Genomic DNA, 57,671 nt, shown 5'->3' with positions numbered 1-57,671 from the left:
TTCTGAATCAGACGTGGATATTGCTGTTCTGCTAAATGGAAATCTGAATGAAAGTACAGAAGACAGGTTGGCGGATCTGGTTGTGGATTTAAACTTAAAATATGATAAGACATTTTCTGTATTGATATTAATATGAGATTTTTAAAAATGGGAAAAGATTTACGGCACAGTATTGAAATGAGAAAAGTTATGGATTCTAAGTAAAGGAAGTGATTTTGATATCAATAAAATTAATAAAAGGAAGTTACGAATACAAAGGACAGATTATTGACATGCTCAAGGAGTGGAAAAAATATAATGATACTTATGATGTGAACCGTTCACCAGAAGTTATTTTCAAAAACGATTATGATGACTTTGATTACTATCTGGATAATTTGGAAGCAAAGGAACCAAAAGACGGACTGGTTCCTCATTCCACATTCTTTTGTTTGGATGAGAGGCGAAATATCATTGTAGGTGCAGTAAATATCAGGCATTATTTAAATGAACATTTGCTATTACATGGAGGGCATATTGGTGACGGAATCAGACCATCTGAAAGAAGAAAAGGATATGCTGTACAAATGATTGGGCTTGCCTTAGAGGAATGTAAAAAAATGGGAATCAAAAAAGTTTTAATGGTATGCGATAAAGATAATATTGGTTCTGCGAAATCCATCATAAAAAACGGCGGAATATTAGAAAATGAACAAATAGAAAACGGTAAGACAGAGCAAAGATACTGGATTGATTTAGAGTAATCGGATAAATATGAAAGTCAAGGGGAAAAACCTCGCAGCTGTTAAGAAATATGATGAGAGGAATTTTGGCGGCAATACATATGAATATGCGATGATGTTGTGCCTGGATGCGGTAGTGAAGATGTGATAGAAAAAACAGGCAGATGATTTAAAGAGAAGACGAAGGAGAGAATTTTTATGGGATTTCTTAAGAAACATTTTTCAATGTACAGCCATTTGCCAAAAGAAATCTATGTGCTGGCTTTTGGCAAAGTCATGACAAGTATGGGGGCGTTAATATGGCCCATGCTTACCTTGATCATGAGTGAAAAGCTGGGGTTGAACGGACAGACCATCGGCCTGTATATGATGATATTTTCTTTGTTTATGGGACCGTTTTATTTACTGGGAGGTAAGCTGGCTGACAAATATAATAAAAAGCATATCATCGTTACCTTCGACTTGATCGGAAACAGCCTGTATTTTGTCTGCGCTGCATTGCCAATGTCCATGACGACACTGTATTTACTGGCGATTGCTTCTTTATTTCAGGCAATGGAGCAGCCGGCTTACGATGCTCTGATCGCGGATCTGACAACCTACAGGGATCGGGAACGAGCATATTCGCTGAATTATCTTTCCATGAATTTAGGCCTGGTTTTGGCGCCCACCATTGGAGGCATTTTATTTAATCATTATCTCAGCCTTTCTTTTTTTATTAACGGCGTGGCAGATATCACCAGTACGCTTCTTCTGCTGATTTTTATTAAAAATATAAGAACTGCTGACCGGGATAACAGAACAGTGAACGAATATGAAAAAGGAGAAACAGGATCAATATTCAAGGTTTTTTCGCAACGAAAATTATTTTTTGTGCTGTTTGTCATTCACGGTATAGCTGCGCTGATTTATAATCAGTTCAGTTTTTTGATGCCCTTACATATGGAGGAAGCCTTTCAGGGATCAGGAGCTTTTAAATTTGGAGTTTTAACAAGTATTAATGCAGTTGTTGTGGTAATAGGTACGCCAATATTAACCCAAAAGCTTTCCGGATTTATGGATATCAGGATTATGTATTTGGGGCAGCTGCTGGAGTCATTAGGACTTGCATTTTTTATTTTTGTAAATCATCATTTTGTGATTGCGGTTGCAGGGATTATTATATTTACAATAGGTGAAATATTGGGTTCCATTTCAAAAACGCCTTATCTTACAAAAAGAATACCGGAAACACATCGTGGAAGAGTATTAAGTATTACGACCAGCTGCGCCGGATTAATTGGAGTATTAAGTAACTACATAATAGGAACACTTATCGACTATTATACATTCAGTACTGTATGGATAATTATAGCGGTGATCGGTTTATTTGTGATGATTCTGTATAGTATTTATTTAAGGCTGGATAAAAAGGCTTATTCCGGCCTTTATACAAAATAAAAGTGTTACTTGTTCAGAGGCATTATTCTACCTGATACGGAGAAGCGTTTCTGTAGTAAAAAAAACAGACGTGTGGTATGATAAGGAAGAATATAAGGCGATAAAGTATATTTGCTGCACAGATACAGGTCTGGTTTGTTATAGAGGAGTGTAGGAGTGAAAAGAAATGTGAAAGTGGTATCCGGATTGAATGGAAAGAAGATTGTACAGATGCAGGATATTCTTTTTGCAGGAAAAAAATCCATCAACTGGAATGAGGTAAAAGTTTACCTTGAATCTTATGTAGGCAATTTTTACGAAGTTATGGATACAAAAGATATCGTATACATTGGGAAAGATTTTCCAGATGAATATACGGGGTCAAAATATACTTATATGCTAAAAGGGGCAAATGCAAAAGTAAAGGCCAATGCAGTACAGGGAATTCCAGAATTGCTAGAAATTGCCTCAGGAAAACATTATCGAGAAAATACAGGAGAGAAACATCTGAGAGATGCAGCAAATGGATGGTATCGATATGATTCGTACTTTGCATTGCCAGTTTATGATGCAGAGGGAGAAGTGGAACGGTATAATGTGTTTCATGCATCTATGCTGATACGGCATGCAAATGACCGAAAAATGTATTTATATGATATTCTGGACATAAAAAAAGAAACGAGCAACCCTTTCAAATCACAAGATTTTACTTGGTAAAAACCCATTTCTTATTTTCAGTATAGGGTAAGCCCAGGGGATTGTCAAGGAGAAAATGATGTTTTATCCCTGACAATCTGAAAGGAAATTTGTCTCGTGTTGTGGACAATAACAATATATGAAGCCGGACAGGTTTTCCTCTCCGGTTTTTACAGGGGTTAAACTGATGAAATATGGAATTATAGGAACGGCAGGTCATGTGGATCACGGAAAAACCTGCCTGATCCGGGCATTGACGGGTATTGATACAGACCGTCTGAAGGAAGAAAAAAAACGGGGCATTACCATTGAGCTTGGTTTTGCCTGGATGGATTTCCCAAAAGGGGAGCGGGTAGGGATCGTGGATGTGCCCGGCCATGAAAAATTTGTAAAAAATATGCTGGCAGGTGTGGCTGGAATGGATATGGTCATGCTTGTGGTTGCAGCGGATGAGGGAATTATGCCTCAGACAGTGGAGCATCTGGACATTTTGTCCATTCTGGGGGTACGCTGCGGAGTGATTGTGATCACAAAAACAGACGCGGCAGATCCGGAGCTTACAGAGCTGGTGGAGGAGGACGTCAGGGAACTGGTTAAGGGAACGTTCCTGGAGGATGCGCCCGTAGTTCCGGTTTCTGTATACAGGAATCAGGGAATCGACAGGCTTCGGGATACGCTGTATCAGTTATACAGAGATCTTCCGGGGCATAAGGAAACCCGGGCCTTCCGCCTGCCTGTTGACCGCGTATTTACATTGAAAGGCTTTGGAACTGTAGTAACAGGAACGCTTTTTGGCGGAAGGATCAAAAAGGAGCAGGAAGCGTATCTTTATCCGGAAAATACTTCTGTAAAAATCCGCAGCATTCAGGTGCATGAGACAAATGTGGAGGAGGCACATGCTGGGCAGAGGGTGGCTCTGAATCTTCCTGACAGGAAAAAACAGGAGATCCGAAGAGGCGATGTGGTTGCCCTTAAAAACAGTATGTATCCTACCATGATGGCAGATGTGTCTCTGACTGTGCTGCGTCACACACAGCGCAGCGTAAAGAACGGAAGCCGGGTGCATGTGTATCATGGTACAAGGGAGCTTCTGGGAAAGGTGATCCTGCTTGACAGAGATGAGCTGAAAGCAGGGGAGACCTGTTATGCTCAGCTCAGGCTGGAAGAGGAAACGGTTCTGGAAAAAGGAGAGCGGTTTGTGATCCGGTTTTATTCCCCGGCAGAAACCATTGGAGGCGGAACGGTTCTGGATATCTGCCCCAGAAAGCATAAAAGAAATGACCAAAAGGCGCTGGAGGCCTGCCGGATCAAGGAAAGCGGAACCAGGGAGGAAATGCTTGAACTTTCAGCCTGGGAGCACTGGGGAAGCTTTTTTACTTTGGAGGAGCTGGCAGGACGAAGCGCTCTTGATAAATCCGGGCTGAAACATACAGCGGAGAAGCTGGCGGAGCGAAAAATTCTGGTGCGTCTTAATGAAAATCTGTACATTCACAGGCAGGAAATGGATTTTTACCGGAAAAGGGCAGAGGCAGTTCTGGATGAATTTCATAAAGCCAATCCTTTAAAGGAAGGCATGGGAATTGAAGAACTGCGAAGCAGGATGAAGCTTGCAGACGGGAAGCTTGCAGACGATATTCTTGCCGTTTTAAAGACCGAAAAAGTAATCAAGGAAGAGCACGGACTGATCAGTAAAAAGCGTTTTCGGGTAGTTCTGAAGGAGGATGAGGACGCTATGGTAAAAGAAATCCTTAACCATTATCTGGATGAGGGCTTTGCGCCTCTTGCTACCGAGCTTTATCTGAAGGAACACCGGAATCAGAAGAAGTTTCCGGCTGTGTTTACGTCCCTTCTGAACAAAAAAGCGCTGATCCGGCTGGATGTTCAATACTGTGTTCACCGTGATTACTATGAGAAGGCAAAAACAGCTTTCCGGGAAATGGCAGAGAAGAAGCCGGAAGTTGCTCTTGGAGAATACCGGGATTATCTGGGCTGTTCCCGGAAGGTGGCGGTAGCCCTTTTGGAGCATTTTGATAAAAACGGTTTTACAAGAAAAACAGAGGGCGGAAGGGTTCTGAAAGCCTCTGGAAAATAAAGGTTATGGGAAATGAAGAAGGCTTTAAAGGAAAAGATGACAGGAAATTATGTAATGGAGGTGAGTGATATGGCAGACACAGAAATTCGTTTGACGCAGATGTCAACTACCTCCGGCTGAGCGGCGAAAAAAGGTCCGAAGACCCTTGCCCAAGTTTTGGGTAAGCTGCCAAAATTTAATGATCCCATGCTTTTAGTGGGAACAGAAACCGCGGATGATGCCGCAGTTTATCAGATCAGTGAGGAACTGGCAATGATCCAGACCGTTGATTTTTTTACCCCGGTGGTAGACGATCCCTATCTGTTTGGGCAGATCGCAGCAGCAAATGCTTTAAGCGACGTATACGCCATGGGCGGAGAACCTAAGGTGGCGCTGAATCTGGCGGCCTTTCCGGACTGTCTGGATATTGAGATACTGGGAAAAATCCTTCAGGGCGGCGCGGATAAGGTAATGGAAGCAGGAGCTGTGCTTGCAGGAGGTCATACCATTTCCGACAATGAACCAAAGTACGGGCTTTGCGTCAGCGGTTTTGTTGATCCGAAAGCCATGTGGAAAAATTATGGAGCGCAGCCGGGAGATGTGCTGATCCTTACCAAGCCTCTGGGTACCGGAATTATTTCCACTGCCATTAAGGGAGAGCTTGCCTCAGAGGAAGAGATAAGCTCTGCAGTAAAAACAATGACTGCCTTAAATAAATATGCCAGGGATATTGCGGTGGGATTTGAAATCCACAGCTGTACAGATATCACCGGCTTCGGGCTGGCAGGCCACGCTATGGAAATGGCAAAGGGCAGTGAAATGACGCTGGTTCTCCATACAGAGAAGCTTCCGGTTTTGCCCGGAGTAAAGGAATATGCCCGGATGGGACTGATTCCTGCGGGAGCATACAGAAACCGGGAATATCTGGAAGAGGATGTTTTCAGTGAAATTGCAGGAACCTGGCAGGAAGATCTTGTGTATGATCCCCAGACGTCAGGAGGGCTTCTTCTTGCAGTAAAAAAAGAAGATGCCGCTGAGCTTCTGGAACGTCTGGCTGATCTTGGTTCTCCGGGCACAGCCGTGGGAGAAGTAACCGGAAAACAGGAAAAATATCTGATATTAAAATAAGCGGACAGTATATGAATAAAAATGAGATTTTAAGACAGCTTCCGAAGATGGATCGGATCCTTCAGGAGCCGGAGGCGGAAGAGCTGTGCAGACTATATGGAAAAAACAGGATCCTTGGTATACTCCGGCAAGAGCTGGACAGTCTGAGAAAGGAGCTTCTGGAAGGGAAAGCAACAGAAGCTGCTGTTGAAAATGCTCAGCCAACAGAGCTTTTTATTTCCCGGCTGCTCCAACAGGCTAGGGAGAGGACAAAGGCGCTGGAAGAACCCTCTTATAGACGGGTTTTTAACGCAACAGGAATTCTTCTTCATACGAATCTTGGACGGGCGCCTCTTGGAAAACGTCAGATGGAGGCCGCCTTTCAGTCCATGTGCGGATTTTCTAATCTGGAATACAGGCTTTCGGAAGGAAAAAGAGGAAAGCGGCAGGCTCACTATGCAGATATGATCTGCCAGATCACCGGTGCGGAGGCTGCGGTGGCAGTGAACAATAACGCAGCGGCAGTGACTTTAATTCTTGCGACTATGGCGCACAAAAAAGAAGTGATTGTTTCCAGAGGAGAGCTGATTGAGATCGGAGGACATTTCCGTATCCCGGAGGTTATGGAGCAGAGCGGCGCCTTCCTTCGGGAAACCGGCTGCACAAACCGGACCAGGATTTCAGATTATGAACAGGCTGTAACAGAAGAAACTGCGGCATTTCTGAAGGTCCATACAAGCAATTATAAAATTGTGGGATTTACGGAGGAAACCTCTGTGGAGGAGCTTTCTGCTCTGGGAAAAAAACACGGGATTCCTGTGATCGTTGATCTGGGAAGCGGGGTTCTGGTTGATCTGGAAAAATACGGGCTTGCCCATGAGCCTACAGTAGGCGAAATCCTCCGAAAAGGAGCGGATGTGGTCTGCTTTTCCGGGGATAAGCTTCTGGGCGGCCCTCAGGCCGGGATTATTGTGGGAAAAAAGGAATACATACAAAAAATGGAGCAGCATCCTCTGATGCGGGCGCTGCGCCTTGACAAATGCACAACTGCGGTTCTGGAAGCTACTTTCCGGGAGTATTTTTGTGAGAAACAGGCATGGGAGAACATTCCGGTTCTTAAAATGATTGCAAGAACCAAAGATGAGCTTCTTGCCCAGGCAGAAGAAATTTCCTGGGAACTGAATTCCTGCTCCTGTTCCGGAAAAATTGCAGTAACAGAGAGCAGCGCTGTGATTGGTGGAGGCTCTCTTCCGGGAGAAACAATGCCGGATTATGCAGTGGAAATTTTTCCGGAAAAAGAAACTGCACAGCAGCTGGCAGACCGTCTTCGTCTGCTTCCTGTTCCGATTGTTTCTCATATAAAAAACGACAGGGTTTTGCTGGAAATGCGGACGATTTCAGAGGAAGAGAAACGGGAATTTACAGCAGAACTGAAAGAAGTGCTTGATGAAAAATAAATTTTTTTTGCAGAAGCTGACGGATGAGCTTTTAAGGAGAAAAAAACGGCTGTGGAAATTAATTCCGCAGCCTCATTATATTCTGGCGGATGCCTGTGAGAATCGAACTCACCCAGGGCGCTCTTAACGTCCAGCACAGGTTTTGAAGACCAGGGGGCACACCAGTTACCCAACGACACCCAAAAATCTTTTTTATTATAGCAGTGTGAGAGATATTTTTCAAGACATTACGGCTTACTTTGTTTACAGCAGACTGGTTAAAATGCCTTCCAGATCATCTTCGGTGATGGCCTTCTGTCCTGTATGTCTCGGGATAGCCGCCTGTGAACAGTAAAATCCAAAGTGCGCAGGAAAGCATTTTTGATGAGGGTGATTTGCCTTGCATATCTCAGTATAATAGGATATATAAATGCTAAAACAACTTGTGGGACAGTGATCTGTGGATGATAACTTCATAATTAAGGACTTCGGGAGAGAAAAGCTTATGAAAAAAACATTGATAAATATAAAAAAAATAAAAAACAGACAGGAAATTTTCTGTGAAGATACGGTAGCGCTGGAAACGGAATACAGCCTTTTTGTAAACGGTCAGAAGCTGGTCAGATTAAGCTGTACGCCGGAAGATCTTAAGGAACTGGCCCTGGGGCGGCTGTATACAGAAGGTCTGGTAAGAAATATCAGGCAGATCAGAAGCATTCAGATTCAGGAAGAAGAACGGACAATTTATGTTGAGATTTCTGAAAACGAGAAGCAGAGGACAGAGAAAGAATCGGGGAAGAATACAAAAAATGAAGTGGAGAGTTCTATAGAATCCAGGGAAAAAGAGCCGGGTAAAACAGAGCCGATACAGTATCGAAATGCAGAAACTACGATGCCGGAGAGGAAACAACGGTCAGAGGGGAATAGAATTGTCGGTTTTTCTGAGATCTTCTCCGCGGCAGAGGTTTTTTTCTCTCAGCCGGGAGAACTGTTCCGGGAAACCGGCTGCGCTCATTCCTGTGCGTTCTGGAAAGAAAGGGAGATAGTCTGCAGCTTTGAGGACATTGGCCGTCATAATGCTCTTGACAAGGTGGCGGGAAAGCTTCTGATTCAGGAAATCGATCCCGGAGACGGTGTGATTTTTACAAGCGGAAGAATATCTGCAGACTATCTCAAAAAAATCATCCAGATGGGAGTTGCAACTGTAGTTTCCCGGGCTGCTGTCACAGAGGCGGCAGTTCTTCTGGCAGAAAAGTATGGGATTCTGTTACTGGGATTTGTAAGGAACTACACCGGAAATCTTTATGCAGGGCAGTTATAACCTCTTTTATTTCCAGATCACATTGGCCTCTTTTCTGGGGGCTGTCCGTTCATAGGAAACATTGGGATAGCCAAGGAGCATACAGGCTTTGATAGTTTTTCCTTTTATGCCAAGCCAGTCCTTAAGCTTTTCGTTTGCATTGGTAATGCGGGCAAGATAGCCGTTATACAGTGTGCCAAGCCCCAGAGCTACAGCCATAAGCTCCATATTCTGGGCGGCAAGTCCGGCGTCAAGGGGCCAGTCGGAGGTAATGTACGCCACTACAGGAGCATTGCGGAACAGATAATCGTCTTTGCAGTTGGCTTTTCTGCGCTGATTGAAAGAAAGATAGGGAAGCATATCTGCTGAGGCGTTATCGCTGTGGGAGGCGGCGTAGTCGTCGATAAAATCCCAGACCTGCTGTTTGAGCGCAGCAAGTTCTTTTTGTACAAAAATAAAATGACAGTCCTGGTTGTTTTTGGCAGTGGCAGTGTAGCGGCCTGCCTGAAGGACTTTCTGAAGTGTCTCCTTTTCTACGGGAAGGGGCTTATAATCCCGGATGCTTCTGCGGAATTTGATGGTGCGCAGCAGGGTGTCCGGTTCCAGAGAGAAAGAATTTTCATTATATATTTCCACATCATTCATATCGTAGCCGGGAATTGAAATCGCTTCTTTGGGGCAGAGGGCAGCACAGTGACCGCAGTTCATGCAGTCGCCAGATGCCGAGGCCTTGTGGTCAGTGATGGAAATGCAGAAAACAGGGCAGTCCTTAACGCATTTTCCGCATCCGATGCATAGTTCTTTGTTGATCTGGATCATGGTATCCTCCTTGTTCTGATGAGATTTGTTGAAATGGCTATAAGTGTTGCATTGTAAATTTATATCCGTATTATACGCTGTCTGGATAATGGATTCAACAGGATTGTAGCAGGCGTGAACAGCAGATAACCGGAAAGGGGGGCTGGCGGGGTGTACGGTAAAACACTCAGAAAGCTGTTTTTTGGGGGGCGCAGGGCAGATGAAGGGAATCATACACAAACAGGCTCAGCAAATTATGTTGAGAGAACCACAAAATAATGATATAATATGAACACTTAATGAATCCAAGCCGAAGGCGCAGGATGAATTTAGTGAGAATTTATACCTGGACACTTAGCGAGGACAAGCAAAGCGCAGGCAGAGGTTAGTGACCATGGTATTACCGAAACACTTAATGAATCCAAGCCGAAGGCTTCAATTCATAGGCGCAGGCGGGGGGCCTGGCTTATGTAAAAGCAGGAAAGGACAAGGGTGGCAAAAGATGAACTATGAAGATGTACAAAAGGTATCAAACGCGGCAGCGGCAAAATCACAGCTTGTAAACACCGGCTTCGGCAAATATTTTACAAGAGCTGTGATGGCAGGATTTTTTATTGTTCTTGCCATGATTTTTTCAAATGTAGTGGGCAATGTATTTTCCGGGGCAGAGCTTCCTGCCTGGGGCAAATTTTTCAGTGCGGTGGTGTTTTCCATTGCAGTTCTTCTGATTTCTATGGTAGGCGGCGAGCTGTTTACCGGAAACAATTTTGTTATGGCTTTCGGCGCCATTGACAAAAAAGTAACCTGGAAAGAAACCGGTAAGGTATGGCTGGTAAGCTATATCGGCAATTTTGTGGGCTGTCTGATCCTGACTCTGATCTTTGTATGGGCAGGCGCAGCAGGAACCAAAGATTATTTTGCCGGCTTTATCAACAATAAACTTTCAATTCCGCTGGGAGAAATGTTCTTCCGGGCTGTTCTCTGTAACTTCTTCGTATGTCTTGGCGTTCTTTGCGGCATCAAGCTGAAAAGTGAGGCGGCAAAAATCCTGATGATCATCATGTGTATTTCAGGATTTGTGATCAGTGGATTTGAACACAGCATTGCGAATATGAGTACTTTTGTGGCTGCATATTGTCTGGTTCCGGGACTTTCCGTAACCGCCATGCTGAAAAGTATGCTGGTAGTCACAGTTGGAAATATGGTAGGCGGCGCGGTTCTTCTTGCCTGGCCGCTGAGAAAGATGAGTGCAGATCAATAATGGGAAAAGCTTTATACATAGCAGAAAAGCCAAGCGTGGCGCAGGAGTTTGCAAAAGCTCTTAAAATCAACGGACAAAGAAGGGACGGCTATCTGGAATCAGAGGATTCTGTAGTGACCTGGTGCGTAGGGCATCTGGTCACTATGAGCTACCCGGAAAAATATGATATCAAGTACAAAAGGTGGAGTCTCGATACCCTGCCTTTTTTACCGCGCGATTTTAAATATGAAATCATTCCGGCAGTGCAGAAACAGTTTAATATTGTCAGGGGCCTTCTGAACCGCCCGGATGTGGATACTATTTATGTGTGCACAGACTCCGGGCGCGAGGGTGAGTATATCTATCGTCTTGTGGCTCAGATGGCGGGGGTCCATGATAAGACTCAGAAGCGTGTGTGGATCGATTCTCAGACAGAAGAAGAGATTTTAAGAGGAATCCGGGAGGCAAAGGATATCTCAGAGTATGATAATCTTTCTGCATCTGCTTATCTCCGGGCAAAGGAGGACTACCTTATGGGAATTAATTTTTCCCGTGTTCTGACCCTGAGATATGGAAACAGTGTGTCCAACTATCTGAAAACAAAATATCAGGCTATTTCCGTGGGTCGTGTAATGACCTGTGTTCTTGGAATGGTTGTACGAAGAGAGCGGGAAATCCGTTCCTTTGTAAAAACACCGTTTTACCGGGTTCTTGGCAGTATTTCCCTTGAGGGCGAAAACTTTGACGGCGAGTGGCGGGCTGTGGAGGGCAGCAGGTATTTTCGGTCTCCGTATCTTTATAAGGAAAACGGTTTTAAAGAAAAACAGTACGCAGAGAAGCTGATCGGAGAACTCAGTCAGAATTCTCCGCTTGTCTGTCAGGTAGAAAAAATCGAGAGGAAAAAAGAGAACAAGAATCCGCCGCTTCTTTTTAACCTGGCGGAGCTTCAGAACGTCTGCTCCAGGCTTTTTAAGATCAGTCCGGATGAAACCCTGAGGATCGTTCAGGAGCTTTATGAGAAAAAGCTGGTGACCTATCCCAGAACAGATGCCCGGGTGCTTTCCACTGCGGTTGCAAAAGAAATTTACAAAAACATTTCCGGCCTTCGCAGATATCCTCAGATCGACGGGGCGGCAGATGAGGTTCTGGAAATGGGAACCTACAAAAATATTGCAAAAACAAGATATGTCAATGACAAGCAGATTACAGATCATTATGCCATTATTCCCACAGGTCAGGGACTGAGTGCATTGAATGGGATTTCCCTGACGGCTCAGAGGGTGTATGAGACGATTGTGCGGCGGTTTTTATGCATTTTTTATCCTCCTGCAGTTTATCAGAAGGTAAATCTGGTAACGGTTATGGAAAAAGAACACTTTTTTTCCTCGTTCCGTGTCCTTCAGAGCGAGGGATATCTGAAGATCGCAGCCAATTCCTTTGCGGCAAAAAAAGCCTCGGAAAAGTCCCAGGATTCCGAGGAAGAGGAAAACACATCCTGCAACGAGGTACTTCTGGCAGCATTGCAGAAGCTGAAAAAGAATGATATACTTTCCGTAGATTCTCTGAGCATCAAGGAAGGAGAAACCTCTCCGCCCAAGCGCTACAATTCCGGTTCTATGATTCTTGCCATGGAAAATGCCGGTCAGCTGATCGAGGATGAAGAACTGAGAGCACAGATCCGGGGAAGCGGGATCGGAACCAGCGCCACCAGAGCGGAAATCCTGAAAAAACTGTTTTCTATTAAATATCTTTCCCTGAATAAAAAGACCCAGGTGATCACGCCTACACTTCTGGGAGAAATGATCTTCGATGTGGTGAACTGTTCCATACGGCAGCTTCTGAATCCTGAGCTTACAGCAAGCTGGGAAAAGGGGCTTACCTATGTGGCAGAGGGAAGCATTACCCCTCAGGAGTATATGGATAAGCTGGAGCATTTTGTGCGGGTACGGACTGTTCAGGTGGAACAGAGCAATTACCAGTATGCGCTGAGGCAGTTTTTTGATGCGGCGGCAGAGAATTATAAAAAGAAGCCTTCAGCTTCGAAACGAGGAGGAAAAGAATTATGATGAAAGATTTTACCATTGAGAAGCTTCTTGATCTGAAGGAAACAATGGCTGCAGAGCTTTTTGAGGGAAAAACGTATCCCTGGGAAGTACTTCCTGAGATTAAAGATTTTATCCTGAAGCTTGGCAAAACACTGGATCCGGATGAGTACGAGTACCGGGAGGGCGATATCTGGATTGCAAAATCTGCAAAGATCGCTCCTACTGCCTGCATTAACGGGCCTGCGATCATCGGTAAGGATACAGAGGTTCGTCACTGCGCGTTTATCCGGGGAAATGCCATTGTAGGAGAGGACTGCGTGGTAGGAAACTCTACAGAGCTTAAAAATGTGGTCCTTTTTAACTGCGTGCAGGTTCCTCATTATAATTATGCGGGAGATGCAGTTCTTGGATACAAATCCCATATGGGAGCAGGTTCTATCTGTTCCAATGTAAAATCCGACAAACAGCTGGTTGTTGTAAAGGATGGAGAGGAAAAAATCGAGACCGGATTAAAAAAATTCGGCGCCATGCTGGGAGATCATGTGGAGGTAGGCTGCGGATCTGTCCTGAATCCGGGAACTGTGATCGGCAGAAACAGTAATATTTATCCTCTTTCTCCGGTAAGAGGGTGTGTGCCTGCAGACAGTATTTATAAAAGCAGGACGGAAATTGTCAGTAAAAATTAAGGGAATATAGGAAATACAGAGAATAAAGCTGCGGTGATATACTTTGACCTGTAAAACATTATGTGAAAGGGGACAGAGTTATGAAAAAAGCAGCTTTATTTTTTTTGTTAGCAGTAATGTCAGGAAGTGTTCTTACAGGATGCGGTTCAGGTTCAGAAACAGTGGAAAAAACAGAAGTTACGGCAACGCCGAACCCCACAAAAGCTCCCCAAAAATCAGGAACTTCTGAGAAAACACCGGCAAATGAAAACAAATCACAGGGAACTTCCGGAGAAAAAGATAATTCTTCAGCAGGCAGCTCTGGTACTTCGGAAAACACACAGGAAGATACTTCCAGGACAATTGAAGAAAAAGTAGAGAGCGGAGAAATCACCCAGGGATGGAATTCAATTGTTCTTTATGATATTGACCTGAATGGAATTCAGGTAAAAAGAGCTGATGACGGAATCTGGTATGATGAAAACGGAGTTTCTTATGGGGATCTGGATAATGCAGATGAATCCCAGCCTATTGTCAACGAAAACGGAGAGATCTGGTACTGGAACGGAGATCTTGCAGAACAGGCAGCAGAAGAAAATTCCGATAACTCTTCAGAAGATTCTTCCGGTACAGAAGATATCAGTGATCCCTTTGATCTGTACAGCTGGGATGCGGGAACCGGTCAGTATATCCCGTTCCAACAGGCAGAGACGGATGCCTCTCCTGTCGGAAGAGGAAACGGCTGGTACTATTATGATGAAGAAAGCAGCGAGTTTCTTCCCTGGTAGGTTTTTGCATCAAAACAGGAGCCTGCGCAGGATCACAAGAACCGTAATGTGCAGCGGATAAAATACATAAAAGAAATATTTGGAAAGCTTTCCGCGGATAAAGCCTCTTTGTCCGTTATACATATTAATGGGCAGAAAGGCAAAGCAGGCTTTCCATTCATATGCAAGCCAACAGCTCCCTATGATCGCCTGGGGAGCTTTGTCATCTCTTAAAAGGTACATGATCAGAAGAAAGATAAAGCCCCTCCATCCATAATCTGCCTGAAGGAAAAAGGAAACGGCCAGAAGCCCGCTCAGGGTCAGGAATAGCCTGGTGCGGTTTTCCCGGAAATGTTCCAGTGCGCAGAAGGCAAGATAGCCCAGAAATAAAGTAAAAAATACATTTTGTTTTTTATAATGCCAGGTATCTGCAAACATGTAATTCCACGGAAGCTCAGAGATCAGGGCAAAGAGAAGCAGATTTCTGCCGTAATTTTTTCTGTTTCGGGTATGGGAAAAGCCTTCCAGCAGAAGAAAACAGAAAATAGGAAATGCAATCCGTCCGATATCCCGGCAGATACGGTAAGGCGTATAAGCGTTTTGCCCGATACAAAAAAGCGGAGTCAGGGCTGGAGGATACTGTGAAAGAAGAATACAGGCGCTGTGGTCGATCAGCATAACAAAAATGGCGATGAGCTTCAGTGCGCTTCCGCTTAAAATCTGAAATTTCTGCGGAAGAAAGGACGGCGGAAGAGCACTGCCGTGGTGATTTTGAGACATAGGAACCTCCTGTGTGATTTTTATTCAGTTTATCATATTCTGAAGGGGAATTCCAGAACAGGATTGAGAAAGAGCAGATACCTGTCTGTATAAAAAAGAATAAAATTATAAGAAGTGACAGGAAAACATGATATTTTTTTACAAAATTTGACTGGACTATTAGACAGTTTTATGAGAAAATATTGTAAGGTTGTTAAGGGTACCTTGACAACATTAAAGTAAATCTACACTTGAAAGGAGTTTTACAATGATTTATTCACGCGAAGTAGAAGAAATGTGTCCAGTGGCACAGGGCGTTCATCATGGGGCTGCTCCGATCCCGGAAGAAGCAAAATGGGTACAGGCAAAAGAAGTAAAGGATATTTCCGGCCTGACACACGGTGTTGGCTGGTGTGCTCCGCAGCAGGGTGCATGTAAGCTGACTCTGAACGTTAAAGAAGGTATCATCCAGGAAGCTCTTGTAGAGACTATCGGATGCTCCGGTATGACACATTCTGCAGCTATGGCTTCCGAGATCCTTCCGGGCCGTACTGTAATGGAAGCGCTGAACACAGACCTTGTTTGTGATGCAATTAATACAGCTATGAGAGAACTGTTCCTTCAGATCGTATACGGACGTTCCCAGTCTGCTTTCTCTGAGGACGGACTTCCGATCGGAGCAGGACTTGAGGACCTTGGAAAAGGACTTCGTTCCCAGGTTGGTACTATGTACGGAACTCTGAAAAAAGGACCTCGTTATCTGGAAATGGCAGAGGGTTATGTAACAGGTATCGCTCTTGATGAGGACAACGAAATCATCGGATATCAGTTCGTAAGCCTTGGAAAAATGACTGATTTCATCAAAAAAGGTGATGACCCGAATACTGCATGGGAAAAAGCAAAAGGTCAGTATGGCCGTGTTGACGATGCTGTTAAGATCATCGACCCGAGAAAAGAATAATTATTTTTAGATGAAAAAATCAGGAGGAAAAGTAAATGGCTTTATTTGAATCATACGAGAGACGAATTGACAAGATCAATTCTGTTTTAAACAGCTATGGAATCGCTTCTATCGAAGAGGCAGAAAAAATCACAAAAGATGCAGGTCTGAACGTTTACGACCAGATCAAAGGCATCCAGCCAATCTGCTTTGAGAACGCTTGCTGGGCATACATCGTAGGCGCAGCTATCGCTATCAAAAAAGGCTGCAAAAGAGCAGCTGATGCAGCAGCAGCTATCGGAGAAGGTCTTCAGGCTTTCTGTATCCCGGGCTCCGTTGCTGATACACGTAAAGTAGGTCTTGGCCATGGTAACCTTGGCAAAATGCTTCTTGAAGAGGAGACAGAGTGCTTTGCATTCCTTGCAGGCCATGAGTCTTTCGCAGCAGCTGAGGGTGCTATCGGTATCGCAGAAAAAGCAAACAAGGTTCGTCAGAAACCGCTTCGCGTTATCCTGAACGGTCTTGGAAAAGATGCTGCTCAGATCATTGCAAGAATCAACGGATTTACATATGTTGAGACAGAGTATGATCCATACACAAACGAAGTTAAGGAAGTATTCCGTAAATCCTATTCTGAGGGACTTCGTGCAAAAGTAAACTGCTACGGCGCTAACAGCGTTCCGGAAGGTGTTGCTATCATGTGGAAAGAGGGCGTAGACGTTTCCATTACAGGTAACTCCACCAACCCGACACGTTTCCAGCATCCGGTTGCAGGTACCTACAAAAAAGAGTGCCTGGAAAAAGGCAAAAAATACTTCTCCGTTGCTTCCGGCGGTGGTACAGGACGTACTCTTCATCCGGACAACATGGCAGCAGGTCCTGCTTCCTACGGTATGACAGATACACTTGGACGTATGCATTCTGACGCTCAGTTTGCAGGTTCCTCTTCCGTACCGGCTCACGTAGAGATGATGGGTCTGATCGGCGCAGGAAACAACCCGATGGTTGGTATGACTGTTGCTGTTGCCGTTTCCATCGAGGAAGCTGCTAAAGAGGGCAAATTCTAAGAAATGCTTTAAAATCAAGGTTTTTGGAGATGGTTGAACATCAATAAAAAACGTTGAAAACTGAGTATTAATACAATGCTTATACATTATTAATACAATGTTATCAGTATATTAAAAGCGGCATCCACAGAGGTGCCGCTTTTTCATAATAATCTATTTTTCGGCCATAACAGACATAAATTCTAAAACAGCCATAATAAGAGAATAGATTAAAAATATTACTAAAAATATAAGGAAAAGACACAAAGGGTAGACAGGAAAAATCAGATCTATGATTTTTCTGTAATTTATATACATGAGTATTAAGAATATTACCGTTGCTACAAATAAAAAACTTGTTATTAGCTTGGCGTGAGGTATCCAAAACAGTTCTTTCTTTTTTCTAGTTCTGATATTATTTTTGTACATAAAAATCCCTCCCATTTATGAATTGTACCGGCTTTTGTAATTTGTCAAATTTAATCTTTGGTGAGAGGTAATAAGGTGTATGTATACTTTAATCTGTGAATTTATGATATCATATCAAATATGCAAAATCAATTGTTTTGACAGAAGCAGGAAACAGTAGAAGGAAACATTTCCACTGTGCAGAGGATTGACTTTCTTCGGAAGAACACCTTATAATATCTGAAAAAAGCAAGAGAGGAAAAATCATGAGTGAGATAAAAATCAGCGTAGCAGGTCCACAGGATGCCGAAGAATTACTGGAAATCTATGCTCCTTATGTGAGGGATACAGCAGTATCCTTTGAATATACTGTTCCTTCTCCGGAGGAATTCAGACAGCGGATCATTCATACGCTGGAAAAATACCCGTATTTAAAAGCAGAAAAGGATGGGGAGGTGATCGGGTATGCCTATGCGGGCCCGCTTCATCCAAGAGCTGCTTATGCCTGGTCTGTGGAAACTTCTATTTATGTAAAAAGGGATAAAAAACATCTGGGTATTGGAAAGCTGCTTTATGATACGCTGGAAAAGATCTTGAAAGAGCAGAATATCCTCAGTGTCAATGCCTGTATTGCCTGGCCGGAAAAAGAGGACGAATATCTTACCGGAGACAGCGTAAGATTTCATGAGCATATGGGTTATCGTAAAGTGGCGGAGTTTCATAAATGCGCCTGTAAATTCGGACGCTGGTACAATATGGTCTGGATGGAAAAGCATATTGGAGTCCATTCAGATAATCCGGCAGAAATAAAAATATTTGACGAAGTCCGGGGGATGCTGAAATAGTGGGAACACAGAAGGTAAAAGGAAAATTAAATAATATAGAGTTTATCAGATTCTTTTTTGCAGCAGCAATTATATATTTTCATCTTCTTCATTCTTTTATGATGCCTTATACGGGAGAATCGGTGATTTATCAGAATCTTGCAGAACAGTCAAAGTACGCAAAATATATTGTGGAATGTTTTTTTATTATATCAGGATATTTTCTGTACCGCTCTTTACTGTCCCGGCCTGAACAGAAAACAACTGATTTTTTATGGAAAAAAATTGTCCGTCTGTGGCCGGTACTGGCAGTTTCTACGGTTTTTTCAGTTGTATTTCTTGAAGTTCCGGCAAGCGAGGGGATTTTAAATCTCTTCTTTTTGCAGTCTACAGGGCTTACAACAGGGTGGACCGGTCTGAACTGGTATGTTTCCGCCTTCTTTTTTGCAGAGGTTTTTTATTTTCTTTTACATAAAGCAATGAAAAACTCAGCGGGAATGAAGCTTTTGATATGCGTAATCGCGTATTTTGGCTATACGTTGAATATTATGACTACAGACGGCGGCTTTGGCAGAAAAGTTGTTTACGGAGTATTCAGCCTTGCTATGGCAAGGGCGGTTGCCGGCATAGGAACAGGCTATCTTCTGGGAGCTTTTTATGATTCCGTAAAAGAAAAATGGGAAAAACCAGAAGGAGATCTTTTGCACGAAAAAAAGAGGACCATAATGATCTCTTTCATAGAGCTGGGAAGCTTTTTGTTTCTTCTGACAGATTTTTTTGCAGGAAAAAATGCAGGGAAAAATCAGTTTTCTGTAGTGGTCTTCTTCTGTATATTTTTCCTCTGTATGCTCACAGAAAAGGGGCTTTTATCCAGAATCATCAGCAGGACAGGTTTCTGCAGATTGGGAAAATATTCCTATTCCATATATGTAATGCAGGAAGCTGCTTTTTATATTCTCAGCCATACACTGTGGAAAAATGCAGGATTTTTAAAGCGATGTCCGGCAGCTGCACTGGGACTGTCTGTTGTCCTGACCATTCTTTTTGGCGCTGGTATTTATTATCTGGTGGAAAGACCGATGCAAACAGCGGGAAAAAATTAATTTTTCCTGCTGTTTGTAAATTTAGATGCAATTTCTACCAATTGGTAGGCTCTTGCTTCGAAAGAAAATTTTTCATGTATCAGAGCTTGTTGTTCAAGGACTGTTTGAGATATCTGGGAATAGTTATTTTCTATGTTATGAATGCAGTTTTTGAAATCTTGTCTGGTATGATAATACAGGATAGCGGTTGGGAATATTTTTTTTAATTCATCGCATTCATCGGAAATAACTGGAAGTCCACAGGCCAGCGCATCAAAAATCCGATTATTAATAAATTGCTTTTGCAGCATATCGTCCCAATGATCATTTAATGTTACTTTGGCTGAACGGTAGATATTGGGAAGTTCATAATTTTCTACAGAAGGCGATTCAAAAAGATCCATATGATCTTTGAGTATAGTATTCCAGCCACTTCCCCACATACGAAGCGGAATATTTTCATCAATGGCCCACATAACACAATTACGGGCTACACCTCTGGAATTCCCGATAAAAATATAGTCCCATTTTTTTTCCTGATGTTTATCTGCTGGAAAAAACAGCTCTGTATCAGTACATTGTAAAAGGGGAAAAACAGGTACTTTTACCTGATTTCTGATTATCTCAGCATAGTAATCAGAAGCAATACATACGACATCATAAAGATTGTATTCATCAATTGTAATCTTATCTGGATGACTGATGTTCCACATGATATAGAGCGCTGTTTTGTTACGGCGGTCAGGGCGGTAGAAATAGGTTCCTCTTAAAACAAGAACAACATCAGCGCCTTCTTCACATCCCCAGTCTTCTCGTGTATCAATAATAACAAAACAATTCAGACGCTCCAGGTACTTTTTCAGAGCTAATGCATAGGGATAATCACCCCACAGTACTTTATCTTTACCTTCTGGAGCAGGACATTTGATTACCCAGATTGGACGCCCGCCAGCAGAACGTTTATTTTCAGCCGACATTGTCTTCCATCTATCCCGGCGCTTAAGTTCCCAGTCAAGATGATCATTTATGGTTGATGCAATACGATTATGTTCGGTTGTGATATGGTGCAGGAGATTTTGAATATTATTTTGTTGTTGCTTTGTTATATGTGTTTCCAGAGAGGAGAGTTGCTGTATGATTTCGTCAAAAGATGCACTCTGATAGTTGGTTAATTGGTTGAATAGAGCAGATTGCTTTTCAATTTGATTTGTATAAGTACTTTCAAGGTCTTTAATTTTTGCGTCAACATAGGTTCTGCTGACCGGGACAAAGCGCCGGAGATATTTTTTTATTTTCATAAATTCCCTCATAAAATAAATGTTTGTAGTCTTTTGTATATCATAGCATGATGCTGCAAAAGATTCATGATAATTACGTGAATGTGAATGAAAATTAATTAACAGATAATAAGATTGTTTTATTATTGTGAGAAATAAAAACTGTTTGTAACAAAAATGTTACATTGGTTTGTAGTTAAACTTGATATTATGATTGTATCATGTTATACTTACGAAAAAATGTAATACAGAGGATTGATATGAATTATATACCACAAGCAGAAAATTGTATGAAAAAAGGCGGAAGGATTGAAACAATTGATATTGCAAAAGGGTTAGGGATATTATTTGTAGTGTGGTCTCATGCAAAAGGTCCTTTTACGCCGTATATGTATCAATTTCATATGCCGTTATTTTTTTTGATTTCAGGTTTCCTTTTTAACAGCAGAAATACTCCGGCTCAGTTTCTTGGCAAAAAGGTCAGATCTTTATATATTCCTTTTGTATTTTGGAATCTTTGCTCTCTTCTGATTACAACAGCTCTTCATATACAGGAGTTTTCAGATATCCATTTAGTTAAAAAAATACTTAAAATTATTCTTACATTAGACAAGGACGGCAAATTTATGGGAGCGACCTGGTTCTTGGGAGCTTTATTTGTTGTATCAGTAGTGTATAAATTAATGGATTATTATATGCCATCGGTAAAAGGGAAAAGTATATTTCTTGTGATTTTATTTGGATGTGTTGCAGCAACTGGTTTTTCAATTAATTTTCCATATTTATTGAGCAGGACATTGATTCTTTCTTTTTATTTTGCAATCGGACGGGCAGCTAAAGAGTACAAAGAAGTAATATATGTATATCATTCAGGTATTTTGGTTTGTTTTTCAATTATATTGTTTGCCATAATTGGCCATTATAATGCCATCAATATGGCGAAGAATACATATACTTATCCGTTTTTATTTGCGATAGGGGCATTGCTTGCATCATATGTGGTTATTTATGTTTCGGAAATTTTGCAAAAAAGAACCATATGGATAAAAAAAGCATTGATTGTAATGGGGGAAAACAGTATTTCAATTGTAATCTGGCAATTTGTTGTTTTTTGGATTATTGAGGCAGTACAATTTAAGTTGTTTGGGATTCCTTTCGTACAACTTTTTGAAAATTATCCACCATATAAAACCACGAACGGCTGGTGGATTGTATATTTGATTGTTGGAGCAGTTGCATCCATGCTGATTGGAGAAATTATTTCTGCAGTAAAGCAGGGAATTGGGCGTGTTACGAAAAAGATTTTAATGAAGCCATATAAAATGTAATATTCAGAAATTTTACTGGGAGGAAAATAGATAGTGCAGCATGAAAAAGAAATACCGGATGTTTCAATTATTATTCCTACATATAACGTGGAGAAATATATTGAACAGTGTTTGAAAAGTTTATTCGCTCAGAAATATAAAAATTTTGAGATAATCTGTGTAGATGATGGTTCTGATGATCAGACGGTTTTTATAATTAAAAAATATATGCGGTTGAATAAAAGAATTCGATTATATGAATTACCGCATTGTGGTAAAGCCGGTATTATGAGAAACCTGGGAATAGAAAAGGCAGAGGGAGAATACTGCCTTTTTCTTGATGGAGATGATTTTTTTGAACCTGAATTAGTTGGAGATACATTAAAAAGAATCAGGGAAGATAAAAGCGATATATGCCTTTTTGATGCACGCTTGTATTATGAGAAATCTGGCAATTTTATAGATGCAGGGCACATGTTAAAAAAGGAGTATGTTCCTCAGAAGATTCCGTTTGAAGGCAAAAGCTTTCCTTATATTTTCAATATCAGTACAGGCTGTCCGTGGACTAAATTATATCGGAAAAATTTTATAAAAGAAAATAATTTACAATTTATGGAAACACATCGTTCTAATGATCTTTATTTTGTATGCATATCACTGGCAATGGCAAAACGAGTTACGATTCTTGAAGAAAAACTGGTTAATTATCGAAAATCATCAGGAAGCTTGCAGGCTAATAATGCCAACAGTCCGTGGGACTGGTATGAAGCATTGAAAGCGGTAAGGACAAAATTAATGGAACTGGGAATTTATGAAGATGTTGAGTACAGTTATAAAAATTATGTTCTTGATGTCAGTTTTTATAATTTGGAATCAATGGGAAATGCTCAGGTATTTTCTATGGTATATGAAAAAATAAAAAAAGAGATTTTTAAAGAATTAGGTATGGAAGAGTTAAAAAAAGAAGAGATTAATTCCTGGAATGAGAAGTACTATGAGCAATATCTTCAGTTAAAAGCATCCGGTGAAAAAGAATATTTATTTTACAGGATAAAAGAATTGAAAAAAGAAAATCAATATTGGATGGAGAGGGCAAGGAAAGCAGAACAGGATACTAAAAATAATATTATATATATTACAGCCAGGAATATATGGATTATGGCTAGAAGAATATTGAGAAAGAAAGGAAATTAAAAAAGCATAGTATTATGTGTTTCGATGAAAGTGTTGGCAACAGGAATGTTCTATGTTAAAATGTACATAGCTGAAATTGGAACAATTTTATGAGAGGAAAGAAAAATGACTGTAAAAGTATCTGTGATATTACCTGTATATAATGTTGAAAAATATTTGAAAGAATGTTTGGATTCTATATTAAATCAGACATTACAGGAAATAGAAGTGATTTGTGTTGACGATGGGTCAACAGACCGTTCTCTGGAGATTTTGCGAGAATATGAAAAAAAGGATAAAAGAGTTATTGTACTGACTCAGGAGAATAAAGGCGCAGGCGCTGCAAGAAATAAAGGACTTGCTATTGCAAAGGGCGAATATTTATCATTTTTAGATTCCGATGATTTTTTTGCTTCCGGAATGTTGGAAGAAGCTTATCGAAGGTGCGTTGAAAAAAAAGCACAGATATGTGTTTATCAGGTTTTGCGCTATAATGAAAAAACAAAAGAAACAGTATATGACAAAGGGTCATTCAAGAAAGAGAATGCACCCAGAAAAGATGTATTTTGTTATAAGGATATGCCGGATCATATATTAGATTCATTTCAAAACTGGGCATGGAATAAGCTGATTAGTCATGAGCTTGTAAAGAAATATCATATTAAATTTCAGGAGATTTTCAGAACAAATGATTTCCTTTTTGTGGCATCCTGCATGATGCTTGCGGACAGGATTACTCTTTTAGAAAAGAAATTGGTTTATTATCGGATTGGAATGTCAAATAATTGTCAGGCAACAAACTATAAATTCCCATTGGATTTTTTGACGGCATTTTATGCGGTAAAAGATTTTCTTGAAAAAAATAATTTTTATTCTGCTGTTGAACGCAGTTATGTGAATAAAGCTTTAGCAGGTTGTATTTATAATATGAATTCAATAGGAGATGTGCAGGCAAAAAAAGCTGTTTTTGATGAACTGAAAAAAGACGGATTTAAAAAGCTGGGAATTGAAGGGAAAAACGAGGAATATTTTTATAATTACAATAAGAATAACTATAAAATTTTTCGGGAGATTAGTATGAGTGATTTTGACGAGTTTATGATTAAAAACGGATCCAGAATGGAAAAGAGACAATTTTTACAAAACAAGTATCTTCAGGTGAAATCTGATATTCCCAAAGTGTCGATCGTGGTTCCTATTTATAACGTTGAAGACTATCTGGAAGAATGTCTGGAGAGTGTGGTCAGACAGACTTTGGAAGATATTGAAATTATATGTATTAATGATGGATCAACAGACAGATCAATGGAAATTCTTAAAACATATGCAGCCGCAGATGCCCGGATTATTGTTGTTGATAAAAAAAATGAGGGATATGGTATTGGGATGAATATTGGTCTGGACAAAGCTACCGGTGAATATGTCGGTATAGTAGAGCCTGACGATTATGTACCGTTAAATATGTTTGAAGATCTTTATTTAAAAGCCAAAGAATATGAACTTGACTTTGTAAAGGCTGATTTTTATCGCTTTGTTACTGCTGCAAATGGAAATATGCAGCTGACCTACAATCATTTAACCGGAATGAAAGAAAAATATAATGTTGTTTTTAATCCCAGTATGGAGCCTGAAGCATTGACATATGTTATGAATACCTGGAGTGGAATATATAAAAATGAGTTTTTAAGAGAAAACCATATACGTCACCATGAAACCCCGGGTGCGTCTTTTCAGGATAATGGTTTTTGGATTCAGACGTTCTGTTATGCAAAACGTGCTATGATCTTAGATATACCATATTATATGAACAGAAGAGATAATCCAAATTCTTCAGTAAATAGTCCAGAGAAAGTTTACTGTATGAATGAGGAGTATAAATACATTAAAGAAATGCTGTCAGGAAATACTGAATTGTGGAATAGATTTAAGTATTACTATACATGGAAAAAATTTAATAACTATATGTTTACATTAAACAGAATAAACGTTAAATTTAAACATCAGTATATTCTTGATATTAGTCAGGAAATGAGGCAGGCAGAATCAGATTATGAATTGGATAAAAGCCTGTTTAGTGACATGAACCGAAAACGTCTTGATATGCTGATGGCAAATCCGGAAGCTTTTTACCATTTGGAATGTATCAGCGGAACATCAAATCTGGAAAGACGTGTTGCAGAACTGGAAAATTCCACTACAATGAAAGTGGGACGTATGGTAATGTACATTCCTATTAAGATTAAAAAATTTATCAGAAGAATGGGTAAAAAATAATTCAGATATTTTTACTGTCTGTAGAAAGGACAAGTGGCAGATCATGCAGAATAAATATGATTATTTAGTAGTTGGAGCCGGATTGTACGGAGCTGTTTTTGCACATGAAGCCCAAAAAGCCGGTAAATCAGTTCTTGTGATTGATAAGAGAGAAAATATTGCGGGAAATGTTTATACAGAAAAAATAGAAGGAATTCATGTTCATAAATACGGAGCACATATTTTCCATACAAACAATAAAAAGGTGTGGGAGTATGTCAATCAATTTGCTGAATTCAATCGTTTTACGAACAGCCCTGTTGCTAATTTTCATGGAGAACTATATTCGCTCCCATTTAATATGTATACCTTTAACAAGATGTGGGGTGTGGTAACTCCAGAAGAGGCAGCAGCTAAAATTGAGGAACAGAAAAAAGCGGCAGGTATTACAAATCCTGAAAATCTTGAAGAGCAGGCAATTTCTCTTGTAGGCAAGGATATTTTTGAAAAGCTTATTAAAGGATATACAGAAAAACAGTGGGGACGCAGTTGTCGGGAACTTCCGGCTTTTATTATCAAGCGTCTTCCGGTTCGCCTGACATATGATAATAATTATTTTAATGCGCTTTATCAGGGCATTCCGATTGGTGGATATACCAAAATGGTTGATAATATGTTAAAAGGAATAGAAGTTCGACTTGGGGAGGATTATCTTCAGCAGAAGGATGAATATGATTCAATAGCAGACAGAGTAATTTATACAGGTGCAATCGATGCATATTTTAATTTTGCTATTGGTCATCTGGAATACCGTTCCGTACGGTTTGATACAGAAGTTTTGGATAAGCCGAATTATCAGGGAAATGCAGCAGTGAATTATACGGACGTAGAAACGCCATGGACCAGGATCATTGAGCATAAATGGTTTGAGTTTGGCAAAGATGAACAGGGAAACGATCTTCCGAAAACAGTTATCAGTCGTGAATATAGTTCTGAATGGAAACCAGGTGACGAGCCATATTATCCTGTAAACGACGAGAAAAACGGTGCGCTTTATTCTGAGTATAAAAAAATGGCTGATAAAGAAGATAAAGTTGTATTTGGCGGACGACTTGGAGAGTACAGATATTATGATATGGATGCTGTAATTGCATCTGCTTTGGACATGTGCGAAAAGGAGCTTGGAGTATAATGCTCTTTGGCTGAGAGAGGTAAATAAAATGAAACGTGTAATCACTTATGGAACTTTCGATTTGCTTCATTATGGGCATATTAATCTGTTGCGTCGTGCAAGACAAATGGGAGATTACCTGATAGTGGCATTATCGACAGATGAATTTAACTGGAGGGAAAAACGCAAACAATGTTATTTTTCCTATGAAAAACGCAAACAGCTGTTGGAAGCAATACGATATGTGGATTTGGTGATTCCGGAGGAAAATTGGGAGCAGAAACGTAATGATGTAAAAGAGTATCATGTGGATACCTTTGTTATGGGAGATGACTGGTCAGGCAAATTTGATTTTTTAAAGGAGGAAGGGTGCGAAGTGATTTATGTGCCACGGACACCTGAAATTTCCAGCAGTCAGATTAAAGAGGAACTTCACTCTAAAAAGGATATATGAAAGTGAACGAATTGACCGGGATTATATCCCGGTCAATTCGTTTAAAGAACCAAATCGGTATCCCATTTCTTCCCATTTGCTAAGAAGTTCGTCAAGAATTTCTGCATTTGTTGAAGATGTATTATGAAGAAGAACGATGGCACCAGGATGTATGCGGGAAAGCAATTTGTCAAAGGCTTCTTCTTTTGAAGGTTGCTGATCCTGAATCCAGTCTACATAAGCAAGGCTCCAGAAAAAAGTTGAGTATCCGAGGTTTTTGGCCATAGTTAGATTTTCCGTACTGTAAATTCCGCGAGGAGGACGATAAAGTTTAGGCATATCTTGATCGGTTATGTTCTTGTACAGTTGTTCGACCGAGGAAAGCTCATTTTGAAAAGCTTGTACAGAAGAAATTTTGGACATATCCGGATGAGTCATTGTGTGATTTCCGACCGTATGTCCTTCTGAAATCATGCGTTGAATAAGTTTGGGATTATCGGCTATAAAATTTCCGACTACAAAGAATGTGGCAGGACAGTTGTGTTTTTTTAATGCATCTAAAATAGCTGGGGTATTTCCGTTTTCATATCCGGCATCGAAAGTAAGATACAGAATTTTTGAGTCTGTATTTTGAGCATAGTAAGCATTATATTTTTTTAATTGTTCGATTGATGCGTTACCGGTAGGACGCTTCCCTTCTTCGTCAAAACCAAGACCCCAGTTTGTGGATTCTGAGGAGATGGCAGAGGAACTGGAATTTATAGAGGATGATGCTATTGACGGTACATGCTTGGGGAGCTTTTCAATCCGTGTGACAATTTTTCCTGTTCCTGCACCCAGGATAAAAGAGCCTGTCAGAATTACAGCAATTTGATATTTGAGAATAAATCTGGTAAGAGCATTCTGCTTTTTAAAAAACATATTTATAAAACTCCAGTACAAATATTTGATATTAATATATGATAGAAAAAGGATAATAGAATATAAAAAATCAAAATATAACGAAAATATGAAAGAAAGATGAAAATTATATTGAATTTCATATAGAACCTGATATAATCATAACCAGAGTAACAGAAACAGACAGTATGAAATAAGGAGTAATATATGAATCGGAAGCTTTGTAAGTGGAAAGGTATATTTTTTTTGCTTATGTTATTTTTTTTGTTGTTTGGCGGAAATAAGCAGGTTTCTGCTGCATCGGCAAAGTGTAAAGTAGTATTTGCTAATGCCCGGGGGGTAGTGTCAACGCCAACGTATAAAAGTTGGGAGAGGACAGTAAAACCAGGACAGTGGATTAATCTTCCGGAGTATTCATGGTCCGGATACAGATGTTATTGGGAAGAGAAGTCGGGTAATACGGTAAAAAGATATAGTCCCGGGGCAAAATATAAGGTGACAAAGAATACAAAATTCTGTCTGCATAGATATGAACTGTATGATGTAAAATTTTACAGTGAAGATGGGAAAAAAGAACATAAAGATTTAAGAAAACAGGCGATTAAAGGTGAAAATATAACACTGCCGTCAGTGCCCCATTCGTCAACAACAATGGGACTGGGATGGTCGACTACAGCGAATGCTAAAACGTATCAAAAACCGGGAACAAAAATTAAAATAAATGGGGACATGAAGTTTTACTCAAAAACTCAGACAATCACTAGTGTAAACTTGTATAAATATGATGGCAAATTCTGGAAATCAGTACCTACCAATACAGGAAGTACGCCAGTATTTCCATCAGTAAATTTAGGAAGCATCAATATGTGCCTTGGGTGGTCTAAGACAATGGGAAAAAATTCCAGACCAGAGTATTATGCCGGAGACAGAATCCCTACAAAAACAGGTAATTATTATATGGTAAAATTTGGACCTGAGGATGACAAAGCACCTTCTTATATACGAACTCCGGAAGGATATGATATGGTTTACTTTGTTGGAGATTCCAGAACTATTGGACTTCAATGGGGACTGGGATCAAGAAAACCATCTAATGTGGATTTTGTAGCTGATAGCGGTGAAGGTCTGGAGTGGTTTGAAAGACGAGATGATACAGGAGGATATAAAAACCTTTATAGGAAAGTGCGTAAAATATTTGAAAATTCCGGAGGAAGAGCCAGACAGGCGGTAATAATTAATCTTGGAGTAAACGATCTTTGGAATTCGTCTTCATACATAGATTATATGAGACGTGTATCTCAACAGTTAAGAGGCGAGTTTAGATGCGATATGTACTATATGTCAGTAAATCCTGTAAACAGTGCCATGATCAAAGCATATGGAGGTACATATAGAACAGAAGCTCAAGTAGCTGCATTTAATAAAAGTATACGTATGTCATTGTGTAGTGGAAGCAATAACTATTTTACGTATATTGATGCTTGTACGGCACTTCAGAAGTATGGATGGATCAGTAACTTTCAGAATAAAGGAATATATGACGGTGTGCATTATTCTTATCAAACCTATCTCAGAATTTATGATTATTGTATAAGGAATTTGAGGAGATAAAAAGCAAAATGGCAGAGTAGAAACTCTGAGACCATTTCAAGCTTTGTGTAAACAGAAAATTGATATAAGATATGCCATTAGTTATTGAGGGGCTATCGGGAAATAGATAGTTCCAAACAGGGGCAGATTTGACTCATGCGAGTCAAATCTGCCCCTAAAACTTTTCCATAAAAAGAGAAAAAAGATGGCTAATGACAACCGTCTCCTCTCCGTTCCATGTTATAATGGAACTATGCTAAAACAAAATTATTAATCACATCTATTTATGGATTGACAACAGTAAAAAAATAAAGTAAACTAAAGTTAGTTAAAACTAATTCAAAGAGGCCTATGTTTAGATAATGGGATAGGTTTATAAAACTGTAAAAACGTACATCGGATGTTTTTAATGAAAGCAAGGTGTACATATTTTTTACACGTGAATTAGCGAAAACTAACTTATGATAAAAACTTACGGAGGAGAGTAGATTCATTTTCAGAAAAGATGTTTAAGGAGAAGTGAAAGAAAATGTCAGAGGAAATGTTAGTATGCTATTGTTCGCCTACATTAGCTGGGCTGAAAACAGGAAGTCTTTTTTCATGCCCTTATAGTTCTCAAAAGATGATCATAAAAGAAATACGTGAATTTAATCAAAAATTGACACAAAAAGGAATCCGTATTATCCCGGTTCACATATCAGACAAACGGGCGTTGATTTATGTCTATCGTCCGGAAAAGTTAAAAGAAGATTTTTCTGATGAGACAACTCAGATCATATTGAAATGCAAGGGATATGATTGTACGAACCCATCACAGTGCATCTGCAGATTGATCCAAAAACTGCAGAGTGCCCCGGATTTTCCACATGAAATAGGTTTATTCTTAGGATATCCGGCAGAGGATGTAAAAGGATTTATTGAGAATAAGGCAGCCTGCAGCAAATGTTCCGGGTGTTGGAAAGTATACGGGGATGAACAGGCCGCGAGGATCCTGTTTAAAAAATATAAAAAATGCACAGAAATTTATTGCAGGAAATGGAAAAGTGGCGTGGCTGTTGAACAGCTCACGATTACTATATAATCACAAACTTCAGAAAGGAAGATAAAAATCATGAGTAAAATTGCAGTAGTTTATTGGAGCGGCACAGGAAATACGGAAGCCATGGCAAAGGCAGTACTGGAGGGGGCGAAGGAGAAGGGGGCAGAGGCTGTATTATTAGCTCCGGATGAATTCGATGTTTCCATAATGGAGTCTTATGATGCAATCGCTTTTGGGTGCCCGGCAATGGGAGCTGAGGTATTGGAAGAAGACGAATTTGAACCGATGTTTGCTTCCTGTGAATCAAAACTTTCAGGAAAAAGAATTGCACTATTTGGTTCTTATGGCTGGGGAGACGGAGAGTGGATGAGAGACTGGGAGACAAGATGTAAAGAGGCGGGAGCTGTCTTAATTTGCGAAAGCGTGATCTGCAATGAAATGCCCGATGATGAGGGGATTCAATCCTGCAAAGCGTTGGGTGAAAATCTGGGTCAATAAATATTGGGGGAATGCTGCGAGAAAAGATTTTTAATCAGTTTACAGCGGCATTCCCATAATACGATTTATAAGGTAACCGATGATTAAGAATGGCTGATTTTGTAGATATCTGTTATCGGAGTGTTTAATGAATATATTAAAATGGGAGGTTGGGTATGAGTGTTGTTATTATAGGTGGACATGATAGAATGGTCTGTCAGTATAAACAAATTTGTAAGAGATTAATTGTAAGGAAAAAATTTTACACAGATGTCTGCAACCTTAGATAAACAAATTGGGGATCCGGAACTGATCGTACTGTTCACAAATACGGTTTCCCATAAAATGGCCCGGTGTACAGTGGAGGAGACGGAACGCTGCAGTGAGATGCCATACAAGTAGTAAAATGCGTTACGGGAGATTCTTGGAAGTATCTGTATGTAGCGAAATTTGTTTTTTATTGGCAAAGAACAGATATTGTTTTGGTGAGTTTATAGAGGTATAGGTTATGTCTTTTTTCAAAATACTTGTAAGCCAAAAGGAATCGGCGGCAAAATTATGGTTCATATGATGAACACCGGTCATTCATCTATGGCTGAATGGGGATTTACACATATGGAAATTCAAAGCGATGACGTATGTTTGGATATTGGATGCGGCGGTGGGGCAAATGTCAGAAAGTTATTAGAAAAAAGTCCGTATGGCAGAGTGACTGGCATTGATTATTCAGAAATCAGTGTAGAAAAAACCAGGAAAATCAATAAAGCAGGGATAGAAAGTAAGCGTTGTGAAATCCTGCAGGGCGATGTCATGAAGCTCCCTTTCAGAGATGAGATTTTTGATGTAATTACAGCGTTTGAAACAATATATTTTTGGCCGGATATCTGTGAGGCTTTTAAGCAGGTGTATAAAATTCTGAAAGTTGGAGGAACTTTTATGATCTGCAATGAATCAAATGGTGAAAATCCAAGGGATGAAAAGTGGACGAATAGAATACAGGGTATGAAAATTTACAATTCTGAGCAAATAAAAAAAATTTTTGGAGGATGCTGGTTTTACAGACGTAAAAGTAGATAAAACGAAAAAAGGGGGGATTTGTGTGGTGGTGAAAAAGTTATGAAAAACAAAAGAAAACGGTGGTATTTATTGTGGTTTGTAGGATCGCTGATATGGATGACGAATTTTTTGACAGTTTCGGAAAAGACGGACTTGATTTTTGGGTGAGCATGCAACTTTTAACCGCAATACTCTTCTTTGCTGCAGGCATTGTTGGGTATATTTCATATGAAAAACACGATAGAGATCAATAATGCAATTCTAAATATGGAGAATGAAAAGATTATATGAAAAAACCGGGAAAGTCTAAAATTCCCGGTTTTAAAATGCTAATTAGCCTGCAGTAGGAAAAATTTATTTGATATGCTTTTTGATTGCTTCAAAGCTTTCAGAACTGATGACATGTTCTATCTTGCATGCATCCTGTGAGGCAATATCTGGATCAACCCCCAGATGTTCCAGCCAGGAAGAAAGAAGAACATGGCGTTCATAAATCTGTGTAGCTATTTCTTTTCCGGACTCAGTTAAATTGATATATCCTTCCGGAGATACTGTGATATGTCCGCTTGTGCGCAGCTTCTTCATAGCTACACTTACGCTGGGCTTTTTAAAATCTAATTCTGTAGCGATGTCCACAGAACGAACAACAGGACGTTTTTTGCTCAATATTAAAATAGTTTCCAGATAGTTTTCACCAGACGGATTTATATACATAGATTGTCACCTCTTATATCATTCAGAATCTTTTATAAAAATTGTATAGTTATTGTATCATAATTCGTGGTATTCAGCCAGATATATTTATAAAATAAAATAGCAATAAAATAGCAGTAATAAAATACTATAAATAATTATTGACAACTTACAGGAATTAGAATATACTAACAATATCAAATGAGAAAAATATTTAAGCATAATTGTAAAAATTGCCATAAGGAGCGAGTGGATATGAATTTAATAAAAGCCAAAGAAGGGGAAGAATATATCATTAAGGAAATTTTGACAGATGATGAAGAACTGACATCTTTTCTGTTTTCTCTTGGCTGTTACAGTGGTGAACCAATTACAGTGGTTTCTCATCTGAAGGGTGGCTGTGTAGTCTCCATTAAGGATGGGCGTTATAATATTGATACTGATCTGGCGAAAGCCATTTCAATATAATAAAAATGGTGGTTTTCACTATTTTTTTTTACACAGCAGTTAGTATACACTAATGAAAATAAGATGTGTATAACAAAGGCATCAAAAGGAGGAGAATTATGAGGATTGCTTTTGCAGGGAATCCAAACAGTGGAAAGACGACCATGTACAATGCACTTACCGGCAGGAATGAACATGTCGGGAACTGGGCAGGTGTTACGGTCGAAAGAAAAGAAAGTCCGATCAGGAAAGGTTATTATGACGGAACGGAGGAGTTGGTTGCGGTAGATTTGCCGGGCGCTTATTCTATGTCTCCTTTTACATCGGAAGAAAGCATTACCAGCGGATACGTCAAGAATGAGAATCCGGATGTGATCATCAATATCGTAGATGCTACGAATCTGAGCAGAAGCCTGTTTTTTACCACACAGCTTCTGGAACTTGGGATTCCAGTAGTTGTCGCACTAAATAAGAGTGATATCGTTAATAAGAAACAGACAAAAATTGACGAGAAGATTCTGTCTGAAAAGCTGGGCTGTCCGGTGATCAAGACGATTTCCACTTCTTCCGGACATGAAGGACTCAAAGAGACTGTAAATGCTGCGGCTGCATTAAGAGGAAAAGGTCAGAAAGCACCTTATGTGCAGGCGGATATTGATTTTAAAGATAAAACAGCAGTAGAAGCGGCTGACAGAAAGCGTTTTGAGTTTGTAAATGGAATCGTAAAGCAGGTAGAAAAGAGAAAAGTTTTTACAAAGGATAAAAACGTGCAGGATAAGATTGACAGTATCATCACACATAAGATTATCGGGATACCGATTTTCGCAGCAGTTATCTTTCTTGTATTCTACATATCTCAGACAACACTTGGTACATGGATCGCGGATTGGCTAGTGGCATGGATTGAGACTTTTCAGGGATGGGTCGGCGGACTGATGGAAAATGCAAACCCGCTTCTGTATGCACTCCTTGTAGATGGTATCATCGGTGGCGTTGGCGCAGTTGTCGGTTTCCTTCCGCTTGTTATGGTCATGTATTTCCTGATCGCACTGCTGGAAGACTGCGGATACATGGCGAGAGCTACAGTAGTTCTGGATCCGATCTTCAAGAGAGTAGGGCTTTCGGGAAAATCCGTTATTCCGATGGTCATCGGTACCGGATGTGCGATTCCGGGTGTTATGTCTTGCCGTACGATTCGTAATGAAAGAGAGCGCCGTACCACAGCGATGCTTACACCATTTATGCCATGTGGGGCAAAAATCCCAGTGATTGCTCTGTTTGCAGGTGCATTCTTTGCGGACGCATGGTGGGTTTCAGCAATCATGTATCTGGTGGGTATTCTCTTAGTTTTGCTTGGAGCTTTACTTGTGAAAAAGATTACAGGACAAAAATACAGAAAATCTTTTTTTATCATTGAACTCCCGGAATACAAACTTCCAAGTTTGAAAAGAGCATGCGGCTCTATGCTGGAACGTGGAAAAGCATATATCGTAAAAGCAGGAACGATTATTCTGGTATGTAATACGATTGTACAGATCATGCAGAGTTTTAACTGGCAGTTCCGGCTTGTGGAAGAAGGTGCGGAAGGAACATCTATTCTGGCATCCATTGCCCATCCGTTTGCAATTTTGTTCATACCGCTTGGATTTGGAGTGTGGCAGCTTGCAGCAGCGGCAGTAACAGGTTTTATCGCAAAAGAAAACGTAGTTGGTACGCTTGCCGTAGTTTATGGTATCACAAACTTAATAGATACAGATGAGCTGGCGTTGGTTGGAAGTGGAAATGAAGTAGCAACTGTTATGGGACTGACAAAGGTAGCAGCTCTTGCTTATTTGATGTTTAACCTTTACACACCACCATGTTTTGCAGCTCTTGGAGCGATGAATTCAGAAATGAAGAGTGGAAAATGGCTGCTTGGAGGAATCTGTCTCCAACTTGCAACAGGGTATACCGTAGCTTTCGGTATATATCAGATTGGTACATTGATCACAACAGGATCTCTTGGCACCGCATTTGTTCCAGGTCTCATTGCAGTTATTGTATTTGCTTTGATTATTCTCTGGAGAATCCGCAAGTCGGATAAAGAATTTGCTTCGGAATACAGCTTACATTCTGTAAGATCATAGGAGTCAAAAGTGATAAACATACGGTGGACAGAGGAGAGATGCTTTGTCCGCCGTTTTCATTAGGGAAAGGATGTGGTGTGATCTATGGAAAATATTATTGCGGTTCTTGTTCTAGCTGTTCTGATTGGAGGTGCAGCTGCGTATCTGGTCAGGGCAAAAAGAAGCGGAGTAAAATGTGTCGGTTGCCCGGCAGGAGGGAACTGCTCCAGCAGACATAAAAAGAAAAAGAAGAAACTGACGGGGGCTGTAATTGCGAAAAAAACTATCATTATCTCAGGAATGCATTGTGCGCATTGTGTACAAAGCGTGACAGACAGCCTGAACCGGATTGATGGAGTCTCTGCCAGAGTAGATCTTAATAAAAGTTGTGCGGAAATATTCCTTGACCGTGAGGTAGGGGAAGATATCCTAATCAGTGCAGTGGAAAAAGAAGGGTTTTCAGTTGAGTCTATTCAAAGCTAGACCGTGATATTTCATATGGGAGAAAACGGGGATGAACGGTGAAAAAGAAAGTATTATTATAAAAAACAGAGTCTTATAGAGAAGGAAGTGATGCGGTTGTGAAACAACATAGGTTTTGGGCATGGGCGTCTGTCTTTTGCTTTTTGATGGTATTCTATACAGGCTATAAACACAAATGATCAGGAGGTACATAGGATGTTTAGTGATTCTACTTTGAAAAAAATCGGATGTTTTGCAGGAGGAGTCGTATTTGGGACTGCGGGTGTAAAGCTCCTTTCCAGTAAGGACGCAAAAAAGGTATATACAAACTGTACTGCGGCTGTGCTGAGGGCAAAAGACTGCGTTATGAAGACTGTTACAACAGTGCAGGAGAATGCAGAGGATATCCTTGCAGAAGCACAACAGATCAATGAAAAGCGTGCGCAGGAAGAGGCAATGCAGGTGCAGGAAGATGATGTTCAGGAGGATGGTGCGTCTGAACAGGAAGAAAACGAATAGGTAAAAGATGAAATTTCTTATCAAGCATGAAGTACAGGGCCGTCTCCGTATCCATGTTATCCGCAACCGGATGACATGTGCGGAGGCGGATGTTCTTTGCTGGGTCCTTGAAAAACAGAAAAATGTTGTAAAGGTCAAAGTATATGAGCGCACCGCAGATGCTGTGATCTATTATACAGGGGACAGGGAAGAACTGATCCATGGATTAAAACAGTTTCATTTTGAGAAAGCAGATGTTCCGGATAATGTAATCTCAAGCTCCGGGCGTGATTTAAATTCTGCATACAGGGAAAAACTGATCACAAAAACATTGCTCCATTATGGAGGGAAATTGCTCTTACCCAATCCGGTGAGAAAAACATGGCTGACTTTGAAAGCACTTCAATATATCGGAAAAGGGATCCGGTGCCTTGCAAGAATGAAAATAGAAGTTCCGGTATTAGATGCAACAGCAATTGGTGTGTCCGTACTGAGGGGAGATTTTAAAACGGCCGGTTCTGTCATGTTTCTGCTGGGAATCGGAGAATTGCTAGAGGAATGGACCCATAAGAAATCCGTAGGGGATCTGGCACGTAGCATGTCTCTAAATATCAAAAAAGTGTGGTTGAAAAGAGACGAGCAGGAGATTTTAGTTCCGGTCTCGGATATCCTGCCGGGTGACAGGGTGATCATACATATGGGCAATGTGATTCCGTTTGATGGAGAAGTGTCTTGCGGAGAAGGTATGGTAAACCAGGCATCTTTGACCGGAGAATCTCTTCCGGTACGAAGATGCGAGGGACAGTCCGTATATGCGGGAACTGTTTTGGAGGAAGGCGAATTGGAAATCGTAGTCAGAGCTGTATCAGGCTCTACCCGGTTTGAGAAGATTGTAACAATGATCGAAGATTCAGAGAAACTGAAATCAAATCTGGAAAGCAAGGCAGAACATCTGGCGGACCGTCTGGTGCCTTATACTCTGGTTGGAACAGCTATCGTCGGTCTGCTGACACGAAATGTTACAAAAGCGCTCTCAGTTCTTATGGTGGATTTTTCCTGTGCATTGAAGCTGGCTATGCCGATTGCAGTCCTTTCTGCAATACGGGAAGCAGGACAGAATGGAATTACCGTAAAGGGTGGGAAGTATCTGGAGGCTGTGGCAGAAGCAGATATCGTCGTATTTGATAAGACCGGTACGCTGACAAAGGCGAAACCAATCGTAAAAGAAGTCATTGTGTTTGGTGATTATCCGGAACCGGAAGCACTGCGGATTGCTGCTTGTCTGGAAGAACATTTTCCACACTCTATGGCAAAAGCCGTCGTGGATGCTGCAAAAAGAAGAAGTTTGTATCATGAGGAGATGCATTCCAAAGTAGAATATATTGTTGCCCACGGTATTTCCTCCTATATAGAAGGGAAGAAAACAGTCATCGGCAGCAGCCATTTTGTGTTTGAGGATGAAAAGTGTCGGATTCGTCCGGAATATCAGGAGCGGTTCGATACGCTTCCAGGAGAATATTCTCATCTGTTTCTTGCCATTGACGGAGAACTGGTTGCAGTAATCTGTATCGAAGATCCTCTCAGGGAAGAAGCCGGGGAGATGGTAAGACTTTTGAAAGAAGAAGGCATTTCCAAGATTGTTATGATGACAGGAGATAGTGAACGTACTGCAGTATCCATTGCGAAACGAGTGGGAGTGGATGAATATTATTCCGAAGTGCTTCCGGAAGACAAGGCAGACTTCATTGAAAGAGAGAAAGCCGCAGGAAGAAAAGTAGTGATGATTGGTGACGGAATCAATGATTCGCCAGCTCTTTCAGCTGCAGATGCGGGAATTGCAATCAGCGATGGAGCAGAACTTGCGCGAGAGATCGCAGATATAACCATTGCAGCAGAAGATTTGAGGGAGATTGTTATACTAAAGCGCTTGTCAAATGCCATGATTAATCGTATCCAGGGGAATTATAGGGGAGTCGTTGGAATTAATGCAGCATTGATCGCACTTGGAGTGGCTGGCATAATCCGACCGACAACTTCTGCATTGCTACATAATACTTCTACTCTGGCCATCAGTTTGAAGAGTATGGGAAATTTATTGCCGACTAATTAATATAAAATATTCATATCGTTATAATTTTTAATGTCTGAATAGTTTGATTTGTAGACTATTCAGATATTTTTATAGAACTCAATAATTGTTGTCTAACTACAGAATTTGCAGATATATTTCCGCAAACAAACGGAGATATTTTGGCATATATCATATTAGTCTGGATAAAATTCCCGACGGCCGGCATCAATCAGGGCCTGTCGTTCCATGTGGAGCCTGACTGCAAATCAGTGCGAAAATAGGCGGTTTTGCAGGATTTCAGGGATAAAGCGCAGTCTGTTTGCAACCCATTTGCCACCCGAAAAAATGAAATGAACAAAAAATGAAGAAAAGCGGTTGAATACTCTGAACTAAATCGGAATGTCCAACCGCTTTTTTATTTACTAGGGATTGACCGCAGTGATGTAATTTTTTCCTCCCCCCCCTCAATTTTGAAGGACAGGAGAAAATGATTTACGGATGATAATATCTCAGCACGTGTTCCGGGTATTTCTGATCGCCGTAATCCCATGGGCCGGCAGTCTCATAAAAAGGATCGTTCTCAGACCGCGCAGTTTCGCCGCTGGCCATTTTGGCAAAAGCCTCTGAAGTTTTTTCAGACCAGGAGGTGATACCGTTCTTTTCCAGGTAGGAGAAGTAAACGTCTGCGCCGAAATTATAAGCCTGAAGGGCAAGGCGGATTCTGTCCATATCAGTGGGGCTGGATACGCCTGCTTTTTCCATTGCATATTTCAGTTCCTGGATTCCACATTCAATGGAGTAGGAAGTATCGGTGATCCCATTTGGAACCTGGGGGTATTTTTTATTGTACGCGCCCTCAGAGGACTGAAGAACGTCAGGACCGCAGCCGGAGCTTTCCTGCATCATCAGAGCAAGAATCAGATCTGTATAATCAGACATTCCGTATTCTGCGGCAATAGTCTCCACATCCTGACGGTAGGCTTCACAGGCAGAGTTAATAGTAAGTATCTCTGACGGCTGCTGCCGGAACCGTATCATCCCGCCTGTAACAGCAAGCAGAAGAATGATCAATGCCGCGGCAAGAAACAGTTTCTGCTTTCGTACCTGTTTTTGTCTCAAGCGCTTTCTGCGGCGTGCGCGAAGCTCCCGGTGGGAGCTGGAGTCTGTTTTCTGGCGGCGCGAAGCTCCGGGATTTTTAACAGAAGCGCTTTTTTTACTGGCAATAGAGGCTTTGTTATTGGAGACTCTGTTTTGGGATCTTGCAGAAGATACGTTGTCTGAGGAGACAGAGCTGCTTTCTTTCTGCCTTGCAGGCAATCTGTTCTGTTGTATTTTTAAAGTTTCTTTATCTGATGTATTCATAGCATTATTGTATCGGGAAAACCCTGTTTTGAAAAGAAAAGAATTATTATGAAAGTCTTAAAAATTGGTGAACACCACATAGAAAATTGAAAATAGCAAAGGTCTATGGTATGATTTGGAGGAAGTATCGCACTCAGATCTGAATCATCAATGAATATATAAAGTTAAGAGATTTTTTATGTATACTGATTTGTAAGCTATTGCAGAATGAAAAGACTGGTGGGTCATATAAAAACATACACCGGGCTTATCCTTTTAACTATCAATGAGCAAATTTAAAAAGCAGTAAAATCCTCGCTGATTTGTCTTTCTGAGAGGCAAATATAGAGGCAAAAAATTCTTTTTTGTCCGTATATTACGGATTTCACTGTGTGAAACTTGATATTTGGTCATTTACAGACAATGAGATATGATAAAACAACATAGAGGTGACAGACAGGCTGTGCCGGTAAAAATATGTAGTTTTTAACAGGGCAGCCGGAAAGAAAAGGTGAAAAGTATGAAAAACAGATTCTGGCTTCTGCTGTTATCAGCGGTTTTGGTTTTCAGGGGAACTGCTGTTTATGCGGATGTGGCAGATTATCAGACAGTGACGCAGGAAGAACAGAAAGAAAATAAAACCATACAGACTTTTGAGACAGACGATGGACAGGGCAATTCTGTAAAAGTCGCAGCGTGCAGCGACATACTTTATGTGACAGCCAAGGCAGCAGCCCTCCGGTCAGTACCCGGTGATGAAGGAGAGGCTCTTGCAGAGGTCGGCCTTGGGGATGAAGTTTCCAGAAGCGCTGTGTGCGACAATAACTGGAGTAAAGTTTCTGTGGAAAAAAACGGGAATAAGGTGATCGGTTACATACAGAATCAGATGCTCAGTGCTGATATTCAGATTCAGCCGGAGAACGATCAGGTAGAGGTAAAAGCAGACAGCAGTATTCTTGATTATCCGGGGAGAAAAGACGGAGAAGTAGTGGGAGAAGTGCTGGAGCTTGATCAGGTAAAGCGCACAGGAACCGTAAATGAAGTGTGGAGCAGAATTTCCTATGTGGACGAAAACGGAGCGGAGCAGACCGGGTATATCCCTACCAGCGCTCTGGATCTTCCGGAAACGGTACAGACGGCAGATGCCGGAATTGATAAAAAGCTGGATGCAGGAACTCTTTCAGAAAGCAGCGGAGAAGGTGTTTTTGCAGAAGCAGTGGAGGCAGGCGGAAGTGTCAGTGAAGTCAATGGAGTACAGGTGGGAACTCCGGTTGCAGCATCCTCAGATGCGAACCTGAAACCACTGGGAACTTTCCGCATCACACATTACTGTCCATGCAGCATCTGTTGCGGTCCGTGGGCCAATGGAATCACGTCTACAGGTGTAACCGCAACTACCAACCACACAATAGCAGTAGACCCGTCCCAGATCCCTTATGGCAGTCAGGTAGTGATAAACGGACAGGTATATGTGGCAGAGGACTGTGGAGGCGCCATTAAGACAAACTGTATTGATATTTATGTGGCAACCCATGAGGAAGGCGAGGCAAAGGGTGTCTATTATACGGATGTATACCTGATCCAGTAAATACAGAATGCAGTTTCTTTTCCATGCTCTGACAGTAAAGAATCCGGGCACATTTCAGCCTAGACCCGGGTATGCTGGCAGATGATTCTGGCAACTTCTTCTGCGCTTTCCTTCTGGCCGTTTTCTTCCCACTTCAGGAAGGTGTTCAGCAGACCGCCTGCATAGTAATAAATATCATATAAAGACTGAACAGTTTCTTTTGGCAGATAGGAAAGCATAAATTCATTGATTCCGTCCATGAGAATAGAATGAAGCCCGTTTTGTGTCATAGTCAGAAAAAAGGTTTTGTACTGATCAAAGAATTTAAGCGAAAAAACAACATGAGAATACTCCTGGTAATTTCCAAGCCCGGGAGTATTTTTTCGTGCCTTTAAATAGTCTGCAACGATTTCTTTCATATAATCAGTAAGCGCTTCCTGAACAGAATCGTAGTAATAATAAAATGTCATGCGGGACACTCCGGATCTTTTCGCAATTGCAGAAACATTTACACCGTTCATCCCTTTGTCCTGCATAAGCTCAATAATGGCTTCTCCAATACACATCCGGGTAAAAAGAGAGCGTTCTGTTTTTTGAGCGGTTTTGTATCCGTTTCCGGAGCAAGCAGTATTTTTCATATAATTTCCTCGTATTATGCCTGTTTCTATAAAATTATAAATGAGCAGATATCGAATTTTGCACAATAGAATCTATAATATATGGACATAAAAGAAATATCAAGCTTTATATGTGTATCCTATAAAGATAAACTTGTGATGATTTTGTGCTTTTTTTCAAATTTGTTCATTTATGCTTATAAAAAGTAAATACAGATTTTTGTACAACAATATCCGCAGCACACGGACAGAAAAATATCCCTGTGTACGTATACAAGACAGAAGATGTCTTTGGGCAAGCTTTTAAATTTGTTTATTTATAGTTTATCCGATGATTTCCTTACAGAAAGAAACATTTTGTAAATTGTATCATGTACCGAGATAGAATACAATGACAGGTATTGACAAAAATACAGAATCAGGAGAAATGGTACAATGACAAGATTTATTGCGGATTCCTGCAGTGATATGCTTCAGATGGAAGGCGTGGATTTTGTAGCGGTTCCGCTTACAATTTCCACAGATGTGAAAGACTATGTGGATAATGAAAATTTAGATGTAAAGGGCATGACGGAGGATCTGGCAGGCTATAAGGGAAAATCATGCACGGCCTGTCCCGGGGTGGAAAGCTGGCTGAAGGCATTTGAAGGGGCTGATGTTATTTATGTGGGAACAATGACAAGTACTCTTTCCGGAACTTATAATTCAGCGCTGGTGGCAAAGGAGATGTATCAGCAGTCACATCCGGAAGCCAGGATCCATGTTTTTGATACACTGAGCGCAGGACCGGAGCTGAGACTTCTTATGGAAAAATTGACGGAGTTGGACAAAGAGGGAAAAACGTTTGAAGACGTGGTACGGCTGGGATGCGAATATATGAAAAGAACCAGACTGTTTTTTGCACTGAAATCTTTACATAATCTTGCGCAGAATGGAAGAGTGAGCAAAGTGGTTGCCGCAGCCGCAGGGGTACTGGGAATCAGTGTTTTTGGAACAGCCAGCCAGGAGGGAACCCTGGAGCCTTCTGCAAAATGCAGAGGAAGAAAAAAGGTAGTGGAAGAATTTTTAAACGAGATTACGAAGACAGGATTTCGAAAAGGCAAAATACGGATCAGCCATGTAGATAATCTTTCTCTTGCAGAAAAGATCAGAGATTTGGTTCTGGAGCGCTTTCCTCAGGCAGAGATCCTTGTATATGAAGCCAGAGGACTTTGCAGCTATTATGCAGAGAGCGGAGGCGTTCTCGTAGGAGTGGAAGGAAATCTGTAAAAAAATAATCTGAGCTGAGCAGAGATTCTGAAGCTCTTTTCCGGAAACAAAAAGACTGATAAACAGTGTTCTTATGATGGAAACATTGCTTATCAGTCTCTTTTTATGTATTTTGGAAAAGTATTATATGACTATTCAGGCGTTTTTCAGAGCTTTTTCAAGATCAGCAAGAATATCATCAATATGTTCAATTCCCACAGACAGTCGGATCATTCCCGGAGAAACACCGGCCTCCCGCAGCTGTTCATCATTCATCTGACGGTGAGTGTGGCTTGCAGGATGAAGAACCATAGTCTTGGAGGCAGCAACATGAGTACAGATATTGGCAAGTTCCAGGCTGTCCATGAAACGGACTGCTGCCTCGCGTCCGCCTTCCAGCTCGAAGGAGATCACACCGCAGGAGCCGTTTGGCAGATATTTTTCTGCAAGGGCATGGTATTTGTCTCCCGGAAGTCCGGGATAAATAACCTTGGAAACCTTTTCATGTGACGCAAGGAATTCTGCTGTTTTCTGTGCATTGCTGCAGTGGCGCTCCATACGGAGAGGAAGTGTTTCCAGTCCGATATTCAGAAGGAAGCAGTTATTAGGAGAAGGGATGGAACCAAGATCTCTCATAAGCTGAGAGGTTGCTTTGGTGATATAGGCTTTTTTTCCAAACTGCTTTGTGTACACAACTCCGTGATAAGACTCGTCCGGCTGGGTAAGACCGTGGTATTTGTCACCGTAGGCTTCCCAGTCAAAGTTTCCGCTGTCAATGATCGCACCTCCTACCTGAAGTCCGTGACCATCCATATATTTTGTGGTGGAGTGGGTGATGATATCAGCGCCCCATTCAAAGGGACGGCAGTTGATGGGGGTGGCAAAGGTATTGTCAACAATAAGGGGAACTCCGTGCTGGTGAGCAACACTGGCAAATTTTTCGATATCCAGAACTACAAGGGCCGGGTTGGCAATGGTTTCCGCAAAAAGAGCCTTGGTGTTAGGACGGAAAGCATCCGCAATTTCCTCCGCAGATGCGTCTGTGTCCACAAAGGTACAGTCAATGCCCAGTTTTTTGAAGGTAACAGCAAGAAGATTAAAGGTTCCGCCGTAGATGGTGGAGGCAGCTACCACGTGATCTCCGGCCTCGCAGATATTAAAAACCGCATAAAAGTTTGCAGCCTGTCCGGAAGAAGTGAGAAGCGCCGCAACACCGCCTTCCAGTTCTGCGATTTTCGCAGCAACAGCATCGTTGGTAGGATTCTGAAGGCGGGTATAGAAATAGCCCTCGGCTTTCAGGTCAAAAAGCTGGCCCATTTCATCTGTAGTATCGTATTTAAAAGTGGTGCTCTGATAAATCGGAAGCGCACATGGTTCTCCCTTGGAAGGAGTGTAGCCTGCATGGAGGCATTTGGTTTCAAGTCTGTAATCGCTCATGTTTTTCAGTCCTTTCTGAGATGTAAATTCTGTTCGCAGGACAGTATTGCACCGCTGTGAACAGATGAAGAAACAATCTGGAATTATCATAGCACAAAAAAGGTTCAGTGACAATTAGAAGGGACAAAAAAGATAGGTAGTTGTTGGGGTTAAAGATCTGTGTTAAAGTAATCACAGCAGAACATTGCCTTTATGGATGAATACCGGGCAGATGACGGTATTGCTTCAGAATGGAGGCAGGAGAAGCATATGGAAAACCATTAAGATAACAGAGGTGACAGAATTATGGCTTATAAAATACTGATGGTGGAGGATGATTCTTCTATTGCGGCAGGTCTGAGTTATGCCTTGGAAAAAGAGGGATATCTTGTAACTCTGTGCAGAAAAATTTCCCAGGCCTTTGAAGAAATAAAGACAGTTCATTTTGATCTTGCTCTTCTTGATATGCAGCTTCCGGACGGGCTGGGGAAAGAGATCGGACAGAAGCTTCTGGCAGAACAGACCCAGGTGATTTATCTGACTGTGGTGGATGATGAGGATGAAATTGTCCGGACGCTGGAAGACGGCGCAGCCGATTACATTACAAAACCTTTTCGCATGAGGGAACTGATGGTCCGGATCAAAAGGACATTGAATATAAAAACAGAGGAACAGCAGGTTATGAGGATCGGGGAAGCGGTGATCGATGCAAATGCAGGAAAGGTGTTTGTAAAAGATCAGCAGATTTCACTGACAGCGCTAGAATACCGCCTGCTGCTTATTTTTGCGGAAAATCAGTCAATTCTCCTTACACGGGAGCAGCTTTTGGAGCGGATCTGGGATATCAGCGGTGATTTTGTGGAGGATAACACCCTGACCGTATATGTAAAGCGCTTGCGGAAAAAGCTGGGGGATGCTGTTCAGATTTCAACAGTCAGGGGGATCGGATATCGTGTGGATCAGTAAAAAGGAAATTCTGGAACTTTCAGAGGGAATCCAGAAAGCCATTGAGGGAGAAAGCTTTGATCCAAGGGATGAGAAGGAAGGTCCCTGGAGTATTTTTAAAAATGATATTTATACATTGATGAACCTGGAGAGGGAGCAGAGAAGCGCCGCGGTAGAAGAAAAAGAACATCTGTCAGAATATTTATCTGATATTTCCCATCAGCTGAAAACACCGGTTTCCTCCATTTTGCTTATGACTGAGCTTATGGAGGATGCCCCAAAGGACAAGCAGAAAGAATTTCTTTTTTGCATCAAAAAAGAAGTACGGCATATGGAGTGGCTGGTAACAGCGCTGCTTAAAATGGCAAAAATTGATTCTATGAATGTAAATTTTCATAAGGATAAGGTACAGGCAGGGGAGCTTCTGGACCTTGCGATGGAATCCATAGAAATTATGCTGGATATCCGAAATCAGACTGTGAGGCTAAAGGAAGATATACCGCTTGTCTGTGACAGGAAATGGACGACAGAGGCTCTTATCAATCTTTTAAAAAACGCTTCAGAGTGTTCACAGGAAAACAGTGAAATTCTGGTGGACTCAGGAGAAAATCCCATTTATCGCTGGATATCTGTTACAGATCAGGGAAAGGGGCTGAAAAAAGATCAGCTTGCAGGTCTGTTCCGACGGTTCGAGGGCACTCATAAAGAAAACGGATATGGAATCGGGCTGCCTCTGGCTCTTTCCATTATGCGGGCTCAAAATGGGGAAATCGAAGTGCAGCCCGGTATGGAAAAAGAAGGTACCACATTTGTGATGAAATTTTATAAATAGTCACGGAAGAGTCACTTTTCTTATTTATCATGAATATCAAAGAGGCCAGATAAAAGCTGTGGCCGGAAAAATGAGAAAAGAGGTAATATATGGAAGTTTTGGAAGTAAAAGAGCTGACAAAAATTTACGGCAGCGGAGAAAATCAGGTGATTGCTCTTGACCATGTGAGCTTTCAAGTTAAAAAAGGTGAATTTGTTGCCATTGTTGGAGCGTCAGGATCGGGAAAATCCACCCTTATGAATCTGATCGGAGGAATTGACCGTCCTACCTCCGGAAGCGTTGTGATTGACGGAAAAAAGATTTTTGACATGAATGAAAGTGAAATGGCTATTTTCAGGCGCAGAAATATTGGTATTGTGTATCAGTTCTATAATCTCATCCCAAATCTGACAGTAGATGAGAATATTATGCTGCCCTGTCTTCTGGACCAGAGAAAGCCGGATGCAGGGAAGCTGGAGCGAATTGTGGAAATGACAGGATTATCCAACAGGAGAAAGCACCTTCCGGGACAGCTTTCCGGCGGTCAGCAGCAGAGGGTATCGGTTGGAAGAGCTCTTATTAATGATCCGGCTTTTATTCTTGCCGATGAGCCTACAGGAAATCTTGACAGCAGATCCGGAAGGGAAGTGATAGAGCTTCTTATGGCTGCCAACCGAAAATCCGGCCAGACGCTGATACTGATCACTCACGATGAAAATATTGCGCTGCAGGCAAACCGGATCCTTACGATCAGTGATGGAAGAATCATCAGAGATGAGGTGATCCGGGGATGAATATTCTGTGCACACTGGCCTGCAGCCAGATCAAACGAAAAAAATCCAGAACTGCGATCACCATTGCTGCGATCAGCTTATCCACAGCTCTTCTCACGGCAGTGATCAATTTTGCAGTAAGCGGAAACACTATGGTTCAGGGATTTCTGGGGGAGGATTATGGAGAGTTTGGAAGCGCCTATACCCTGCTTCTGCTGATCCCGGCAGCGATTTTGGGGGCTTTGATCATTGCAATGGCTGTGATCGTGATCTCCAATGCTTTTCGAATGAGCGCCAATGAGAGGGTGGCTCAGTTTGGCACACTGAAATGTGTGGGAGCTACAAAGGAGCAGGTGTATAAAACCATAATGTATGAATGTGTGCTTCTGTGCATTGTGGCAATTCCTCTGGGTGTTGTGCTGGGATATCTTCTCAGCTTTGTGGGAATCGGAATTTCAAATCAGTTTATGGAAGAGATGAATACTCTGGTAAGAATAATGATCAAGCAGGTGAATTTCAGCCTGTCCTTTGTTTTTTCTCCGGCAGCTCTTCTGGTATCTGTTCTGATCTCTGGTATTACGGTCTTTGTGGCAGCCATGATCCCGGCAAAAAAGGCCATGAAAGTATCAGCCCTTGACTGTCTCAGAAACGGCGGGGAAATCAAAGGGAATCTGAATGTCCATGCAAAAGCACAGATTAACGGAAAAAGAAGCATTGAATATCAGCTTGCCCGTAAGAATGTTGCATCCAATCGAAAACAGATGAAATCTGCGGTTATGGCTTTGTCTGTCAGCATGATCTTATTTGTTTCCATGAGTGGTCTCAAGGAGATCGCGGACGGGGTGCAGGAATATATGACGTTTGACTACGGATATTCTGTGGTGGCTGACTATTCTGCAAATCGTAAGTATACTACCAATCCGAAAACAGGTCGAGTAGAGGAACATGCACAGACGATCAGCTCAGAGCTTGCAGAGGAAATCCTGTCAGAGCTTTCAGAATATGAAGGAACAGAGGTATATGGAAGTGGCGCGGATTATGCAACTTACGATACTCCTTTAAGCTCTGAGGAGCTGACTCCGGAGGTGCAGAAGGCTCTGGAAAAAGAAATTACAGAGGAGAATGGAGAACTACTTCTGGATGTGGAGAGAATCATACTGGATGAAAAGCATTACAGAGAGCTGTGTCAACAGGCAGGCGTGGAGTACGGCGGAATTTTGCTTCTGAATGATTATAAGTATAATGATCACGGAACAGAAAAACATGTTCAGCCTCTGCCGTCATCCACTACTTCTCTGAAACTGGAAAAAGCGGATGGCAGCAGCCAGGAAATAGAAATTGCTGCTGTTTTAAGCCTGGAGGAGATTCCGGAACGGCTTCTGTACCCGAATACAAATCCGGTTCGTATTGTTGTTCCAAAAGGGGAAGTAAGGGGATATACCTGGATGACTACGCCGGAGAATGAAAACGGATATATGGAGTATGCCAGACAGGTTCTGGAATCTTATTTTCCGCAGAATGGCATGGATTACGGAGAAGCCGGATATGTCAGCCGGGTATATGGCGCTGAGGACTATTCAAAATTTATGAATATTGCCATTGTGCTGGCAGCATTTTTTATTTATGCGTTTGTATTCCTGCTGGGACTGGTCGGAATTTTGAATGTGATCAGTGCAGTCAGCTTCCAGATCAGGACAAGAGCAAGAGAGCTGGCAGTGCTGAAAAGTGTGGGGATTACTTCAGAGTCACTGGAGAAAATGCTGAATATAGAAAGTGTTCTCTGTTCCGGAAAGGCGCTGGTTACAGGACTTCCGGTGGGAATTCTTCTTGTTCTGATCATGGGATACTGTGTAAAAATGGTTTTCCCGATTTCCTTTCATATGCCCTGGGGAGCCATTCTGATCGCGATTGCAGTTTCTTTTGGAGTGATCTGGGGTACGGTGAAGGTTTCTTTGAATACATTAAAAAAACAGAACATTATAGAAACAATACGAACACTTTAAGGGGCTGCAGTCTGACGTATTTTGATGAAAGGTTAGCAAAATAATACTGCAAACAACGCAGTTAATCTGAGATTAGCTGCGTTGCATATACAAATATTTATTTATAATTTACCGTATAATCGTAATGATTTCTTTATCAAGAAATTCGTAAAATTTAGAAATATGTAATCCATCGATCAGTGCGTGATGGCATAGTACTGATATGGGGAGAAGAACTTTATTATTCTGCATAAAGTATTTTCCCCATGTAATCCTGGGATTACTGTCTGCGGGAACTGGGGTAGGGTTAATAAGAGCAGTATATGATATCCATGGGATAGTAGATATAAAAATCTTACCTAAAATGTCGTCCTCTTCTTCATTAATGGAATTCTGTTGTTTCGCCTTTTCCTGTTCCTTTGCAGCATAACTAATATAATCATCAAAAGAGAGATTACTGTCAAGGTCACAGTAGCAATATGTTCCATCACTTAGCGCTACTGTATGAGAGGTCAGGCAATAATCATATTCTACAATCTGGTTATTAAGAATCCTTTGTTTAAATTCTGATACCTGATTGGCGGCTCTGGAAACACAATAGCAAATTGTCAGAAAAAACGGAAGCTTTTTTGCTCTGATAAATGCCAGAAGAGCCGTAATATCTACATTTACTGTGACGCCAACGTATGGATAGGCAAGACTGTTAAAGTATTCATATATCCCTGTTTCTCATAGAAGCTGATAGCGGAAGAGTTTTCTTCCAATACCCAAAGAAAGGCTTCATATGCGTTTCGTCGTTTTGCAGATTCAGTAAAATTTTTTATAAGCGATGTTCCGATGCCCTCTCTCTGGAAAAACGGATCTACGTACAGCTCTTTTAATTCCCATGTTTCTGAGCTTTCACAGTTCCATTTCATCATACCTTTTACAATACCATCGTCAAAAACATAGATATTATCAATGGAATCCGGGTGATCCTGATAAAACAGTGCAAGTTTTAATACCTGCATTTCATTAAATGAAACTTCATCATTTTGAAATATGGAGCGGTAGGAGTAACGTTTCGCATATATTTGTATTTGCGCTAATCTTGATGCATCTTCTTTCGTTGCTTTTCTGATCATTTTTGGTCAGATCTCCCTTTATTTTCTGCTTTTTATACTCACATTATAGCTGTTCCGCATAGCTGCCGCAACAGAAACAGTTCTTTGCAGATGCAGGCACTATGATCATCGCGATCTTAAATGCAATTTGTATCCTTAGAGTTCATAAATTATAAGAGAAAAAATCACCAGAGCAAAGGAGAATAAGAAACCTCTCTTTTGCTCTGGCTTTTATCTGGCCAGAAGATATATGCAATTTAGTTATGATTATCAAGAATAATTTCGCAGAACGCATCTGGAATGCTTTGTGAAATTTTTTCGTTTAAACGGTTGTCTGCATCCTGAACATCCCTTACAGATACGGTATCAGTGATAACACGGAAATAGATAGAAACCCACAGCTTTCTTCCGGTTCGGGCGATATCATAGAAAACAGGGACAAAAGAATAGTCTTCTAAAATCTCACCTGATATTTTTTTTATCATGTCAACAGTTTCCTGATCGGGAGAAAAAAGAAATAATTCCCGAAAGGTTTTTGTCAGCATACGGACAGTTTCCGGAAGCATAAACAGCATAATCAGGATTGCAATAATCTGATCAAAATAAGGTGACAGAAATGCCAATGGGGTGTTTTGAAACTTAACGGCAATAAAAAAAGCAAAGGACATACCGAGACTGTATGCAACATCAAGTTTCCACCCTAATATTTCAGCTTTGACAGTGGGAGATGAAACTTTCCGGCTCATGAATTTCATGATGAGTAAAATGAAAAAGCTAATGGAGCCAAGTATAAGCTGAAAGAGAGAAACCTGTCCCTTATTAATCTGACTGCCCCCAGAGAGCAATTTTTCAATAACACTTGTTAAAACGCTTAGTGTAACAGAGATCAGCATAATATTTTTAATCAGAATAAAAAATGATTCTAATTGAAAGAAGCCGTAAGGATGCTTTTCTGAAATAGGACGATGAAATAAAGGAGTTAAAAACAGGAGTAAGATAATAAAAATCAGCTCAGCAGCATCGTATAGAGCATCCATAAGAGTAGATTGTGAATGACTGTAAATTGCATAAAGCAGTTCGGCAATGACAAAAGCAACTCCGGAAAAAAAGGAAAGAAGCAGGATTCTTCTTTCTAATATTTCTTCTGAGCTTTTCGATACATGATGTTTCATGATGTTACCTCTTTTTTGTCTGTTATTTTATATTGTGTATGATAGTTTTGGGAGAAGCCGGGTATATTTGCGAAAGGTTTCTGCAAACTTGCCGGGACATTCATAACCGATTTGCGAGGAAATTTCGGAAATATTTTCAGAAGTTTCTGATAACATTTTCGTGGCAATCTGTAAACGGTAATCTTTAATTAATTACACATTCCTCGCAATGGCATAAAATCCAGAAAATATGAATCCTGGTAGGCTCGCTCAGTTGTTTGAATATATTGGCAGTAGTCTCGAAATTCTCAGAGTCAGGTATGTGATCCATAAGTTGTGCCATAGGCTGTGTTGATGCGGTAAAGTATAATGTTCCATAAAAATCTCCTTTTTTGAATTAAGTGTACCATAAAATTGTCTTTTTGGAAATACAGGAAAACAACGGAAAATAGAAAACAAAATTTCATTTTAGTATAGGAAAAAAGTGATTTTTAGAGATTGCAGACCTGGCGGATTTATGTTATAGTAACTTATCATAAAAAGAAAGAGGTGGAAGGATGATTATTTTTTCTTGCAGATAAAACAGAATATGCAGCAGTGCCGGTATTCACGGCATTATTGCGTTTATTGCAAGAAAGTAATCAATCTGTTTCCTTATTATATTGTTTACAGCTGTCTTTTCGGAGATGGTGTAATTATGCTGTTACAGGCTGCAGAAAATAACTTTCTTGCAGCTTTTTATTTATAAAAAATAACAGCGGGGAGGCGGTTGTAATGTCAATGATCAGGGTTGAAAATCTTACATTTTCATATCCCTCATCCAGTGATAATATTTTTGAAAATGTGAATTTTCAGATAGATACAGACTGGAAATTAGGGTTTGTAGGCAGAAACGGAAGAGGAAAAACTACATTTTTGAAGCTTCTTCAGGGAAAGTATCCATATAGAGGAAGAATCCAGTCATCCGTACAGTTTGATTATTTCCCATATTCCATTGCAGAGAAAAAGGATCTGACAAAAAGTATATTGCAGGAGGTATGCCCTCAGGCAGAAGAGTGGGAGATTATGAGAGAATTATCCTGTCTGAAAGTAGATCCCGGTGTGTTGTGGAGATCCTTTGAAACGCTTTCTCATGGAGAGCAGACGAAAGTCCTGCTTGCAGCTCTTTTTTTGAATGAGGGGCATTTCTTACTGATTGATGAGCCGACAGATCATCTGGATGTGGAAGCCAGAGAACTGATAGCTTCATATCTGAAAAGAAAAAAAGGGTTTATCCTAGTATCCCATGACAGATTTTTTCTGGATAATTGTGTGGATCATATATTATCTTTAAATAAAACAGATATCCAGGTGCAAAGTGGAAACTTTTCATCGTGGATGGAGAATTTTGAAAGGCAGCAGGACTTTGAAGCTGCCCGGAATGAAAATCTGCAGAAGGAAATCAGACGGCTGCGTCAGACGGCAAAGCAGATCTCAGCATGGTCAGCCCAGGCAGAGACGGGAAAATTTGGTGTTCAATCTTCAGGATTAAAAGCAGACAGAGGCTATGTCGGTCATAAGGCTGCAAAAATGATGAAGCGGTCAAAGCAGGCAGAGGCCAGACAGAAACAGGCGATAGAGGAAAAATCCAGACTTCTTAAAAATGTTGAAACAGCTGAAGAGCTTAAAATATCCCCTCTGCGTTACCAGAGAGAGGTGCTGGCATCACTGTCTGAAGTTCAGATCTGTTATGGGGGAAAGACCATATGTGAGCCGGTTTCATTTGATGTGCATCAGGGAGCTCAGGTTGTACTTGAAGGTAAAAACGGCAGTGGAAAGAGCAGCATTCTGAAGCTAGTCACAGGTATGGATATTGAGTATACAGGCAGGTTTGCAACTGGTTCCGGACTTATCATTTCCTATGTACCTCAGGATACGTCACATTTAAGCGGCTGTTTAAGCTCCTTTGCTGCTGATAATGGGATAGAGGAAAGTCTTTTTAAAGCAGTTCTCCGGAAAATCGGGCTGGAGAGAAATCAGTTTGACAAAGATATCTGTAATTTTTCCAGCGGTCAGAAGAAAAAAGTACTGATTGCAAAAAGCCTTTGTGAGCCGGCGCATCTGTATATATGGGATGAGCCCCTGAATTACTTAGATGTTTATGCACGAATGCAGATAGAGCAGCTGATCAAGGCTTTTTCGCCTACAATGATTTTTGTTGAGCATGACCGGGCATTCCGGAATATGATTGCCACAGAAGTAATAAAAATAAAAAGTTCTTGACTTTTGGAAAAATAGGATTATAATATCTATCATAACAATAAATTAATGTGATAAAGCACCAAAATCCAATGAAGAGAACAAGTCTGTGTTCCGTAATGGTATTTCAGAGAGTCTGCGTTCGGTGAAAGCAGATATACCAGGGAGGATGGATATCATCTCGAAGGAGCTGACTGAAACAACAGTAAGTCATGCCGGAATCCCCCGTTACAGGGAAAACGTATGAAAGTACGTGAGAGCTGCAGTCAATGCAGAAACAGGGTGGTACCGCGGATTCTATTCGTCCCTTCCGGCAGTAGCCGGAGGGGATTTTTTGGTGCATGCGCAAAGAATGGAGGAAGCATTATGAAAACGTTACAAAAAGCAGGCAAATTTTTATCAGATTATACTTCTGCGGTAGTGATTGCAATCGCAGTAGTTACTTTTCTGGTTCCGCAGCTGATGGGCTGGGTCAATTATCAGCTATTTACAGATATGGTTGGAAATAAGTTTACCAGTCAGTCTATGATTATCGGTATTATCATGTTCAGCATGGGTCTGACACTGACAGCAGAGGATTTTAAGATCCTGGCGCAGCGTCCTCTTGATATCTGTATCGGTGCGGCAGCGCAGTATCTGATCATGCCGTTTCTTGCTTTTGGGATCAGCAGAGTACTGCAGCTTCCGGATGCCATCGCTCTGGGGCTGATCCTGGTAGGCTGCTGCCCGGGTGGTGTTTCCTCCAACATTATGTCCTATCTCTGCGGAGGAGATGTGGCATTTTCTGTAGGAATGACAACTGTATCCACACTGTTATCCCCGATTATGACTCCTCTTCTTGTTTCTTTTCTTGCAAGCGGAACAAAGATCAACGTAGAAGGTCTTCCCATGTTTGTTTCCATTATTGAAACTGTGATTCTTCCGGTGGGACTGGGATTTCTGTTAAATCGTTTCCTTGGAAAGAAAAAAGCTTTTCAGGAGATTCAGAAGGTAATGCCCGGCGTTGCCGTTCTGGGACTTGCCTGCGTGGTAGGCGGAGTTATTTCTTCTCAGGGCTCCAACTTCTTTACCTCCGGTGTGGTGATTTTTGTGGCAGTTCTTCTTCACAATGGTCTGGGATATCTTCTGGGATATGGAGCAGGTAAGCTTACCGGAATGAATACCTCCAAAAAGAGAACGATTTCTATTGAAGTGGGAATGCAGAATGCAGGTCTTGCTACCAATCTTGCTACTACAACAGCGCAGTTTGCAAGCGCTCCGCAGTCAGCTGTGATCTGTGCCGTATCCTGTGTATGGCATTCGATTTCAGGAACTCTGATCGCAGGATTCTTTGCCAGCTTTGACAGAAAAAAAGAAAAGGTTCAGAGTGAGAATACAGCAGCAGAATGTTAAGCGGAAATCACATTGCGAAGGAATATAAAATAAAAAAACTATTGACGAATCAAAAGATTAACGTTATACTATAGCGCAGCAACAGCAATAACGAGATGAAGTCTGCAGGAAAGAGGCTTTTGGCCCGCCGAAGGAGTAAAACTCTCAGGTACCCGTATTTCGGGCAGAAACTGCAGATGGATCGTTTCTCTGGAGACATCTGTTTCTAAAACAGAGGCCGAAGGTGCAAATGACGCAGAAGACGTCTTGAATCTCTCAGGCAAAAGGACAGAGTATGCTATCTAAAAGCAGAACATTTTTCTATATGTCTTTTATCTCTTTTCAGAAATGATCTTAATTTTAATCCCAAGGCTGTAAAATTTTATACAGAAGGAGCATTTTTTACCATGTGGAGTATGATGAATCAAATCCTTGTAGCTGTAGATGATTTTGTCTGGGGCGTACCTCTGATGATCCTGATCATGTCGGGCGGTGTTCTTCTTACGGTTCGCCTGGGCCTTCTTCAGATCCGGCGCCTGCCTCTGGCGTTAAAATGGATGTTCAAAAATGAAGAGGGCGGCAGCGGTGAAATATCCAGCTTTGCGGCTCTTTGCACAGCCCTGAGCGCGACCATCGGAACAGGAAATATTGTAGGAGTGGCAACCGCAGTGTGCACAGGAGGACCGGGAGCTCTTTTCTGGATGATTCTGGCTGCTTTTTTTGGAATGGCAACCAAATACGCAGAAGGACTTCTGGCAGTAAAATACCGGGTTGTGGCGGCAGACGGCCACAGTCTTGGCGGCCCTTTTTACTATATTGAACGGGGAATGGGTGCCAAATGGAAATGGCTTGGAAAGATGTTTGCATTTTTCGGTGTATGTGTAGGCCTTTTCGGAATAGGAACCTTCAGTCAGGTAAATGGTATTTCCAGTGCGATCCAGAACTTTTTTGATCCGGAAAAAGCAAACTGCGTCACCATTCCGTTTCTGGGCGAGTATTCCTGGGCAGTTGTGATTTCTTCACTGATTCTGGCATTTTGTGTGGCTGCGATTCTGATCGGCGGACTTCAGAGGATTGCTACAGTCAGCCAGATTATTGTACCCTTTATGGCAGTTATTTATTTTGGATTCAGTATTGCTTTGATTTTATTTCATATCAGAGAAGTTCCGGCAGCAGTTGTGACAGTGGTAAACGGCGCTTTTAATCCGGCAGCGGTAACAGGAGGCGTTGTCGGAAGTATGATCGTGGCAATGCAGAAGGGTGTTGCCAGAGGTATTTTTTCTAATGAGGCGGGACTTGGAAGCGCTCCTATCGCGGCGGCGGCTGCGCAGACAAAAGAGCCGGTGCGTCAGGGACTTGTAAGTATGACAGGTACTTTTATTGATACCATTGTGATCTGCACAATGACAGGACTTTCCATTGTGCTGACAGGAGCCTGGCAGGTAGAAGGTCTGGAAGGCGTACAGGTAACTACCTATGCATTTCAGCATGGACTTCCCATTCACCCGCAGGTGGCTTCTTTTGTACTGATGGTGTGTCTGGTATTCTTTGCGTTTACTACGATTCTGGGATGGGATTATTACAGTGAACGATGCCTGGAATATCTTACAAAGGGAAACAGAAAAACAATCCTTGCATATCGCTGGCTTTATATTTTTGCCGTATTTATCGGCCCTTATATGACGGTAAGCGCGGTATGGACCATTGCGGATATCTTCAATGGTCTGATGGCAATCCCGAATATGATCGCCATGTTTGCTTTAAGCGGCGTAGTGGTAAAGGAAACAAAGAGCTTTTTTAAAGCCCAGAAACATAAGAGAAACTGATACGTCTCTGTGACGGCAGATATAGGAGTGGGACGAGACTGTTCCTGCTTTTATATCTGCCTTTTCTGATGCAAAATACTTTGAGCAGGAGAAAGAACATGGTATAATAGGAACACTTAATGAATCCGGGACAAAAAATCCAGAGAGAGGATAAGCCTGGAGATTGAACAAGGCTGAGCAATGCGAACATTGAGTTTTATATCCATGGTATGATAAAAACATTTCATGCTCCGGACAAAAAAACAGGATGAATCCAGAGAAAATTTATAACCGGATATTTAAGAGTTCTGAATTATGCCATTTTTCGGAACATGAGCAGACGCAGCAGAAAAATCTGCAGCCTCAGGAAAGTACAGAAAGAGGGAGATTATGGAGAAACATCTGACAGAAAAGATAAGAAAAGAGCTTCTGGAAATGCAGGACCTTCCTTACCGGGATTTCCACGCAAAGCTGATGCCCACTGTGGATAAGGAAACTGTGATCGGGATACGGGTTCCGGTTCTGCGAAAATATGCCAGAACACTGGCAAAGGAAGAGGACATCAGCAGTTTTTTTAATGACCTGCCTCATAAGTATTTTGAGGAAAATAATGTTCATGCTTTTCTGATCCAGCAGATAAAGGATTTTGAAAGGTGCGTGGAGGAAGTTGAAAAATTTCTTCCATATATAAATAACTGGGCTACCTGTGATATGATGTCTCCTAAGATATTTAAAAAGCATAAAGAGCAGCTTCTGGTATCCGTGCGGCGCTGGATTTCATCGGATGAAACCTATACGGTCCGCTATGGGATCGGGATGCTGATGCAGCATTTTCTGGATGAAGATTTCAGGGAAGAGTACCTGGCGCTTGCAGCAGGTATCCGCTCTCAGGAGTATTATGTGAATATGATGATCGCCTGGTATTTTGCCACAGCTCTTGCAAAGCAGTATGAGAAAGCACTGCCCTATATAGAGGAGAAAAGGCTGGATGACTGGACTCACAACAAAGCCATTCAGAAATCCTGC

The 57,671-nt window shown here is 41.3% G+C and carries 53 protein-coding genes, 1 tRNA gene, 1 pseudogene, 2 riboswitches and 1 other annotated feature (2 of these 58 cut by a window edge); of the genes and pseudogenes, 42 read left to right on the top strand and 13 right to left on the bottom strand.

The features are described from left to right. The 7 genes from NSA57_RS19770 to selA form a co-directional block, all read left to right on the top strand. A protein-coding gene (locus NSA57_RS19770; protein ID WP_147598269.1) for a nucleotidyltransferase domain-containing protein crosses the window boundary here: on the top strand, window positions 1–136 show its 3' portion. It extends 71 nt beyond the left edge of the window; 136 of the gene's 207 nt are visible here — the last part of the coding sequence; the start codon falls outside the window, past its left edge; its stop codon occupies window positions 134–136. A gap of 79 nt (window positions 137–215) precedes the next feature. Further along, window positions 216–743: a GNAT family N-acetyltransferase gene (locus NSA57_RS02030; protein WP_243873658.1), complete on the top strand. Its 528-nt coding sequence runs from the start codon at window positions 216–218 to the stop codon at window positions 741–743. A gap of 177 nt (window positions 744–920) precedes the next feature. Next, entirely contained in the window at window positions 921–2,162 is a 1,242-nt protein-coding gene (locus NSA57_RS02025) for an MFS transporter (RefSeq protein ID WP_257463841.1), read from the top strand. A gap of 156 nt (window positions 2,163–2,318) precedes the next feature. Next, on the top strand, window positions 2,319–2,858 hold the full coding sequence (locus NSA57_RS02020; protein WP_257463840.1) for a hypothetical protein: 540 nt from the start codon (window positions 2,319–2,321) through the stop codon (window positions 2,856–2,858). Between the two features lie 166 nt (window positions 2,859–3,024). Further along, window positions 3,025–4,929 carry a selenocysteine-specific translation elongation factor gene (gene selB, locus NSA57_RS02015; protein WP_257463839.1) on the top strand — a complete coding sequence of 635 codons (1,905 nt, stop codon included), beginning with the start codon at window positions 3,025–3,027 and terminating at the stop codon, window positions 4,927–4,929. 99 nt (window positions 4,930–5,028) lie between these two features. Further along, window positions 5,029–6,036, top strand: a complete 1,008-nt coding sequence (gene selD / locus NSA57_RS02010; RefSeq protein WP_257463921.1) for a selenide, water dikinase SelD — start codon at window positions 5,029–5,031, stop codon at window positions 6,034–6,036. Between the two features lie 11 nt (window positions 6,037–6,047). Then, the gene (selA, locus tag NSA57_RS02005) at window positions 6,048–7,472 is read left to right on the top strand and encodes an L-seryl-tRNA(Sec) selenium transferase (RefSeq protein WP_257463838.1); all 1,425 of its coding nucleotides are present in this window, start codon (window positions 6,048–6,050) and stop codon (window positions 7,470–7,472) included. An 83-nt stretch (window positions 7,473–7,555) separates the two neighbouring features. On the opposite strand, the gene NSA57_RS02000 is transcribed toward selA, so the two are convergent. Further along, a tRNA-Sec gene (locus tag NSA57_RS02000) sits at window positions 7,556–7,653 on the bottom strand. Between the two features lie 303 nt (window positions 7,654–7,956). On the opposite strand from NSA57_RS02000, the gene fdhD reads away from it, so the two are divergent. Beyond that, window positions 7,957–8,772, top strand: coding sequence for a formate dehydrogenase accessory sulfurtransferase FdhD (gene fdhD, locus NSA57_RS01995; protein WP_257463837.1), 816 nt, complete (start codon window positions 7,957–7,959; stop codon window positions 8,770–8,772). 6 nt (window positions 8,773–8,778) lie between these two features. Here fdhD and NSA57_RS01990 read toward each other — a convergent pair whose 3' ends face one another. Further along, window positions 8,779–9,570, bottom strand: coding sequence for a nitroreductase family protein (locus tag NSA57_RS01990; RefSeq protein WP_257463836.1), 792 nt, complete (start codon window positions 9,568–9,570; stop codon window positions 8,779–8,781). 481 nt (window positions 9,571–10,051) lie between these two features. Here NSA57_RS01990 and NSA57_RS01985 point away from each other — a divergent pair, with 481 nt between their 5' ends. The 4 genes from NSA57_RS01985 to NSA57_RS01970 all read left to right on the top strand — a co-directional run bounded on the left by NSA57_RS01985 (window position 10,052) and on the right by NSA57_RS01970 (window position 14,287). Further along, on the top strand, window positions 10,052–10,810 hold the full coding sequence (locus NSA57_RS01985) for a formate/nitrite transporter family protein (protein ID WP_257463835.1): 759 nt from the start codon (window positions 10,052–10,054) through the stop codon (window positions 10,808–10,810). After that, window positions 10,810–12,855, top strand: a complete 2,046-nt coding sequence (locus tag NSA57_RS01980; protein ID WP_022066938.1) for a DNA topoisomerase — start codon at window positions 10,810–10,812, stop codon at window positions 12,853–12,855. The genes NSA57_RS01985 and NSA57_RS01980 overlap by 1 nt, the downstream gene beginning before the upstream one ends. After that, entirely contained in the window at window positions 12,855–13,520 is a 666-nt protein-coding gene (locus tag NSA57_RS01975; protein ID WP_334304830.1) for an acyltransferase, read from the top strand. The genes NSA57_RS01980 and NSA57_RS01975 overlap by 1 nt, the downstream gene beginning before the upstream one ends. Before the next feature lie 80 nt (window positions 13,521–13,600). Beyond that, complete coding sequence (locus tag NSA57_RS01970) at window positions 13,601–14,287, top strand: hypothetical protein (protein ID WP_257463833.1); 687 nt, start codon at window positions 13,601–13,603, stop codon at window positions 14,285–14,287. 9 nt (window positions 14,288–14,296) lie between these two features. On the opposite strand, the gene NSA57_RS01965 is transcribed toward NSA57_RS01970, so the two are convergent. Further along, a complete protein-coding gene (locus NSA57_RS01965; RefSeq protein WP_022066941.1) occupies window positions 14,297–15,046 on the bottom strand; it encodes a TraX family protein in 750 nt (249 codons plus the stop codon). Between the two features lie 247 nt (window positions 15,047–15,293). Here NSA57_RS01965 and NSA57_RS01960 point away from each other — a divergent pair, with 247 nt between their 5' ends. The 4 genes from NSA57_RS01960 to NSA57_RS01945 all read left to right on the top strand — a co-directional run bounded on the left by NSA57_RS01960 (window position 15,294) and on the right by NSA57_RS01945 (window position 19,346). Then, on the top strand, window positions 15,294–15,986 hold the full coding sequence (locus tag NSA57_RS01960) for an iron-sulfur cluster assembly scaffold protein (RefSeq protein WP_022066942.1): 693 nt from the start codon (window positions 15,294–15,296) through the stop codon (window positions 15,984–15,986). 35 nt (window positions 15,987–16,021) lie between these two features. Further along, window positions 16,022–17,032: a GGGtGRT protein gene (locus NSA57_RS01955; protein ID WP_022066943.1), complete on the top strand. Its 1,011-nt coding sequence runs from the start codon at window positions 16,022–16,024 to the stop codon at window positions 17,030–17,032. 653 nt (window positions 17,033–17,685) lie between these two features. Next, the gene (locus NSA57_RS01950) at window positions 17,686–18,264 is read left to right on the top strand and encodes a GNAT family N-acetyltransferase (protein WP_022066945.1); all 579 of its coding nucleotides are present in this window, start codon (window positions 17,686–17,688) and stop codon (window positions 18,262–18,264) included. After that, window positions 18,264–19,346 carry an acyltransferase family protein gene (locus NSA57_RS01945; RefSeq protein WP_257463832.1) on the top strand — a complete coding sequence of 361 codons (1,083 nt, stop codon included), beginning with the start codon at window positions 18,264–18,266 and terminating at the stop codon, window positions 19,344–19,346. The genes NSA57_RS01950 and NSA57_RS01945 overlap by 1 nt, the downstream gene beginning before the upstream one ends. Here NSA57_RS01945 and NSA57_RS01940 read toward each other — a convergent pair. Further along, window positions 19,343–20,623: a glycosyltransferase family protein gene (locus tag NSA57_RS01940; RefSeq protein WP_257463831.1), complete on the bottom strand. Its 1,281-nt coding sequence runs from the start codon at window positions 20,621–20,623 to the stop codon at window positions 19,343–19,345. The genes NSA57_RS01945 and NSA57_RS01940 overlap by 4 nt on opposite strands. A gap of 239 nt (window positions 20,624–20,862) precedes the next feature. Between NSA57_RS01940 and NSA57_RS01935 the strand changes: the two genes are divergently transcribed. The 5 genes from NSA57_RS01935 to tagD all read left to right on the top strand — a co-directional run bounded on the left by NSA57_RS01935 (window position 20,863) and on the right by tagD (window position 26,960). Further along, the gene (locus NSA57_RS01935; protein WP_173752300.1) at window positions 20,863–21,930 is read left to right on the top strand and encodes an acyltransferase family protein; all 1,068 of its coding nucleotides are present in this window, start codon (window positions 20,863–20,865) and stop codon (window positions 21,928–21,930) included. A 33-nt stretch (window positions 21,931–21,963) separates the two neighbouring features. Further along, a complete protein-coding gene (locus NSA57_RS01930) occupies window positions 21,964–23,103 on the top strand; it encodes a glycosyltransferase family 2 protein (RefSeq protein WP_022066949.1) in 1,140 nt (379 codons plus the stop codon). A 105-nt stretch (window positions 23,104–23,208) separates the two neighbouring features. Beyond that, complete coding sequence (locus tag NSA57_RS01925) at window positions 23,209–25,356, top strand: glycosyltransferase (protein ID WP_257463830.1); 2,148 nt, start codon at window positions 23,209–23,211, stop codon at window positions 25,354–25,356. Window positions 25,357–25,399: 43 nt separating this feature from the next. Then, window positions 25,400–26,527 carry a UDP-galactopyranose mutase gene (gene glf / locus NSA57_RS01920; RefSeq protein WP_257463829.1) on the top strand — a complete coding sequence of 376 codons (1,128 nt, stop codon included), beginning with the start codon at window positions 25,400–25,402 and terminating at the stop codon, window positions 26,525–26,527. Window positions 26,528–26,555: 28 nt separating this feature from the next. Beyond that, the gene (tagD, locus tag NSA57_RS01915) at window positions 26,556–26,960 is read left to right on the top strand and encodes a glycerol-3-phosphate cytidylyltransferase (protein ID WP_257463828.1); all 405 of its coding nucleotides are present in this window, start codon (window positions 26,556–26,558) and stop codon (window positions 26,958–26,960) included. Window positions 26,961–26,981: 21 nt separating this feature from the next. Here the strand turns inward: tagD and NSA57_RS01910 are convergent, their stop codons facing one another. Beyond that, the gene (locus tag NSA57_RS01910) at window positions 26,982–27,860 is read right to left on the bottom strand and encodes a delta-lactam-biosynthetic de-N-acetylase (protein ID WP_147598219.1); all 879 of its coding nucleotides are present in this window, start codon (window positions 27,858–27,860) and stop codon (window positions 26,982–26,984) included. Between the two features lie 186 nt (window positions 27,861–28,046). Here NSA57_RS01910 and NSA57_RS01905 point away from each other — a divergent pair, with 186 nt between their 5' ends. The 6 genes and pseudogenes from NSA57_RS01905 to NSA57_RS01880 all read left to right on the top strand — a co-directional run bounded on the left by NSA57_RS01905 (window position 28,047) and on the right by NSA57_RS01880 (window position 32,255). Next, window positions 28,047–29,450: an SGNH/GDSL hydrolase family protein gene (locus NSA57_RS01905; RefSeq protein WP_257463827.1), complete on the top strand. Its 1,404-nt coding sequence runs from the start codon at window positions 28,047–28,049 to the stop codon at window positions 29,448–29,450. Between the two features lie 508 nt (window positions 29,451–29,958). After that, window positions 29,959–30,510 carry a DUF3793 family protein gene (locus NSA57_RS01900; protein WP_147598221.1) on the top strand — a complete coding sequence of 184 codons (552 nt, stop codon included), beginning with the start codon at window positions 29,959–29,961 and terminating at the stop codon, window positions 30,508–30,510. A 30-nt stretch (window positions 30,511–30,540) separates the two neighbouring features. Then, the gene (locus tag NSA57_RS01895; protein WP_138270474.1) at window positions 30,541–30,966 is read left to right on the top strand and encodes a flavodoxin; all 426 of its coding nucleotides are present in this window, start codon (window positions 30,541–30,543) and stop codon (window positions 30,964–30,966) included. Window positions 30,967–31,121: 155 nt separating this feature from the next. Further along, window positions 31,122–31,389 (top strand): annotated as a pseudogene (locus tag NSA57_RS19765) (DUF2325 domain-containing protein). A 114-nt stretch (window positions 31,390–31,503) separates the two neighbouring features. Next, the gene (locus NSA57_RS01885) at window positions 31,504–32,022 is read left to right on the top strand and encodes a class I SAM-dependent methyltransferase (protein ID WP_330671276.1); all 519 of its coding nucleotides are present in this window, start codon (window positions 31,504–31,506) and stop codon (window positions 32,020–32,022) included. Window positions 32,023–32,114: 92 nt separating this feature from the next. Then, the gene (locus NSA57_RS01880; protein ID WP_243271005.1) at window positions 32,115–32,255 is read left to right on the top strand and encodes a hypothetical protein; all 141 of its coding nucleotides are present in this window, start codon (window positions 32,115–32,117) and stop codon (window positions 32,253–32,255) included. 100 nt (window positions 32,256–32,355) lie between these two features. Here NSA57_RS01880 and NSA57_RS01875 read toward each other — a convergent pair whose 3' ends face one another. Continuing rightward, window positions 32,356–32,715 (bottom strand): metal-dependent transcriptional regulator, encoded by a 360-nt coding sequence (locus tag NSA57_RS01875; protein ID WP_022067048.1) that lies wholly within the window; start codon window positions 32,713–32,715, stop codon window positions 32,356–32,358. Window positions 32,716–32,949: 234 nt separating this feature from the next. Here NSA57_RS01875 and NSA57_RS01870 point away from each other — a divergent pair, with 234 nt between their 5' ends. From NSA57_RS01870 to NSA57_RS01850, 5 genes are all read left to right on the top strand, one after another. Continuing rightward, entirely contained in the window at window positions 32,950–33,162 is a 213-nt protein-coding gene (locus NSA57_RS01870; RefSeq protein ID WP_138270476.1) for a FeoA family protein, read from the top strand. 98 nt (window positions 33,163–33,260) lie between these two features. Continuing rightward, window positions 33,261–35,267 carry a ferrous iron transport protein B gene (gene feoB / locus NSA57_RS01865; protein ID WP_257463826.1) on the top strand — a complete coding sequence of 669 codons (2,007 nt, stop codon included), beginning with the start codon at window positions 33,261–33,263 and terminating at the stop codon, window positions 35,265–35,267. Between the two features lie 84 nt (window positions 35,268–35,351). Continuing rightward, window positions 35,352–35,729 carry a heavy-metal-associated domain-containing protein gene (locus NSA57_RS01860; RefSeq protein ID WP_147598226.1) on the top strand — a complete coding sequence of 126 codons (378 nt, stop codon included), beginning with the start codon at window positions 35,352–35,354 and terminating at the stop codon, window positions 35,727–35,729. Window positions 35,730–35,924: 195 nt separating this feature from the next. Beyond that, complete coding sequence (locus NSA57_RS01855) at window positions 35,925–36,227, top strand: DUF6110 family protein (protein ID WP_022068296.1); 303 nt, start codon at window positions 35,925–35,927, stop codon at window positions 36,225–36,227. 7 nt (window positions 36,228–36,234) lie between these two features. Beyond that, window positions 36,235–38,316, top strand: coding sequence for a heavy metal translocating P-type ATPase (locus tag NSA57_RS01850; protein WP_257463825.1), 2,082 nt, complete (start codon window positions 36,235–36,237; stop codon window positions 38,314–38,316). 453 nt (window positions 38,317–38,769) lie between these two features. On the opposite strand, the gene NSA57_RS01845 is transcribed toward NSA57_RS01850, so the two are convergent. Then, complete coding sequence (locus tag NSA57_RS01845; protein ID WP_243873655.1) at window positions 38,770–39,396, bottom strand: lysozyme family protein; 627 nt, start codon at window positions 39,394–39,396, stop codon at window positions 38,770–38,772. Between the two features lie 742 nt (window positions 39,397–40,138). Here NSA57_RS01845 and NSA57_RS01840 point away from each other — a divergent pair. Further along, window positions 40,139–41,206, top strand: coding sequence for a 3D domain-containing protein (locus NSA57_RS01840; RefSeq protein WP_257463824.1), 1,068 nt, complete (start codon window positions 40,139–40,141; stop codon window positions 41,204–41,206). A 59-nt stretch (window positions 41,207–41,265) separates the two neighbouring features. Here NSA57_RS01840 and NSA57_RS01835 read toward each other — a convergent pair whose 3' ends face one another. Continuing rightward, a complete protein-coding gene (locus NSA57_RS01835) occupies window positions 41,266–41,823 on the bottom strand; it encodes a TetR/AcrR family transcriptional regulator (RefSeq protein ID WP_138270483.1) in 558 nt (185 codons plus the stop codon). A 414-nt stretch (window positions 41,824–42,237) separates the two neighbouring features. On the opposite strand from NSA57_RS01835, the gene NSA57_RS01830 reads away from it, so the two are divergent. Further along, window positions 42,238–43,071, top strand: a complete 834-nt coding sequence (locus NSA57_RS01830; protein ID WP_257463823.1) for a DegV family protein — start codon at window positions 42,238–42,240, stop codon at window positions 43,069–43,071. Window positions 43,072–43,206: 135 nt separating this feature from the next. Here NSA57_RS01830 and NSA57_RS01825 read toward each other — a convergent pair whose 3' ends face one another. After that, window positions 43,207–44,487, bottom strand: coding sequence for an O-acetylhomoserine aminocarboxypropyltransferase/cysteine synthase family protein (locus tag NSA57_RS01825; RefSeq protein ID WP_257463822.1), 1,281 nt, complete (start codon window positions 44,485–44,487; stop codon window positions 43,207–43,209). Window positions 44,488–44,772: 285 nt separating this feature from the next. Between NSA57_RS01825 and NSA57_RS01820 the strand changes: the two genes are divergently transcribed. The 4 genes from NSA57_RS01820 to NSA57_RS01805 all read left to right on the top strand — a co-directional run bounded on the left by NSA57_RS01820 (window position 44,773) and on the right by NSA57_RS01805 (window position 48,998). Beyond that, on the top strand, window positions 44,773–45,432 hold the full coding sequence (locus NSA57_RS01820) for a response regulator transcription factor (RefSeq protein ID WP_147598233.1): 660 nt from the start codon (window positions 44,773–44,775) through the stop codon (window positions 45,430–45,432). Further along, on the top strand, window positions 45,419–46,243 hold the full coding sequence (locus NSA57_RS01815; RefSeq protein WP_173752290.1) for a sensor histidine kinase: 825 nt from the start codon (window positions 45,419–45,421) through the stop codon (window positions 46,241–46,243). Before NSA57_RS01820 ends, NSA57_RS01815 begins: the two co-directional genes overlap by 14 nt. A gap of 89 nt (window positions 46,244–46,332) precedes the next feature. Then, window positions 46,333–47,016 carry an ABC transporter ATP-binding protein gene (locus NSA57_RS01810; RefSeq protein WP_147598235.1) on the top strand — a complete coding sequence of 228 codons (684 nt, stop codon included), beginning with the start codon at window positions 46,333–46,335 and terminating at the stop codon, window positions 47,014–47,016. After that, window positions 47,013–48,998, top strand: coding sequence for an ABC transporter permease (locus tag NSA57_RS01805; RefSeq protein ID WP_257463821.1), 1,986 nt, complete (start codon window positions 47,013–47,015; stop codon window positions 48,996–48,998). Before NSA57_RS01810 ends, NSA57_RS01805 begins: the two co-directional genes overlap by 4 nt. Before the next feature lie 108 nt (window positions 48,999–49,106). On the opposite strand, the gene NSA57_RS19760 is transcribed toward NSA57_RS01805, so the two are convergent. The 4 genes from NSA57_RS19760 to NSA57_RS19875 form a co-directional block, all read right to left on the bottom strand. Next, a complete protein-coding gene (locus NSA57_RS19760) occupies window positions 49,107–49,637 on the bottom strand; it encodes a CatA-like O-acetyltransferase (RefSeq protein ID WP_390428191.1) in 531 nt (176 codons plus the stop codon). An 8-nt stretch (window positions 49,638–49,645) separates the two neighbouring features. Beyond that, window positions 49,646–50,101 carry a GNAT family N-acetyltransferase gene (locus NSA57_RS01795; protein WP_257463820.1) on the bottom strand — a complete coding sequence of 152 codons (456 nt, stop codon included), beginning with the start codon at window positions 50,099–50,101 and terminating at the stop codon, window positions 49,646–49,648. Between the two features lie 236 nt (window positions 50,102–50,337). After that, entirely contained in the window at window positions 50,338–51,252 is a 915-nt protein-coding gene (locus tag NSA57_RS01790; protein ID WP_257463819.1) for a cation efflux transmembrane domain-containing protein, read from the bottom strand. A 27-nt stretch (window positions 51,253–51,279) separates the two neighbouring features. Beyond that, window positions 51,280–51,408, bottom strand: a complete 129-nt coding sequence (locus NSA57_RS19875; protein WP_354183246.1) for a helix-turn-helix transcriptional regulator — start codon at window positions 51,406–51,408, stop codon at window positions 51,280–51,282. A 597-nt stretch (window positions 51,409–52,005) separates the two neighbouring features. Between NSA57_RS19875 and NSA57_RS01785 the strand changes: the two genes are divergently transcribed. The 4 genes from NSA57_RS01785 to NSA57_RS01770 form a co-directional block, all read left to right on the top strand. Next, the gene (locus tag NSA57_RS01785; RefSeq protein ID WP_257463817.1) at window positions 52,006–53,493 is read left to right on the top strand and encodes an Lsa family ABC-F type ribosomal protection protein; all 1,488 of its coding nucleotides are present in this window, start codon (window positions 52,006–52,008) and stop codon (window positions 53,491–53,493) included. A 59-nt stretch (window positions 53,494–53,552) separates the two neighbouring features. Next, window positions 53,553–53,781 (top strand) — a binding site (T-box leader). Between the two features lie 54 nt (window positions 53,782–53,835). Next, window positions 53,836–54,861, top strand: coding sequence for a bile acid:sodium symporter family protein (locus tag NSA57_RS01780; RefSeq protein WP_022068613.1), 1,026 nt, complete (start codon window positions 53,836–53,838; stop codon window positions 54,859–54,861). A 95-nt stretch (window positions 54,862–54,956) separates the two neighbouring features. Continuing rightward, a riboswitch (glycine riboswitch) is annotated at window positions 54,957–55,031 on the top strand. A 9-nt stretch (window positions 55,032–55,040) separates the two neighbouring features. Then, window positions 55,041–55,142, top strand: a riboswitch (glycine riboswitch). A gap of 105 nt (window positions 55,143–55,247) precedes the next feature. After that, the gene (locus tag NSA57_RS01775; RefSeq protein WP_257463816.1) at window positions 55,248–56,666 is read left to right on the top strand and encodes an alanine/glycine:cation symporter family protein; all 1,419 of its coding nucleotides are present in this window, start codon (window positions 55,248–55,250) and stop codon (window positions 56,664–56,666) included. A 369-nt stretch (window positions 56,667–57,035) separates the two neighbouring features. Beyond that, window positions 57,036–57,671: the 5' portion of a DNA alkylation repair protein gene (locus tag NSA57_RS01770; RefSeq protein ID WP_257463815.1), read on the top strand. It continues 117 nt past the right edge of the window; the window shows 636 of its 753 coding nt (coding positions 1–636); the start codon lies at window positions 57,036–57,038; its stop codon lies off the right edge, out of view.

This window comes from Blautia caecimuris, assembly GCF_024622975.1.
Lineage (GTDB): Bacteria > Bacillota > Clostridia > Lachnospirales > Lachnospiraceae > Blautia_A > Blautia_A caecimuris.
Note: the sequence above shows the minus strand (reverse complement) of the source record. Positions and strands in the feature narration are given on the sequence as shown.

Bases quoted from the DNA above. Each gene is read 5' to 3' on its own strand.
- NSA57_RS02025 (WP_257463841.1), top strand. From the start codon at position 921: ATGGGATTTCTTAAGAAACATTTTTCAATGTACAGCCATTTGCCAAAA.
- selB (WP_257463839.1), top strand. From the start codon at position 3,025: ATGAAATATGGAATTATAGGAACGGCAGGTCATGTGGATCACGGAAAA.
- selA (WP_257463838.1), top strand. From the start codon at position 6,048: ATGAATAAAAATGAGATTTTAAGACAGCTTCCGAAGATGGATCGGATC.
- fdhD (WP_257463837.1), top strand. From the start codon at position 7,957: ATGAAAAAAACATTGATAAATATAAAAAAAATAAAAAACAGACAGGAA.
- NSA57_RS01990 (WP_257463836.1), bottom strand. From the start codon at position 9,570: ATGATCCAGATCAACAAAGAACTATGCATCGGATGCGGAAAATGCGTT.
- NSA57_RS01985 (WP_257463835.1), top strand. From the start codon at position 10,052: ATGAACTATGAAGATGTACAAAAGGTATCAAACGCGGCAGCGGCAAAA.
- NSA57_RS01980 (WP_022066938.1), top strand. From the start codon at position 10,810: ATGGGAAAAGCTTTATACATAGCAGAAAAGCCAAGCGTGGCGCAGGAG.
- NSA57_RS01975 (WP_334304830.1), top strand. From the start codon at position 12,855: ATGAAAGATTTTACCATTGAGAAGCTTCTTGATCTGAAGGAAACAATG.
- NSA57_RS01970 (WP_257463833.1), top strand. From the start codon at position 13,601: ATGAAAAAAGCAGCTTTATTTTTTTTGTTAGCAGTAATGTCAGGAAGT.
- NSA57_RS01965 (WP_022066941.1), bottom strand. From the start codon at position 15,046: ATGTCTCAAAATCACCACGGCAGTGCTCTTCCGCCGTCCTTTCTTCCG.
- NSA57_RS01960 (WP_022066942.1), top strand. From the start codon at position 15,294: ATGATTTATTCACGCGAAGTAGAAGAAATGTGTCCAGTGGCACAGGGC.
- NSA57_RS01955 (WP_022066943.1), top strand. From the start codon at position 16,022: ATGGCTTTATTTGAATCATACGAGAGACGAATTGACAAGATCAATTCT.
- NSA57_RS01950 (WP_022066945.1), top strand. From the start codon at position 17,686: ATGAGTGAGATAAAAATCAGCGTAGCAGGTCCACAGGATGCCGAAGAA.
- NSA57_RS01940 (WP_257463831.1), bottom strand. From the start codon at position 20,623: ATGAAAATAAAAAAATATCTCCGGCGCTTTGTCCCGGTCAGCAGAACC.
- NSA57_RS01935 (WP_173752300.1), top strand. From the start codon at position 20,863: ATGAATTATATACCACAAGCAGAAAATTGTATGAAAAAAGGCGGAAGG.
- NSA57_RS01925 (WP_257463830.1), top strand. From the start codon at position 23,209: ATGACTGTAAAAGTATCTGTGATATTACCTGTATATAATGTTGAAAAA.
- glf (WP_257463829.1), top strand. From the start codon at position 25,400: ATGCAGAATAAATATGATTATTTAGTAGTTGGAGCCGGATTGTACGGA.
- tagD (WP_257463828.1), top strand. From the start codon at position 26,556: ATGAAACGTGTAATCACTTATGGAACTTTCGATTTGCTTCATTATGGG.
- NSA57_RS01910 (WP_147598219.1), bottom strand. From the start codon at position 27,860: ATGTTTTTTAAAAAGCAGAATGCTCTTACCAGATTTATTCTCAAATAT.
- NSA57_RS01905 (WP_257463827.1), top strand. From the start codon at position 28,047: ATGAATCGGAAGCTTTGTAAGTGGAAAGGTATATTTTTTTTGCTTATG.
- NSA57_RS01900 (WP_147598221.1), top strand. From the start codon at position 29,959: ATGTCAGAGGAAATGTTAGTATGCTATTGTTCGCCTACATTAGCTGGG.
- NSA57_RS01895 (WP_138270474.1), top strand. From the start codon at position 30,541: ATGAGTAAAATTGCAGTAGTTTATTGGAGCGGCACAGGAAATACGGAA.
- NSA57_RS01885 (WP_330671276.1), top strand. From the start codon at position 31,504: ATGGTTCATATGATGAACACCGGTCATTCATCTATGGCTGAATGGGGA.
- NSA57_RS01880 (WP_243271005.1), top strand. From the start codon at position 32,115: ATGGATGACGAATTTTTTGACAGTTTCGGAAAAGACGGACTTGATTTT.
- NSA57_RS01875 (WP_022067048.1), bottom strand. From the start codon at position 32,715: ATGTATATAAATCCGTCTGGTGAAAACTATCTGGAAACTATTTTAATA.
- NSA57_RS01870 (WP_138270476.1), top strand. From the start codon at position 32,950: ATGAATTTAATAAAAGCCAAAGAAGGGGAAGAATATATCATTAAGGAA.
- feoB (WP_257463826.1), top strand. From the start codon at position 33,261: ATGAGGATTGCTTTTGCAGGGAATCCAAACAGTGGAAAGACGACCATG.
- NSA57_RS01860 (WP_147598226.1), top strand. From the start codon at position 35,352: ATGGAAAATATTATTGCGGTTCTTGTTCTAGCTGTTCTGATTGGAGGT.
- NSA57_RS01855 (WP_022068296.1), top strand. From the start codon at position 35,925: ATGTTTAGTGATTCTACTTTGAAAAAAATCGGATGTTTTGCAGGAGGA.
- NSA57_RS01850 (WP_257463825.1), top strand. From the start codon at position 36,235: ATGAAATTTCTTATCAAGCATGAAGTACAGGGCCGTCTCCGTATCCAT.
- NSA57_RS01840 (WP_257463824.1), top strand. From the start codon at position 40,139: ATGAAAAACAGATTCTGGCTTCTGCTGTTATCAGCGGTTTTGGTTTTC.
- NSA57_RS01835 (WP_138270483.1), bottom strand. From the start codon at position 41,823: ATGAAAAATACTGCTTGCTCCGGAAACGGATACAAAACCGCTCAAAAA.
- NSA57_RS01830 (WP_257463823.1), top strand. From the start codon at position 42,238: ATGACAAGATTTATTGCGGATTCCTGCAGTGATATGCTTCAGATGGAA.
- NSA57_RS01825 (WP_257463822.1), bottom strand. From the start codon at position 44,487: ATGAGCGATTACAGACTTGAAACCAAATGCCTCCATGCAGGCTACACT.
- NSA57_RS01820 (WP_147598233.1), top strand. From the start codon at position 44,773: ATGGCTTATAAAATACTGATGGTGGAGGATGATTCTTCTATTGCGGCA.
- NSA57_RS01810 (WP_147598235.1), top strand. From the start codon at position 46,333: ATGGAAGTTTTGGAAGTAAAAGAGCTGACAAAAATTTACGGCAGCGGA.
- NSA57_RS01805 (WP_257463821.1), top strand. From the start codon at position 47,013: ATGAATATTCTGTGCACACTGGCCTGCAGCCAGATCAAACGAAAAAAA.
- NSA57_RS01795 (WP_257463820.1), bottom strand. From the start codon at position 50,101: ATGATCAGAAAAGCAACGAAAGAAGATGCATCAAGATTAGCGCAAATA.
- NSA57_RS01790 (WP_257463819.1), bottom strand. From the start codon at position 51,252: ATGAAACATCATGTATCGAAAAGCTCAGAAGAAATATTAGAAAGAAGA.
- NSA57_RS19875 (WP_354183246.1), bottom strand. From the start codon at position 51,408: ATGTTATCAGAAACTTCTGAAAATATTTCCGAAATTTCCTCGCAAATC.
- NSA57_RS01785 (WP_257463817.1), top strand. From the start codon at position 52,006: ATGTCAATGATCAGGGTTGAAAATCTTACATTTTCATATCCCTCATCC.
- NSA57_RS01780 (WP_022068613.1), top strand. From the start codon at position 53,836: ATGAAAACGTTACAAAAAGCAGGCAAATTTTTATCAGATTATACTTCT.
- NSA57_RS01775 (WP_257463816.1), top strand. From the start codon at position 55,248: ATGTGGAGTATGATGAATCAAATCCTTGTAGCTGTAGATGATTTTGTC.